Consider the following 45,012-nt stretch of genomic DNA (forward strand, 5'->3'; position numbering starts at 1 on the left):
GCTCTTGCCGCCGCCCGTCGGAAGCACGATAAGAGGCGAGCCGGGTTGTTCGCGCCAGTAGTCATACAGGCCGTCAACCGCGGCACGTTGATAGTCGCGTAAGGTTAGCATTAAACTAATCGCCCCTTCTCTCTAGCCCATTCGAGTGGGTGTTTTGCATTTTTTGAAAGGTTGCAGGACGGGCACAACACTTGAAGATTAAATGGCCAGTTTGTTCCGCCAAGGGCAATCGGCATAATATGATCAACGTGGCGATAGCTTTTTTTGCGAACAGACGCCCCGCACTCAACGCATTTGTATTTTTGTCTAGTCAGGATATCTCGTATGTCCTGTGCTGTGTGCGTTCCTTCTGCGCCCTTTCTTTTGGCTTTTGAGTTTCTGTTATATTCTCGAACCTTATCTGGATTGTCGAAGCGCCACTGTTTTCTTGCCTCTATGCCTTCTGGAGTGTTTTGAAATTTCCTTGCTGCATTGATCGTACACTCAACGCACGCTCCATTGTGCGTCCAGCGCATACCGCTATGGCCGTGCGGGCATGGTTCTCCATGAAAGAACTTATCACCTAGTTTTTGCGCCTCGGCCTTTTTCCAATTTGGTTGAAAGGGCTTCTTTCCTTTTTTTCTACGGTTTGCTTCCCATTGTAGCCATTTGCACACCGTGCACTTGCCGTCGGAAGTTGATCTTAGCGCCGTATGGCCATGAATACATGCCGCACCGGTGTTGTAGTATTTAGCCCCAAGCTTCGACGCCATGTCTCGATCTGGTACATGAGGCCCCATGTACTTAGGATGGTTATCATTGGCTGGGGTTAATACCCGCCCCGTCTGTCCACACTTCACCAGATTTAAGGGTATAGGTAATGGTTTCGTTTTCTTCATCGCAGTCTGTTTGCACTCCTGGAACCAAGCACGGCAAAGTAAGGAAAGCAGGGCATCCCTCGCTTTGCTCGGCCAGTGACAGTGGCTTGTTGAATCGCGAACATGCCCACGTTCCACCCGGCTCTGGGCTGCTGAAAATGCACGTCCGGCAGTTGGTTCTCGGCCATGCGCCATCGTGGCAAATCGCGTTGTGCTTGCACCATTTGCACGAGAAATACTCCGGGTTATCGCTGATGCGCGGTGGCAGGTCGTTCGCATGGATGATGCGTTCGGCCTTTGCCAAAAGCCGCGCTACGTATGCCGCGTCATAATGAACGCGTTCGGTGTAAAGTTCGTCGTTGTCCTTGCAGACCGCGAGATATATCGCTCGGTCACGCCCACGCGCGTGCATGTAGATTTGCATCTGCCCAAAATGGAGAGGCTTGCTTTTCTGGACGCCCTCCTTTTTCAACGCCGTGAAGCTTTTCAGGTTGTGTGACTTTATTTCGCCGACGTGCCACTTGGACGGAGCTTCGGGCAGGCCAAGAATTTCGCTATCGAGATAGCCACCAACATGACCGTCGCACAGCTCAACGCGGATTTGCCGACCGTCTGGGCCATAATCAACGACTTCGCACCCGATCATGCGAAGGTTCTCAATCCAGCGTGTTTCTTCAATGTTACCAGTTTCGAAAATGCGTAGCGTTCGACCAGGGATGGATTCGTGCGGTGTGGTCCATCTGTAATCGAAGAACAGCTTGCGGCTGCATTCTTCCGCCACCTGAGAGGCGGGAATGGTCTTACCGTCTCTCTGTTCGTTGGCGGCCTCGTAAGCTGCGTAGATGGCGCGCACAGTGCTGGATTCTGCTTTTGGGAGGGGTGCCATGCGTTAGTCTCCACGTGTTCGGTGGTAGAAGGCGCGGTTGGTAGCCGCGCCTGTTGGGTTTAGGCCGCCAAAGGCCAGCCGTCCTCGTCGAGTTCAGGCAGGACGAACTCGACGCCGTTTAGGTTTGCGATATGCGCCAGTAGCGTTTCTGCAGTGCCCGGCATATTGTCGTTCGCAGGCTGCACCCACGGCTCGCTTTCGGCGTCATCGACGGTCAGGGCATCAATCGCCGCCTCGATAGTGAAAGGTTTGTCCTCATTGCCTAGAACAATCTTGTCGCCGTAGGCGCCGCCAATCTGGTCTTTCAGATCGTCCCATGTGTCGATTTTCACGCCACGAACTGCCAGCGCGATCTTCATCATGTCGCCCTTGCCGATCGTGTAGCCGCGCTGCTGGTACTTCAGAACGCGTGTTGACGAAGCTAGCGGATATCGCGTTCCAGCGTTGAATTTCAGGAATCGTTGGCTGTTGTGTTTCAGAAAGTCTGGATGAAAAACAAAGCCGGAGTCGGGATGCTTTTCGCCGACGGTGACGAATTCTGCTCCCTTCCATTCGGATCGCTGGCCCGTGTCCAAGTCCACTGCGCCCATGCAGACGGTGAAATCGAATGCCTTGAAGATATCTTCGGCAGTCGGAAAGAAGTCGAAATACATCAACTGGGCGATATTGTTGCTTTGGTCGGCAAACGTCACGGCCCGCTTGCTAGCAGCGACGCACCATAGGCCTTCCTCATATGCGTCATAAACAGCGCGCTCAAACGCCCGGCGTGATTTGAAGTAAAGATCAACGTCATTGATCTTCGCCCCGGTGAAAACGCTCGTCACAGCGCCGCCAGCTACAAACGCGCCGTCAAAGCGTATTGGCAGCGCGGCATCGATCTGTCTGCGCTCCGCTTCATAAGCCATGCGTATCTCCTCGTGTTCGGATCGGTAAGGTGGTTGCTACCGGCGCTTTCGCGCCAGTAGCGGGTTGGTGTGGCTTAACCCCAGGGGCGCTTCTTGCCTGCCGCAGCAGCAGCCGGTGCAGGCTTGTTGCTGTTTGCCGCAGCCGGTCGGTTGTCATTGGCCGGACGGGCCTGCGCTACCGGCTGGTTGGCGTCGATTGAAGGCTGGGGAACGTTGCCTTCGTCGGGATAAAAGAGTTTCCGGATACGGTTGCTGGCATTGTATGCTTTGCCCGTCTTCTTGCTGACGCCAGCGGGATTTTGGACAATCTGGGCAGTGAAAGTGATGAACAGGATCTGCTCGGTATCTTCCAGAGGCCCGTCATGACCAACCGCCCGGCAGAGCTTGGCGAGGTCTTTCTGACCACGGTCCTGTCTTTGAGCGTCCCGGTTCTGAACGTCGACCCAGTGCCAAATGCGGCGGCCCTTGTATTCCTCCGGCTCGACCACATCGATTGTGAAATTCACCGCGATGTCCGTTCCGTCGACTTTTACATCGCCGGCGGAGATTTCGAGCTTTGCAATCATGTTGGGCAGCAGCTCGAAATCAGACTGTTCGGTGCTGTGATCCTGCGGGTTAAATTGAACGCCTAGTTGCGCCATCTATAAGTTCCTCGTGTTGTTGGTGGTTCGGTTAGGTAATCGTTACGGATGTTTAACTATTAACCATTTTCTTCTCATGGTAATTCGCTGCTGCGTAAGTAATCAGGGGAGGAGGATTGCTTTGCGCCGTCGCTCCGCGCGCTCCGTCCGCAGCGGAGCGACGTTATTTACTTAAAACAGCTGCGTTGGGGTTTGGGTGTTTACGCCTTCGCCCGATGAATAGCCGGGCGAAAGAACCCGCCGATGAAACCGAGTGAAGCACCGATCTGCCACATCGCAAGGCCCGCCGCGTTGATGCCAACGGCCGCAAGGAAGGCGTGGATAGTTTCTGCGAAAAACAGGCCCACGACCCATCCGACGAATGCCCCGCCCAGAACACCGATGAGCGGTGCGAAGAAGAGGATGGCCGCGATTGCTACAAGGCCAGCTAGAGCTTTTTCCATTAGGCAGCCTCCGCCGTAAGCCGTTCAGCAGCCTTTACGGCGTCCTGCACGGTTAGCCATTTTTCGGCTTCGTAGTCGCTAACCTCAACTTCGAACTCATTTTCGAAAGCCATGATGAGTTCGACCAAATCGAGGCTGTCGGCGCCCAAATCATCGATAATCGCCGCAGTCGGTGCTACGTGTTCTTGTGCGACGTCGAGGTGAAGCACAAGGATATCGCGCACTCGTTCAAATGCAGTCGCCATCACGCCGCCTCCCTCTGGTCATTGTCGTGGGCAATCGGCCAAAACTTCGCAATATCGGTAAAGCCCTGCCCTTTGCGGTAAACGACGCTGTCGGGCATTGAATAACGGTTCTTGGCGTTGAAACCTGCCGCCTCGTTGAAATGCACCTGGCGCTCTTTGCCGCCTTCGGCATGGCTGACCTTCGTCTGGCGCGCCACTTCTTTTTCCTTGATGGAGATGCGGTAATTCATGAAAGCGACGATGTCAGACTTCTCACGAACCAGTGCATTCGATCGTTTATGCAACTTAGGCTGGTATCGTGAATACGGGTCCGTAGTCGGGCTGTCGAAGCGCACGATTTCAGGGTGCGCCAGCATGACTACATACATGCCTGCACGGGACAGCGCCGACACGGCGGCCATGAGCTCATTCCATTCGGTATCGGCCTCCACGTAGCCTTTGCCGAACCCCGCATCCTCGATGCCATTGATGCCGAGGCGGGCAGCGGTCGCACGCCAGACAAGCGGCTCCAGCCCGTCGAGGCTATCTATAATCACGGTGCGCCGGTCGTGTTCTTCGGTTAGCAGTTCGCCGATGACGTTCAGCAGGTCGTCGAAGGATTCAATCGTGCCGGGGGTTGCCATTTCGATGTCAGACGGCGGGCGCTCACCTTCGGTTGCTAGATAGATCGGGTCCGGGAATTCTGCCGCGAGCGACGTCTTGCCGATGCCGTCGACGCCGTAGAGAAGGATCACAGGCGGATCGTTTCTCTTGGTCGACTTGAGGCTTGAAAGAGATAGAGCCATAGGTCTCCTCGTGTTCAGTAGGTGTGGTGGGTAACGGCGATTGCGGCGATGACGGCCGCAAGAATGAGCCAGCCTACAAGCCATGCAGGCGGGCTTGTGAGGGCGGCTGCGCAGTTGTCGCGCGGCGGTCTGAGTGGCATCAGTGCGCACCCCACAGATACAGCAGCCCATAGAACGGCAGGAGCAGGTTCCAAAATAGGAAGGCTGCAATTGTCGCGGCGATTGCCAGCGCGAACGCTGCAAGCGCCAAGGATTGCCCGATGCGTCCGACACCGGGCTTTCGCCCGGGATCGATGTGCGGCATGTCGGCTGTAGCTTTTGTGGTGAAGGAAATCATCCCAGCACCCATCCGTAGAAGCCGACCGTCAAAGCGAGCGCAGCAACAACTGCCAAGGCCCAGAGAAAGCGGTCACCAAGGCCGAGCGTGGTTTCCGGCTCATAGAAGGTGTCGCCGTCGGCGTAGTCTTTAGGCGCATAGTTGCGCGTGTGGCTGTACGTGGTGGAGGTCATGCTGCCCTCCGAATAACGACATCGGCAATGCGCGAGTCAGCGAGAACGAACACACCGAACTTCTGGCCCGGATATTTGACGGCAAGCCGTTCAGCTTCGTCAGTGGCGGCCTGTTCGCTTTTATGAACCTTCGGCTGCTCTGACGGCTTGGGCTGGCCGCCTTCGATCAAGGCGACGATTGCGGGTGTGGTCGCAGGCGCATTGGCATTACCCGCCGGCTCGTCGACCCATTCGGCGATGAGGTCGCTGCCGTCGCCGCGTGACTCTTCGTAATACCGCAATCCATCGTCGCGCCACATACGACCATGACCGTCTGATTCATTCAGCCAACCATCGTTGTAGCGCTTCATCGGCCCAACCTTCCGCCCATCGCGGGTACGATAGAACTTGCCGGTTTCGATGTTGAGGGATGGCGCAAGCTCAAGGTTATCCCAACGCACATACCAATTATGATCGCCCATACGCTCTGTTTCAAACTTCACAAAGCAATCGCGATCGCGCGCATTCGCGTTCTGGACAGTGCCGATCTCGTCGGCGCTTGCCCATGGGAGATAATCCGAAAGCACCCGCACCCGATCCCCCTCCTCGATAGCACAGGAAGCTTTGCCGGTTGCTCCAGCAACGGGCGCGTGTTCCACGGTGAATTCGCTCACGCGCCGATAACGTTTGTCGCCAACATTGTCTGTGAAGATAACAATCATCTCGCCATCTTGTTCATCAATCTCTTGGACGTAAAAAGTATTACCGGCCCTGTAGTCATTGCAGGAATCATCGAATTTGGCCGTAATTCTGTCACCAACCTTCACTGTTTGCTTGTCAGCCATCACGCTGCTCCCCTCGTCTTGGTGTTTTTCGTAAGCTTCACCTTCTTGGTGAAATCGACCGGGATGACGTTGTCGTCATCGGGCTTGTCCGCCTCGACGCCGCCGTCATCCTCTTCGAAATCTGGCTCAACTTCGAAGCGCGAGACCTCAAGCTGCACAAGGCCGGTGCCGGGAATCATGAAACGCACAGTCAGCCAGCGGTAATTGTCGCGCTCCTCGACGATGATGCCCTTCCACTTCCAAAGCCGGTGGACGACGATTTCGCCGGGTAAGTCCCAGCATTCACCGCATTCGCAGGTCATGCGGCACCCCGAATCTGCGCCGCCCTGGCACGCCATACGGCTCGCCAAACGCGTAAGCGCCATGGAATAAGCCATCCGAAAAAGCATGAAAGAACCGTCACGCTGCCGTAACCGTTGACATCAAGCCCATACAGGCCATTGCCGATCCAGATATCGATGCCACGATTGCGATTGGTGGCGCGATACTCAGTAAAATGCCATTCGGCTGGGCTGTTCTTCAGCGCATCCAGCACTGCCGAAATCATCGGATTGGTCATGCGGCACCTCTTTTCGGTGCGCGGTGGTAAGTGACAGGCGCGCTGGAAATGTAACGGCCGTCAATAAGACGTGCCGAAGCGCGCGCTGCTGCTTTTTGCGCAGCCGTCCGGTAAGGCTTGCGGTTTGTCATGTCCCGCTCGCCCGTTCGTGTATATTTCGTTTTCAAGATGGCCTCCTCGTCGGGAGGTTAGTCGTTGGCCCCGTCATCCTCGCGGTCGGCCTGCCTCAAAAGGCTAGTGGACTGTGCCTGTAAATGGACCGTCCAGAATGGTTATGCGGGGCAGCGAGACATAAATGTCCATGCATCCTCCCGAATAACCGCCGTTAAAAGTTGTGCGCCGCACAACGGTCTTCTCTGTTGGCTCTGGCGCCGGTAGCGTGGGAGATCTTTCCGAAAGCAGCGACCAGGCGTGGCCTCTGGTAATGCCCATCAATTCCGCAATCTTCCCGAACGACGCGCCATTTTTACGGTGCGCGGCGGCAGTTGCCTGCAGTTCGTGTCTTGATGAATACTGCATGTCTCCTCTTGTGGTTGGCGATGGTTGACAAGCGCCGCGTCTAACGGCATCTGTCTGGTCGCGCGGGGTGGTACCTGCGAAGGAAATCGCGGAGTAGAAGCGGCTTCGGCCCTCCTCGTGTTAACCGCGACGTACGGGCAGGCTGGGGTAACGGGTGGTGCCGACCCATAACAGCCTGCTTTTTAGGTTCTGACGTGGCGAGAAGCCGCTGAGTTGAACTATCTGTTTGGCCACGCCGAAAGCACCGCCGACGTTTCAGTCGGCAGTGTCCCTTTTGAAATCTATGGCCCTTGTGGCGCGGAAGCGATGCGGCTTCTTTCGGCTGTGTTCATCATGGCGCTTCTCCTCAGAAATGGTTTCTATCTATTAAGGGCGAAAATCCGTGGGAGGATGTTCATTCTGTTGCCTGCCATTTTGTGATCCCGGCGTCTTTTGCGTCGGTTGATGATTGGAAGATATTGGGATTAATCCCATTTGTCAATGTGATTTTTCCCATTTTTTATTCAGAGCATAAAAAATGCCGCAAGCGCGGCATTGTGATTTATCACCCGAAAGCGCTAGATGCGTATTCGTCGAGCCTGTCGCGGCGGCACGATAGATTCAATGTCGGCAGCCCAAACGACTTCCTGGTCCCGCATGGTTGGGCCATTTAGCGATTCCAGATCGTAAAGACCTGGACGAGATCCACGCGTTAGCCGCTTCAATAGCGCACGACCGTCGCTTAGTCCCACAACGACCATATCGCCAAGCATTTCGTCAGAGGGGGCTAGCTTTTGATCGCTATAAAAAATCAAAGCCCCATCGACGAAAGTTCCCATAGAGTAGCCGTGCACTTCAACGGCTACCGACTCGGGGCCGGCGCCAGGTGGGATAATGACATCCCCGAACCCGCCGTCGCCAGTTCCATAGACTATTTCACCACTCGTATCGGCCCCGACTCGCCCTACCACTGAAGTTACTCCCGGTTCTTCCCCGATAAGATACCCGACAGTGGTATTCAGAATGTTAGCAACCGACTTCAGGGAGTCGATTTTTGGAACAGCACCGCGATCCAAGATGTCGCGTACAAAAGTTTCCCCCATCCCAGCTTCGAGCGATAGGGCCTTCATACTCCAGTCGCCTTTCTTCATCGCGGCCCGGAAACGATCTTTGTCTACAGTGACTTGTTTCATAAATGGGTTTTACCCCATCGAACAAATTTCGTCACTTGGGAAGTTTCCCATTGACTAATGTGAAATATCCCATTACCTTCTCCCCAACAGCACGAAGACAGCCTCACCAGCTTGATCTGCTGACCACCGACCAAAACACGAGGAGATACCAAATGTCAGCAACAGCACCGAGAAGAAGAAACCCCAAGCCTCGCCTGAATGAAATCATCGGCGGCGGATTCTTTGTATTCCGCCGCGGCAAGAAGACCGGCCGCGTTGGCGTCTTCACCACCATGCCATACGAACACGGCTCGTTTGAGCAGGCCTTGGCCGAGGCGACGCGTCTCGCTGCCCTGTGCCCGGGCGAGACGTTCGAAGTTTTCCAGACGAGCGGCGCCGCGGCTTGCTGCACGCCGGTTGAGCTGGCGGAGGCTGCATAAGATGGAGCGGAACCCAGCCACCGAACTTGAAGCTGCTCCCCTCCCGCGCGGGCAAAAAAACATCGTCGATGCGCTGACAGCGATTTACCCGCGTCGCATCTACATCGACGAACTCGTCGACAACGTCTACGCCTTTGACCCAAACGGCGGTCCTGATGGCGCCCAAAACGTTGTGCGGGTGCAAATCAGTCGCCTCCGCAAGCTCCTGCCCTCGTTTGGCTGGACCATACCGATGAACCATCGGGGCGCGGGCAATCACGGGTTTTATCGCCTCGAGCCAGTAGCTGCGAACGATAACGTACCGGCGGCAGAACGGCCAGCAAAAGACCGGAGGGCAGCAGCATGAACCGCGCCCTTTTAGAAATGCTCGCCGACTTGGAACCAGACACGCATACCGACGCTCCGAAGGCCGGCAGTGTCGAGCCTATGCGCCGCCCTGACTACAAGGCTAGGAAACATGGCCGCCCACAGCCGTGGATCAGGTACGCAGCCAGAGAAGCTGTGGAGCTGGCTGTCGTGCTGGGGTTCGTTGTAGCCGTGTGCGGCGTTGGGTTGGGATTATCCGCATGAGGCGCGAAAGATAGCGACGGGGCTCTTAAGCCCCCGAACCTCCCAGACTTACGGCCTTTGCGCACTTTTGCGCCACGGCTTTTTTGCACCCACCAAACACGAGGAGAATGACATGCACAGACATGTATCGACGACGCACGCCGCTATGGCGCCCATCCTGACCGCCGCCGACTTTCAGAAGCAAGGCACGACCGCCGCGCAGGTCCTGTCGATTTCAAAGGCAGTGCGCGCGCTTGGTTATCACACTGAGGCCGAAACGCTGCGAGACACGGCTTTCGAACTGGCGCGCATTACTGGCGTTCGGTTCCGCTATGGCGCTCCGCGCCAGCGTCGCAGCCCAGCCAACGACAATCGCCGTCGCCTGCGGAGGGTGGTGTAATGGAGGTGAGTGACAATGCCGTAAGGGCAGCACAGAAGGCGTATAGAGAATGCGAAGGTGATAGCACAGAAAGTCACCGCGCCGCCCTCACCGCAGCCTTCCCTCACCTAGCAGCGGTGCGGGTGAAGGCACTTGATTGGACGTACACTGAACGAGTTGCGATGACGTATGTTACGTCTGACGACAGAGGTATGTTGTACTACATCAATCAGTCGTTCGGATCGGACAGTTTCTATTTCGCCACAGTCCGTTATTCAGATGGGGCCATGCTGTATGATGGCGACGATCTGCCATCTGCCAAAGCCGCCGCACAGGCCGACTATGAGGCTCGTGTCCTGTCGGCGCTTGATCCTTCCGCTGGCAGAGCGGCTGTGCTGGAGGAAGCGGCGGGAGCAATAAACAAAATTATCACCGACAACGGAATGCAAGTGTGTTGTGGGAATGGCGAGCGATCAAGTGATGGTTCGCCCGAATGCTGCGGCCACCCTGATGTCATGATTAACGCAGGAGATGTTCTCGCCGCAATCCGCGCCCTACATCCAGTAGCGGATAAGCCCAGCGATGACGGAGCGCAGGGGGAAGGATGGCTGCCGTTTGACCATCCCAACACACCACGGGATGGAACAGAGATATTGGCGTGGCGCAAAGACTGTGGTCAGTTCATTGCCAGTTACACAAGCTGTAGCGCGTTCCCAGTGTCAGAGGCTGAACTTGACCTGCTGGACGAGGAAACCTTGTTCAAGGAAGACTGGTTCACTCAGTGGCCGCAAGCCTTGCGCTTAGAAGGCAGCGAAGTTCCCACCCACTGGCGTCCTCTCCCCTCTGCACCATCGGAGGGCAGCAATGCGTAAACCCGCGTATCCATCAATTGCAGAAGCGCGAAAAGCGGCGGAAGCGCGGGAAGGTAGCTTGCGCGAAGCCGTCAAGATGGGGCTGGAAATGAAACGAGACCTTGAAAACAAGAAAAACAAGCCCGATGCCCTATCTCTGGCCGCCCGTGACGTGCTTGCCGAGCGCCGCCGTCAGATCGAGGCGGAAGGCTGGACGCCGGAGCACGATGATACCCACGCGGGCGGTGAAATGGCTTTCGCTGCCGCTTCTTATGTGATCGGCGTGTCAACCCTGACCGGCGCAGTTAGCAAAGGCAAACTGTCATTCCCGTGGGCTTATCGCATTTGGCCTCGCGCTTGGGATTTGAAGTGGTGGAAACCGTCTGACCGCAGGCGCAATCTGGTCAAAGCTGGCGCTCTCATCCTCGCGGAAATCGAACGGCTCGACCGTCTCCCTACTCCTCCAAGCAGTGAGGTGGCGTGATGAGGAAGCACGACATTGCAGATTTGCTCGATTTCGGTGGGCAGAAGACAAATCAACCCATCCGGTTCGTGATCTTCGTTAGCTACGGCAATGACAGCATTGCCCTTATCCAATGGGCGCATGAGAACGAACTTGAAGGCGTGGCTGTTGTCTTCACAGATACTGGCTGGATGGCTGACGGCTGGGCCGAGCGTGTCGAGAAAGGCGAAGCGTGGGTTCATTCCCTTGGCTTCACACCCTATCGGACTAGCAGCATCGGCTTTCGCGAGCTGGCGCGGGACAAGAAGGGCTTCCCGACACAGAAATTTCAGTGGTGTTCGTTCATCCTGAAAATCGAACCCGGACAGCGTTGGCTTGCCGAGAACGATCCTGATTGCCGCGCTGTCTGCCTCGTCGGCGTACGCCGCGATGAAAGTCAGGATCGTGCCGATTTCCCCGAATGGCTCATCAAGTCGATGAACCATGGCGGCAGAATGATGGTTGCGCCGTTCGCCACTTTCTCCGAAGCTGAGCGGAACGCGCTCATTCATCGTGCAGGCTGGGAAGTACTGCCCCACAGGTCGCGAGAGTGCCGCTGCATTAACTCCAACCGCAACGACATGAAGCGCTTCACCGAAGCTGACTGGCAAGCGATTGCGGAGATTGAGCAGGAAGTCGGCAAGACAATGTTCAGACCAAAGCGCCACATGGGCGCGGTCGGGGCCAACGAAGTGCGTAAATGGGCCAATAGCCCACGCGGGAAATATCAGCCGCCAGAACCAATGCCAGATGCACTCGAACTGGAAGATGCTCCAGACGAAGAAGATATGTTCGGCAATTCTGACAAGTGCGACACGTTCGGAGGATGCAGACGATGACCGAATATCTGCCACACGTCACCCTATTCGTTTTGGGCGGCTATATCGGATTCGTTGTCCGTAGCCTGCTTAACCACCCATCAGAGGGCGACCGTCATGATGCCAGGTCCTGAAAATCCGTACCATGAAATTGTCCAGCGAGTCGGCAACCGGAGGCGGATGATTATTGCCATCTTGCAAACACGGTTCAAAATCACCGCTGGCGAGCTTTCGGCACAGTTCAATACGACCGATCGAACGATCTATCGCGATATTTCTGCGCTGCGAGGCGCGGGCTATCCAATACTTGGCGAAGCGGGCGTCGGCTACATTCTGCGAGGGAATGATGCAGGAGGCTCAAATGTTTAATAGCGAATCGACACGATTAATGCCCCTGCAAGAGGTAATGAAAGTAACCGGCATCGCCAGAGCAACGATCTATAAGAAGATCAATGAGGGCAGCTTTCCCAAAGCAGTCAAACTTAGTTCCACCTGTGTTCGATGGCGTTCAGACGAGATCCAACAGTGGATCGAAGAACTGCCAAGGCATTAGAGAGCGGGGGAACCCGCTCTTTTCTTATTCGCCTATTTCGCCAAATATTGTCGGAGCTGACCGCCTACGTCCGCCGAGAAGATCGGCGGCAGGTAACGCACCTTCTAACAACTTATCGGCCCATATCTGCGCCAGCTCAGAGCGGCGCGCCATGTGTTGCGCTCGATTGTATGCGGCCTCGACCTTGTCCTTCGGCTTATGTGCCAGCATGGCGTCGATAACGAACCTATCCGCGGGAAACTCTTCATTCATAACGGTCGAAAAAGTGGACCGCCAGCCATGCGGCACATGCCTTTGAGGAAACCCGGCCCGATTGAGAAGGTATCCAAGCGCGTTCTCACTCATTGGTTTGTGTGCATGCCGCGCGTTCGGAAATACATAGGGCCCCTTTCCGGTCAAAGTATGCACCGCCTTGAGCGTTTCCAAAGCTTGGCGCGATAGCGGAACCTCGTGATCGTTGCGATCATCATCCTTCATCGCTTTGCGCAACTTCATCCGCGCTGCCGGGATCCTCCATATTGGTTTCTCCGGATCCACGTCAGCCAACTCATCCCACCGCGTGGTAATCAAAGTGCCAGGGCGAACAACAGTCAGCGCGAGCAACCGCATGGCAAGCCGCGTAACGGGATGTGCAGGCTCACGATCGAGCGCTGCAATTATCTCTCGCGCCTCAGCCAATGTCGCGACGGCGGGCTGGCGACCTTTTTGGATCGGCGTGAGTGCTTTTTGAACGATTGCCGCAGGATCAGTCAAACCTTTGCCGCTAGCGATGGCGAAAACAAACACAGCAGACATGCGCTGCCGAACTCTATGTGCCGTCTCGATAGCTGGTCGTTTTTCGATCTTTCTGAGCACTTCAAGCACATCAGGCGGAGTGATGTCGTTTATCGAGGCTGAACCGAGATCAGGAAAGACGTCCCTCTCCAGACTGGTAATCACGTCATCCGCGTGCCGTTCGACCCAAGATGATTTCTGCAGTTCGAACCAGTCTCGCGCCACCCTCTCAAAAGTGTTTGCGTCGGGATCTGGCGGCCCTGCTTTTAGTTTCCGTTTTTCTACAGCCGGATCTTTTCCAGCCTTGACCAGCTTCCGCGCCTCATCGCGAAGCTGCCTAGCTTCCGCGAGCGAAACTTCGGGATATGAATCGAATGAAAGCACTTTGGGTTTACCGGCAAACCGATATCGGAAGCGCCAGACCTTTGAGCCAGCAGGGGTCACGAAAATGGATAGCCCGCTGGAATCGGTCAGATGATAACCTTTATCGCCCGCCCTCGCTTTTTTTATGGCCGTATCCGTAAGCATTTGCCCTCCCAGACCGTATACACATCTCGCTGGGCGCGATGTACACATTTCCGAAAGCTGCTATACACATCATATACACATAATGCGAAGCTGGGCGTGGCTGGCAGTAGATCGCGCTGGACAAAGCAATGGGCAGAAAAGCCCAGATTTGCAAGAGAAATAGCTCTCCAAAGCGGATTGTGGATTGAGATATGGCGGAGGGGGTGGGATTCGAACCCACGGTACAGTCTCCTGCACGCCGGTTTTCAAGACCGGTGCCTTAAACCGCTCGGCCACCCCTCCAAGTGATTGTAATACCTTCTTTTCCCTCAGTGGGAAAAGCAGCAAATCATCGATTGCCAACCAATCACTCAACGGGTGACTTCTTAGCAGCTTTTATCGCCGCGTCAACTTGATCGCGACCGTTCTGTACGATCTCTCAGGGGCAGCAAATTTAGAAAACAAAAAAGGCCGGGGCGAAAACGCACCGACCTTCCTGATCCATCGCTTTCCTACCAGTGCCAGTACATCCGTGGTCAAAAGCATCAAACGATGGCGACAATAGCGAGCAACAGACGCGTCCAGCGCTCTTAAGCTATGCCGATGACAGCGATATAGGTGGGCAATGTGTTCAAAACAAGTCCGCATTGGAAAATAATATCGCCGCGCTTAACGCTGCATCGCCAATAATTATTCAATTGACCAATTCCACCAAAATTATAACAGTTCTAGGGTTGCTCTCATCGTTAATGAGACGTAAACTTGAGTTGAATTATCATCATAATAAGGAAAGCCATGAGCCTGGAATCCGTAAAGGCATTTTTTGCTGACAAGGCGCCCGAAGTCGAAGTCATCGAATTGCCAACGAGCACCGCCACTGTCGCCTTGGCTGCAGAAGCGCACGGCGTGGAACCCGGCCAAATCGCGAAAACGCTTTCCTTTTCAGCTAAGGACCAGACAATCCTCGTTGTCACACGCGGCGACGCGCGTATCGACAATCGCAAGTTCAAGGATCGCTTCGGCACCAAGCCACGTATGCTGGATGCCGACACCGTGCTGGCTGAAACCAGCCACCCGGTTGGCGGCGTGTGCCCTTTCGGCCTACCGAGCGCGCTTCCCGTCTATTGCGATGTTTCGCTGAAAGCGTTCGAGGAAGTGGTTCCGGCAGCGGGAGCAACCAACAGCGCGGTTCGTATTGCGCCCGACAGGATGGCAGCTTTGGTGACCGCAGAGTGGATCGACGTTTGCCAGTAATATGCAAGCCGAACACGGGAGGGCTTGCAATCAGCAAAAATACGACTCGTTTTTTCCACTTTAAATGTGGGAAAAGACCTTCTATATATTAAGAACGATTCTAAACTGGCCTATCAATGAAATCCGGTTTCCATGAAAAAGCCATGAGCGGAGAGTGTTCTCGACGCGGGCTTTGTGGAGTTCAAACCGAAATTTCAGTCCAGATTTTTGGAAGCGGAATATCAAGAGCGAGGGCATTTTCCGACCTGACCTGGTCGGGTTTGAAAATGCTCTGGACGTGCTGAAAGGAACTGTCATGCGCCTTACTCGCCAGACGAATTATGCCGTTCGGATACTCATGTACTGTGCCGCGAATGAAGGCAAGCTGAGCCGCATTCCGGAAATCGCTCGCGCTTATAGCGTTTCGGAACTGTTTCTTTTCAAGATTTTGCAGCCGCTCGTGGAAAACGGGCTGGTTGAAACCGTGCGCGGTCGCAATGGCGGCGTGCGCCTTGGCCGTGCGGCCAACGATATCAGTCTGTTCGATGTTGTACGCGTCACCGAAGAAAACTTCGCAATGGCCGAGTGCTTCGAAAACGATGCAACCGAGTGCCCATTGGTCGATAGCTGCGCCCTGAACTCGGCGCTGCGTGAAGCGCTCAACGCCTTCTTCGGCGTCTTGATGAAATATAGCATTTCCGATCTGGTAAAAGCCCGTCCAAATGTGCGGGCACTGCTGGGTCTTGATGAGATGGAAGAACAGCGCGTCGCGAGCTAATCCTGCGGCAGTGTGAGAAACAAAAGGTCCGGTGAAAACCGCACCTTTTTTAATGTGTCTGCTTTTATTCGGCGGCGGCGCGATAGGCCGATTGCGGCAGCACGAAGGGCACACCACGCGCAGGCGGCACTCCTACCCGCAGCGCGCATTCATAAACCCGCTCCAGCCGCTCATCGGTCAGTGCCTCCTGTGGCGTGCCGATCGTGTCGAGCCTGCCCTGACACATGACCGCGATCCGGTCGGCGAACATGGCCGTCAGATTGAGATCATGCAGAATGGCGATCACGCCGCCGCCTTCTGCAGCAAAATCCCGCGCGATTTCCATCACGACGATCTGGTGCCTGATATCGAGGCTCGAGATCGGCTCATCCAGAAAAAGATAACGCGCGGAGCCATCAACGACTGGCCTCCAGACCTGACAAAGCACGCGGGCAAGCTGCACCCGCTGCTGTTCGCCGCCCGAAAGCTCCTGATAGAGCCTGCCGCCGAAACCGCCAAGATCCACGCGTTGCAAGGCAAGGTCGGGCAAGCCGGTTTGTAGATCGCGCGACAGGCCGCTGTAGCCGCCTGTCAAACCAAGGCCGACGATCTCGCGCACTGTGAACGGAAAGGACAAGGCGCTGGCCTGCGGCAGCACCGCACGACGCGCCGCCATTTCCCATGGCTTGATATCCGCAAAGGACCGCCCATCCAGAAAGGCACCGCCCGTATAGGGCGCATCGCCCGACAGCGCGCGCAGGAGCGTCGTCTTGCCCGATCCGTTGGGACCGACAATTGCCGTCACCTCACCGGCGCGCGCCGTGAAATCGATATTCTCGATGATCGACTTACCCGAGAGACGAACGCTGAGTGACTTGGTTTCAATCATGACAACCTCACAGATCAAGAAGGCCGCGCTGACGCAGCAATATCCAGAGGAAAAACGGCGCACCGCACATGGCGGTTATGATACCGATGGGCAGTTCCGCCGGTGCAACGATGGTGCGGCTGACCGCATCGGCAAGCAGAAGCAGAATAGCGCCCAGCAACGCCGACGCGGGCAGAAGATAGCGATGATCCGGGCCGATGCTGAGACGCAACATATGTGGCACCACGATTCCGATAAAACCGATGCCACCGGCTACCGCAACTGTCGCGCCGGTGGCCGCAGCAACGGTGACGATGGCGACATTCTTGATGCGCTGCACCTGAATGCCGAGATGTCCAGCAGCAGCTTCACCCAGTGCAAGCGCGTTAAGACCACGCGCCAGCATTGGCGCAGCAATCAGCACCACCGCGATGATTGGCCCGGCAGCACCAATCTTGCTCCAGGTCGCGCCCGCAAGCGAACCAAGCCCCCAGAAAGTCAAATCCCGCAACTGGCGGTCATCGGCCATATAGACCAGAACGCCGGTCGCAGCCCCCGCCAGCGCGCCAAGCGCAACGCCCGCCAAAAGCATGGTGGCAACCGATGTGCGCCCGCGACGCGTCGCAACCCGGTATAGCAACAAGGTTGTGGCAAGCCCGCCGAAGAAGGCCGCCAATGGCAGTGCGTAGATGCCAAGAACCGCGATAACCGGCGCCAGAACGCTGCCGCCGAGCACGATCATCGATACAGCGCCGAGACTGGCACCCGACGCTACACCCACCAGACCGGGATCAGCCAGCGGATTGCGAAATAGCCCCTGCATGACGGCACCGGACACGGCAAGTCCCGCACCGATCAACATGCCGAGGATGATACGCGGCAGGCGGATTTCCATGATGATCAGATGATCACGCTGAAAGGTCTCCGCCCCCTCCCCGCTCACAAATCCACGCAGCAGCGTAAGAATGGAAGCATCCGAAGCACCAGCCGTAAGGCTGAACAGGGCTGTAAGACACAGCGCGACGCTGAGTACGACCAGCACAATGCGTGCGCGTTGCGTGCGATCCCCGACCTTCGCGCCGGTTGCGCCAGCGTTCTTCCGACTGTCTCCGGCTCGATGACGCATGGTGAAGGGCTCTCCGCCTGCCACACGACTTTGGCTGGTCATTTGCTTATTCCTCATGTCGGATGCCTGATCCGATTATTGTCCCGCTGGCGTATCGTAGAGTTTCGCCGACAATTCACGAATGGCAGCACCCGTACGCGGGCCAAAGCCCAGCAGATAAAGCGCGTCCATGGCGACGACATTTTTGGCGCGTCCGGCAGGTGTGCTGGCAATTGCTGGATTTTTCAGAAGGTCATCCGGGCCAACACCATCGCCGCCGGTGTTCATCATCAAAATCATATCCGGTGCGGCCTTGCCGATAGCTTCATCGGTCAGCTGCTTGTAACCCGGATATTCGGTAATGACGTTCACACCGCCTGCAAGCTTGATCATGCCGTCAGCCGCCGTCCCGGTTCCGGACGCCATCAGACGTCCGCTAGCGCCGTTCAAGACGAACAACACCCGCTTGCGCTGTTCGTGCGCGCCGGCTGCCTTTTCTGCAGCCTGAAGATCGCCCGCGACTCTATCCGCCAGCACCTTGGCCTTGTCTTCAAGACCGAGCGCCTTGCCGACAGCCTCGATCTTCTCAATGACGCTTTCGCCGGTATAATCTTCCGGCACGATAACCATCGGCACGGAGGCTTTCTTCAAGACCTCCAGCGTGTCCTGCGGCCCACTGCCCTGGATGAGCAGAATGCCCGTCGGATTGACCGACAGCACCCCCTCCGGTGCAAGCTGGCGCATGTAACCGACATCCGGCAATGCTTCCGCTGCCGCCGGATAGGTGCTGGTCTGGTCGCGTGCAACGAGCATCTTTTCCGCGCCAAGTGCATAGACGATCTCCGTCAGCGGCCCGCCGACAGAGACAATACGTGACGTATCGGCAAACCGTTCGACGGTATCGGCACCGGCAATGCCGATGCCCAGTGACCAAGCCATAGCGGCGACAGCGGCAACCCGCGTGAATCTTGCTGAAATGACAGACATCATGCGCGTCCTATGCAGCGGTTGACCGGGGAAGACGCGGCAGGTTTTCGACAATCATGCGCCAGTCGGCCAGTTCCGCCTCGCCTTCATGACGCTCGCCGAAGAACTGAACGATCAGTTCGCCATTGGCGTCATAAGCTTCCAGCGAGGTGACGTGACCGTCCTTGGTGGGCTTGCGCACGACCCATGCATCGGCAATGTGATCGATACGAAGATGCATGTGGAAGGTCGGATCGAGAACGTTCAGCCACGGACCCATCATCTTGATCTCATGGATCGGTCCAGTATGGATCTGGATGCAACCGCGATTGCCGACAAAGCACATGATCGGCAACTGCTGCTGTACGGCGTGATTCATCATCGCTTCCACGGATGAAAGATCAACGCGCCATGCAAAATCCTGTCCGGCAAGATGCACGGCCTGATGGCGGTCCACGCCAAAATCCTTCAGCAGCCCCATGAACTGATGCACATCGGTCAAAGCGCTCCAGCGCTCGCGGAAGGCATCGGTATCGACAAGCGCGACATTGGCCTTTGCACCTTTCGGCGCAACCGCAGTCGTTTCAATAGAACCCGACTGATCATCAAGCAGAAGTTCGGTGATGAGCGCCTCATAGGCTTCAACATCGGATGCCGGTCGCAGATGAATCTTGTGCACCGCTTCGCCGGAAGCATCGAAGAACTGAAGGCTGCGCCGCACTTCCTCGCCGTCCTTCTTGCGAACCGCGAAACCATGCACCCAATGCTTCGGGAAAATACGCAGATCAATCTGCTTTCCCAGCACTATTGACGCATGCGGTCCCCAAACGGCCGTTTCAAACGGTCCGATCTTTTCGTGCACGACGCTTTCATTGCGCGTCAGCGCCATAACCTCGCCGAGGCTCGAAGCGCGCTTGAGCAATGTCTCGACATCAGCACGAATGCGGCGGGCCGAGATGGCGGCATCGTCGCCCAGTCCGCAATGGGCAGCAACGAAATCGGCTTCAGAAATACCGAGGCTCTGCGCGAAATCGCGCTCGCGCGCCTTCAGGTTGTCCGCCCGTGCCTGGAGAATCTGTTCTGGGGAGGGCTTGGAATATTGCGTCATGAGAGTCTTGCCTACTTGTTCAAAATGAGCTTGCCTTGGCGGGTAATCTTGAGGCGATAGAGCGATCCGCCATGCTCTATCCCTACCTCGCGGGAGCCGTCGAAAAGTTCACGGCTGCCATAAGTCTTGATCTGCGCTTCCTTCAGAGTTGCGCGAATCGTCGGCGCGGCGCGTTCACCGGCGGTATCGCCAGCTGAACCGTCGATCATGCGATTGGCAGAACGGTCGGCGGCGTGCCCGCGGGGCAAACGCACTTGCATGTCTATATGAATACGCCTGTTCATTTTCCTGCCTGCCTTTGACTTAAAAGCTTCGCTCGGAAGCCACGTTTTTCACAAAACGATATCCGCCTGTTGGTGACGAAATTGATTTGTTGACATCGTTAGTCATGTTTACTAATCACTGCATTACTGGATTAATCGAGTCAAGTTTAAATCTCGCCCTTCCAGCGCAAGCCACGAAGAATTCGTCTTCGCCAGCCAGCCAAGCGGCTTTCATATTGGAAGCATTCTAAACAATTGAATTCTTAGGCTTTCCTGCCGGGACTCAGGTCGGTGGGAGCACACTTGCGCAGAGGAAATACAGCAATGCGGGCGACTGGTGGGGTACACAAGCGTTCATTCCTGGCGAGCAGCGGGCTCGCCGTCATTCTTGTCGCGATGGCCTCGCAGTCATTCGCTCAGGAGGAAAAAGCAGCCGAAGGCGAAACCGACATCAAGCTGAAGACGATCACCATCCGGGGCGATGGCGCCAAGGGTGATGCGACCTACAATACGCCCGCCGCCGTCAGCACTGTTTCCAGCGAAGAGCTGCGCCGCAACGGCGATGTGAAACTAGACGATGTGCTGCGCGACAAGCCGGGCGTCTTCACCCGCATGAACGGCTCCCAGCCGGGTGTTGCCGTCAATATTCGCGGCTTTGAAGGTTCCGGACGCGTCAACATGATGGTCGATGGCGTTCGTCAGAACTTCCGCTTCACCGGCCATGAGGCGCAGGGCTTCACCTATGTCGATCCGAACCTCCTCGCCGACATCGATATTTCGCGCGGCGCAGTGACCGGCACGGGTGGCGGCGCGCTGGCGGGCAGCGTCAACTTCCGCACGCTCGGCGTGGATGACATCGTCCGTCAGGGCCAGCAATATGGTGTCCTCGGGCGTGCCTCATGGGGCAGCAACGGCGTCGGCTTCTCTGAAATGCTGGCCGCCGGTGCGCGCGTCAATTCGATGGGCGTTGCCGCTGCCATCAGCCGCCGCGATTCCAACAATTACAAGAATGGCGATGGCGTCGAGCAGCCGGATACCGGACAGGAACTGACCTCTGGTCTCGTCAAGACCGAATTTGGTTTCGGCGAAGATCACAAGCTGTCGCTTGGCGGTGTTTTCTACAACAACGACTTTGGCGCCAATTCCTACGACCAGAACGTCAAGAACAAGACATTCACGGCGAATTACAGCTATAATCCGTCGGATAACGACTTGGTCGACCTGCATGTCAACGCTTATTACAACCGCCTCGACATGACCTATTATAACAGCCTGTCCACCGGCCGTCCCGGCGCTTCAACAGGTCGTAGCATCACGGACAAGGGCTATGGTTTCGACATTTCGAACACATCGCGCTTCAATCTCGGTGAAGTCGGCGTCAAGTGGAACTACGGCGTCGAATATTTCCGCGACAATGTTTCCGGCGACAATACCGGCGTCAATCCGGCTGACGGTCGTAGCAGCAATGGCGCGGTGTTTACCGAAGCCACCTTCAGCTATGGCATCGTCGACCTGATTGGCGGCCTGCGTTACGATTTTTTCAATACGTCTGGCAGCGCCGATACCGGTCTGGCAAACTTTGGAAATGGCGGTCTTTACGACGTCGATATTTCCAAGCAGCGCCTCGATCCGAAAATCACGCTGGCGGTCAATGCCACCGACTGGTTACAGCCTTATGTAACCTATTCCCAGACCATGCGCGCACCGACGTTGCAGGAAACCATGCTCGGCGGCACCCACCCCGGTTCAACAAGCGTCAGCTTCCTGCCGAATCCTGCCCTTTCGCCTGAAACCCAGAAGGGCTGGGAAATCGGTGTGAACGTCAAGAAGGATGACCTCTTCCTCGCCGGAGACACATTCCGCCTGAAAGCCGATTATTACGACATGGATGTCGAGGATTACATCATATCGGCATTCAATCCCGTCTACCGCAAATCCCAGTTCGTGAATGTCGAGGGCACCTCGCAGGTACGCGGATTTGAGCTGGAAGCGATGTATGACGCCGGTATGGCCTTCGGTGGCATCACCTATACTCACTCGAAATCAGACCTTCCGGCTCAAACGGCAGGCCTCGGCGCGGGTCAGTATATGCCGGATGACGTGTTCTCGGTTAGCGGCGGTGCGCGTTTCCTCGAACGCAAGCTGACGGTTGGCGGTCGCTATTCCTATGTTTCGGACGGCGATACCGTCGGATTCACCGGCGTCACTAAGTCGGACAGCTATGGCCTCGTGGACGTGTTCGCCAATTACAAGTTCACCGATAGCGTCGATCTGACTTTGAAGGTCAACAACCTGTTCGACAAGAGCTACACGCCATTCCTGAGCACGTCGGGCTCAGGTCAGGGACGTACGTTCCTTGTGGCGACACAGTTCCAGTTCTGATCCGAGGCAAGTGCCCGGGCACGACCATCCCAAGGTGCCCGGGACATGATCTAACCGTCGCATCTTTGAAGGCTGGCCAACCTCTGACCGCGGCTGCGGCCTTCTGATCCCGAGATGTGACGCGGCGCGTGCGGCCCTACCACCGCACGCGCCGGAAATTCGAGTTCAGGTTTCTGGCCATGCCGACCAGAAAACCCGTTATAGTCGATCGAAAGCCAGTCCAAACCCAATGGAAAAGGATGAGCCATGTTCATAGCCATGAATCGCTTCAAGGTACGCGTCGGTAGTGAAACCGATTTCGAAGCCGTCTGGAAAAATCGCGATTCCACACTTTCCGAGCTTCCGGGCTTCGAAACGTTCCACCTGCTGCGCGGCGCGACCAATGAAGAGGAAGGCTATACGCTGTATGCTTCCCATACGGTCTGGCGCAGCCGCGAAGATTTCGTCTTCTGGACCAAGTCGGAACAGTTCCGCGAAGCGCATCGCAATGCTGGAACCAACAAACCGCTTTATCTCGGACCGCCGCAGTTCGAAGGCTTCAGCGCCGTCGAAGGCGCATAAGCCACTGTCTCGAGCACCTTTTCCACAAGGTGCGGCGAAATGGCGCAACTTCTGTCGGCAATGCTTTTACACCATTGCCGACGAAGCATTTAAACACCCAATTCATGTGTAAACATGGATAGTTAACTCATATTTAGAATGATTCTAAGTAATTGTTTTTTAGAACATTTCAAAAACATAGAATTTGACAGATACCTGCTCCCCAGCCATAACCTGACCTAGTTTGGTGAGTTTAATAGATCACCTCAATAGACCTTTAATGTTCGGGCCTTTAACCCTTGCAATTGGAGGAACCATTGTCCGGTTCATCTTGGCCTTGCGCCACCAGTAAAATAACGCTGCGCGTTTCCAGCAGCCATCTTGAAGTAGAAGTACCGGGCAATCAGGTAAACTTCCTCCAGTTTTCGCATTCCGCGTCAGGTTTTTACTGCCAGAACGGCATGGGAGTATCCATCTCATGCTAGTTTGCAGCTGTAACGTCATCACAGATAAAGATATTGAAGCAGTTGTGATCGAACTTCTCGATCAGGACTGCTGGCAGCTTATCGTTCCTGGCACCGTCTATAATGCCATGTCCAAGCGCGGCCGCTGCTGCGGCTGCTTCCCAAACGTCGTAGAAACGATCATAAGGGTGACTGAAGAGTATCATCTTCGTCACAACCAAATGGACGAAAACGTTATCCAGTTTATGGATCGTGTACGTTCTCTACGCGACAAATTCGGGAGTTCATGGAATGAAAGGCGAACCAAAGGTCATCGAGCGGCTTAACGAGGCTCTGTTTCTGGAACTCGGCGCTGTCAACCAGTATTGGCTGCACTACCGCCTGCTGAACGACTGGGGTTTCACGCGTCTTGCCAAGAAAGAGCGCGAAGAATCCATCGAAGAGATGCATCACGCTGACAAGATCATCGACCGCATCATCTTCCTCGAAGGTCACCCAAACCTGCAGACTCTCGCACCGCTACGCATCGGCCAGAACGTCAAGGAAGTTCTGGAAGCCGATCTTGCCGGTGAATATGATGCCCGCGCTTCCTACAAGAAGTCGCGCGAAATCTGCGATCAGCTCGGCGACTACGTTTCCAAGCAGCTTTTTGACGAGCTTCTGGCAGACGAAGAAGGCCATATCGACTTCCTCGAAACCCAGCTCGACCTGCTGGCGAAAATCGGTGAAGAGCGTTACGGCCAGCTGAACGCCGCGCCTGCGGACGCAGCCGAATAAGCCTGTTTTTCTGAACGCTCCGAAGCCGGGACCTCCAGTCCCGGCTTGCTTATTGCGCCATGCGGCGACCGCTCGTGGCATCCAAGCTTTACCTTGCCCCCTTTGTCGTGGTATTGCGCGCGCAATTTCCGAAATTTGCAAGGTTCCCCCAATGAGCGCACCGCGCGTCAGTTTCGTTTCACTTGGCTGCCCGAAGGCGCTGGTCGATTCCGAACGCATCATCACCAGCCTCCGCTCGGAAGGCTATGAAATCTCCCGCAAGCATGACGGCGCCGATCTGGTGATCGTCAATACGTGCGGCTTTCTCGATTCCGCACGCGACGAGTCGCTTGACGCCATCGGCCTCGCACTCAACGAAAACGGCAAGGTGATCGTTACCGGTTGCCTCGGCGCGGAACCGGACGTCATTCGCGAACGTCACCCGAACGTGCTCGCCATCACCGGCCCGCAGGCCTATGAAAGCGTGATGAGCGCCGTGCACGAAGCCGCCCCGCCAGCACATGATCCCTTCGTTGATCTGGTGCCGCCGCAGGGTGTGAAGCTCACGCCGCGCCACTACGCCTATCTGAAAATTTCCGAAGGCTGCTCCAACCGCTGCTCTTTCTGCATCATTCCGGCGCTGCGCGGAGATCTCGTCTCGCGCCCGATCGATCAGGTGCTGCGCGAGGCCGAAAAGCTGGTGACAGCCGGCGTCAAGGAAATCCTCGTCATTTCGCAGGATACGAGCGCCTACGGCCTCGACATCAAATATCAGGAAGCCATGTGGAAAGACCGCACGGTCCGCACCAAGTTTCTCGATCTTTCGCGCGAACTGGGCGACATGGGCGTCTGGGTGCGCATGCACTATGTGTACCCCTACCCGCATGTCGATGAAGTCATTCCGCTGATGGCGGACGGCAAAATCCTGCCTTACCTCGACATTCCATTCCAGCATGCTTCGCCTGCCGTTCTGAAAAACATGCGCCGTCCGGCTCATCAGGAAAAGACGTCGCGCCGCATTCAGGCATGGCGCGAAACATGCCCTGATCTGGCCGTCCGCTCGACTTTCATCGTCGGTTATCCCGGTGAAACGGAAGAAGATTTCCAGCTGCTGCTGGATTGGCTCGACGAAGCCAAAATCGAACGCGCGGGCTGCTTCAAATATGAGCCGGTCAAGGGCGCAAAAGCCAATGATCTCGGCCTTGAGCAGGTGCCGGAAGAAATCAAGGAAGCCCGCTGGCATCGTTTCATGGCCAAGCAGCAGCAGATTTCCACCAATCTTCTCAAGAAGAAAGTAGGCAAGCGCCTGCCCGTCATTATCGATGAGGCGAACGGCACGGTCGCCAAGGGCCGCACCCGTTATGATGCGCCGGAAATCGACGGCAGCGTGCATATCCAGTCGCGTCGTCCGCTGCGTGTTGGCGATATCGTGACCGTAAAGGTCGAAGCCAGCGACGCATACGATCTGCACGGTATCGCGGTCTGATGGCGGCGTCGGCTGCCATAGCCATCAGAAAAGCAACATCGGCAGATGTGGCGGCTATCGTCGCCATGCTTGCCGATGATGCGCTCGGCGCAAAGCGCGAAGACGCCAGCCTGCCGTTGCGCGACGAATACCGGAACGCCTTTGCTGCCATCAATACCGACCCGAACCAGTTTCTGGCCGTAGTCGAGCATGACGGGCGGATTATCGGCTGCTTGCAATTGAGCTTCATTCCGGGGCTGTCCCGCATGGGCCAATGGCGTGGACAGATTGAAAGCGTGCGCATTGCGAGCGATATTCGCCGCGGCGGCATTGGCCGTCAGATGATCGAATGGGCCATTGAAAAATGCCGCGAACGGGGTTGCGGACTGGTGCAACTCACCACGGACAAATCCCGTTCCGATGCGCTGCGTTTTTATCAGTCGCTCGGATTCACCCACAGCCACGAAGGCCTTAAACTATCGCTTTAAGAAACCTCGGTAGAAGCAAATAGAAAAAGAAAAAGGGCGCCCTAGGCGCCCTTTTTTTTGCGCGTAAACAAGGCTTATAGCGGCAGCTTGTCGTCCACGCCTGCGACGTAAAAGTTCATGCCGAGCAAGGTCTTGTCGTCGGCCTGTTCGCCAGCCTTGAGCCATTCCGAACCGTCCTGCTTCTTGACCGGACCGGTGAACGGCTTCAATTCGCCGGACTTGATCTTGGCCACCGTCTCCTCGGCCATTTTCTTCACGTCGTCCGGCATGTTGGTGAATGGAGCCATCTTGACGAGGCCTTCATTCATGCCCCACCAGATGTCCTGGCTCTTCCAGGTGCCGTCGAGAACCGCCTTGGCGCGGTCGATATAATACGGGCCCCATTCGTCAATGGTGGCGCTCAGCTGCGTCTTCGGCGCAAATTTGATCATGTCCGAAGCCTGACCGAAAGCCTTGATACCGCGTTCGGCTGCAACCTGAATGGCGGCAGTGGAATCGGTGTGCTGGGTCAGAATATCGACGCCCTGATCGATCAGCGCCTTGGCGGCATCGGCTTCCTTGCCCGGATCGAACCAGGAATTCGCCCAGATGACCTTGACCTTGAAGTCCGGATTGATCGACTGCGCACCCAGCATGAAGGCGTTGATGCCCTGCACCACTTCCGGCACCGGCACGGAGGCGATATAGCCTGCTACACCCTTGGTGGAGAGCTTTGCAGCGATCTGTCCCTGAACATACCGGCCTTCATAGAAGCGCGCATTATAGACCGAGACGTTATCTGCGGTCTTGTAGCCGGTGGCGTGCTCAAACTTCACCTTCGGGAACTTCTTGGCGACCTTGATCGTCGGATCCATGTAACCGAAGGAAGTTGTGAAGATCAGCTTGTTACCGGCGCGCGCCAGACGCTCGATGGAGCGCTCGGCGTCAGCGCCTTCCGGCACGTTTTCGAGATAGGTCGTTTCGACCTTGTCGCCCAGTGCCTCAACCAGTTCCTTGCGCGCCTGATCGTGCTGATAGGTCCAGCCGAAATCGCCCGGAGGTCCAATATAGATAAAGCCGATTTTGAGTTTTTCTTCTGCATGCGCCGCGCCGCCGAGCATAAAGCTCGCAGCTGTGGCGAAGGCCAAAAGCGTCTTTTTCATGTTCCCTGCACTCCTTGTTGACACCCAATATTCAAAACAAAAGCTGTTGGGAGCAGCTTTTGTTCAACCCCTACCTGTCCGGTACGAACGGCTTGCCGAGCGATGCGGGCGTGTTCATCATCGTCAGGCGTTTGTTGCGCGAGATGATCACCAGCACCACGATAGTCGCGAGATAAGGCAAGGCCGACAGCAACTGTGATGGCATGCCAAACCCAAGCGCCTGCGCATGCAACTGCCCGATCGTGACAGCGCCGAAAAGATAAGCACCGATCAGTACCCGCCATGGTTGCCACGAGGCGAAAACCACCAGCGCCAATGCGATCCAGCCGCGACCGGCCGTCATGTTTTCCACCCATTGCGGCACATAGACGAGCGAGAGCTGCGCGCCTGCGAGGCCAGCGCAGGCCCCGCCGAACAGCACCGCCAGATAGCGTGTGCGCACCACATGCACGCCAAGCGCATGCGCGGAGCCGTGGCTGTCGCCGATGGCGCGTAAGGTGAGCCCTGCGCGTGTGCGGAACAGGAACCACGTCACGCCAGCAACCAGCAGCAGTGAGAAATAGAAGATCGGGTCCTGCCCGAACAGGAACCGCCCCACCAAAGGAATGTCCGTGAGATAGGGAATGTAGATAGCATCGAGGCGCACGCCCGGAATGCCCACAAAGCTCTCGCCCAGCATGGCCGAAGCACCAATGCCCAGAATGGTCAGGGCGAGGCCGGTCGCCACCTGATTGGTGACGAGTGTGAGCGTCAGGAAGCCGAAAATCGCTGAAAACAAGGTGCCAACGGCCATGCCCGCCAAAAGGCCGAGCCATGCCGAGCCCGTGAGCTGCGCTGCGGCAAAGCCGGATACAGCGCCCATCAGCATCATGCCTTCAACGCCGAGATTGAGTACGCCCGAACGTTCCACCACCAGTTCGCCGATGGCTGCGATCAGCAGCGGCGTGGCGGCGGTGGCGATTGTGAGAAGAATGGCCTGGGTCAGTTCCATCGGATCAGGCCTTTCCCGCTTTGCGCGTACTGACAAAACGAATGCGGTAGAGAATGAGCGTATCACAGGCGAGCACGAAGAACAGGATCATGCCCTGAAACACGCGTGCCGATTTTTCTGAAATGCCGATGGCGACCTGTGCTGCCTCGCCGCCGAGATAGGACAGCGCCAGCACAAGCCCGGCAGCGATTGCGCCAAGCGGATTGAGACGCCCCAGAAACGCGACGATGATTGCAGTAAAACCATAGCCCGGCGAAATCACCGGGCGAAGCTGCCCGATAGCGCCGGATGTTTCCGCAATACCGGCAAGCCCGGCCAAAGCACCCGAAACGGCAAAGACAAAGAAAACCAGCTTGCCAGAGCTGAAACCGGCAAAACGCCCGGCTCGCGGGCTCTGGCCAATAACCTTGACCTCGAAGCCCTTTAGCGTGTGCTTGAGCATGAACCAGACCAGCACGGCGGCGATTAGCGCCAGAATGAAGCCCCAATGAGCGCGCCCCGATTCACTCCAGATTTCCGGCAGAATGGCGCTTTCGTTGAACTGGCGCGTTTCGGGGAAGTTGTAGCCTTCCGGGTTACGCCACGGTCCGCGCACCAGCCAGTCGAGAAAGAGCTGCGCCACATAGACCAGCATCAGGCTGGTGAGAATCTCGTTCGTGTTGAAGCGAACCTTGAGGAAGGCCGGAACAGTCGCATAGGCCGCGCCGCCCGCCATGCCCATCAACAACATCAGCGGCAGAACAATCCATGACTGGAAGTCGGGAAACAGCACCGGCAGGATGGAACCCGCGACCGCGCCCATGATAAATTGCCCTTCGGCACCGATATTCCAATTGTTCGACAGGAAACAGACACACAAGCCGACCGCGATCAGGATCAGCGGCGCGGCCTTGACCAGCAATTCATGCCACGACCAGATATCGAACAAAGGCTCGACGAAGAACACATAAAGCGCATTGAACGGGTCTTTGCCCATCAGCGCGAAGGCGAGCCCCCCGAAGATGAAGGTCAGCGCCAAAGCCAGCAGGGGCGACAAGGCGCTGAAAAGCTTCGACGGCTGCGGCCGTTTGACGAGTTCGATCCGCATCAGGCTGCCCCCGCCGCTGCTTCACCGGAAATGCCGCCCATCAGCAGGCCGATCTTTTCAAGGGTCATTTCAGCAACTGGCAAAGGTTCGGAAAGCTGACCGTGATTCATGACGGCAATCCGGTCGCTGATTTCAAAGAGCTCATCGAGATCCTGGCTGATAACGAGAACGGCGGAGCCGGAACGCGCCAGATCCACAAGGGCCTGCCGGATATGGGCTGCGGCGCCGGCATCGACGCCCCATGTCGGCTGGTTGACGACCATGACCGATGGCGAACGGTCGAGTTCGCGACCGATGATGAATTTCTGTAAATTGCCGCCGGACAATGCTGATGCCGGCGGGTTTTCTGCGCTTTTGCGCACATCCATGCGCTCGATGATACGCCGGGCGGCGGAATGCAGCGCGCTTTCGGCAATCAGTTTCAGTGCACCGCCACGCAGAAACGCTTTCGCGTCGGTCTTGTAGCGAGACAGAAACAGATTATCGGTTAGCGGCAGCGACGGCACCGCACCGTGGCCGAGCCGCTCTTCCGGCACGAAAGCTGCACCCATCATGCGGCGTTCACTGATGCCGAGCCTGCCCGCATCCCTGCCGCGAATGCGCACGGTCGAGGCCGCCGATTGCAGCACTTCACCGGATATCGCCTCGAAGAACTCGCCCTGCCCGTTGCCAGCAACGCCTGCGATACCGACAACTTCGCCTGCCGCCACCGAAAGCGAGATATTCTTCAACGCCGTGGAGAAGGGGCCGCGTGGCGGCTGCGACAGTGACTGGATTTCAAACAGGGCTTCAGCACGCGTCGCCGCGGTATTCATCGGGCTGCGCGCCACGACCTTAATGTCGTTGCCAACCATCATGCGGGCGAGCGACGCGGCAGTTTCCTTGCGCGGATCGCAATGCCCGACCACCTTGCCGTGACGCAACACCGTTGCGCGGTCGCAGAGGCGCTTCACCTCTTCCAGACGGTGGCTGATATAGAGAATGGATTTGCCTTCTGCCTTCAGCCGTTCGAGTGTTTCAAACAGGCGATCGGCTTCCTGTGGTGTCAGAACCGAGGTCGGTTCATCCAGAATGATCAGGTCCGGTTCCTGCAAAAGACAGCGCACGATTTCAATGCGCTGGCGCTCGCCGACCGAAAGGTCGCCGACATGAGCCTGCGGATCAACTGGCAAGCCATAGGTCTTGCCGACTTCACTGGCTCGCCTCGCCACATTCGATAAGGACAGCGAATGGTCCAGTGAAAGAGCGATGTTTTCAGCGGCAGTCAGCGAATCAAACAGCGAAAAATGCTGGAAAACCATACCGATGCCGAGTTTTCTTGCGGCAGCGGGTTCGCCAATGACAACGCTTTGGCCCTTCCAGACGATTTCGCCTTCGAGCGGCTGCAAAGCGCCGAAAAGCATTTTGACGAAAGTGGACTTTCCAGCGCCATTTTCGCCCAGAAGCGCGTGAATTTCACCCTCGGCAATGGTGAGATCAACCCCATCGCAAGCCCTGAGCTGCCCAAATACTTTCGTGAGCCGGCGGACATCCAGAAGAGGCCGGTCGGATAAATTGGCTGACATTATTCCCCAAATGTATTTTTGAAAGACCTTAGCAGCAATTTTGCACTTGAAAAGAGCAAAAGAAGGCTCTGCCTAACATATACACACCGGCGATGCGTGCCACCTCGGTCACGCCGCGAAAATAAGGTCAGCCAAGGGGTATTACGGGAGTAGAATACTCGTTCCTGTGGTCTTGCGCGCTTCCAGTTCTTCATGCGCCTTGCGGGCATCCTTCAGGGCGTAAGTCTGATTGATTTCGATTTTCACCGCACCGCTGCCCACAACGTCGAAAAGCTCGGCTGCGGTCTTTTCAAGATCGGAACGCTTGGCGACATAGTTGAACAGCGTGGGGCGGGTCGCGAAAAGTGAGCCCTTCTGCGCCAGAAGCCCAAGATCAAACGGCGGGATAACGCCAGACGACTGGCCGAAGCAGGCGAACATGCCGAGCGGTTTCAGGACATCCAGCGAACCCATATAGGTATCACGTCCGACGGAGTCGTAGACGACGTCCACGCCTTCGCCATGGGTCAGCTCACGCACTCTTTCCGCGAAATTTTCCGTGCGATAATTGATGACATGGTCATAGCCGTGCTTTTTCGCGAGCGCGATCTTGTCTGCCGATCCCGCCGTGCCGATAACCGTTGCGCCAAGATGCTTGGCCCACTGCCCCGCGATGAGGCCGACGCCGCCAGCCGCGGCATGAAAAAGGATTGTCTGCCCGGCTTCAACGCGGAAGGTACGCCGCAGCAGATATTGTGCGGTCATGCCCTTGAGCATCATCGAAGCGGCTGTTTTGAGATCAATATTTTCCGGCACGATCACCAAACGGTCGGCAGGCAAAATACGCTCGTCCGCATAGGAGCCAGGCGTTGCCACATAGGCTACACGGTCGCCGATTTTCACATTTTCAACGCCTGCGCCAACGGCAATAACGGTGCCCGCGCCTTCATTGCCGGGTGTGAATGGCATTTGCGCCGCCTTGTAGAGGCCGGTACGGAAATAAACGTCGATGAAATTGAGGCCCACAGCCTCGTGACGAACCTTTGCTTCGCCCGGCCCCGGCTCACCGAGTTCAATCGGCTCATAGTTCAGAACTTCAGGCCCGCCGGTCTGATGAACGCGAATGGCATTGATCATCATACGTCTCCGCTCTTTTTTGCAGCTGCAGCTTTCTCGGTCTCAATGACGGCGGTCGTGCGCCCAAGGCCAGGGAAAAACTGCATGATTGCGCCAATGAAATAGATATAGAGCCCGGTGACGGAAATACCCACGCGCACCCACAGCGGCGCATCCAGCGTGTAATAAAGCGCGATTGCCCCGAAGGCGCACCAGAGCAGAAACACCGTGAGATTGACGGGACGCAGCCGCACAACGCGCACCGGATGCAGGAAGCAGATCGGCAGGAACGACAGGATCGCCGATGCGACCACAGTGCCGAACGCGACCCATTCTCCCGGCCTGACGATGAACAGAGTGAAGACCACCATGTTCCACACCACCGGGAAGCCCTTGAAGAAGTTCTCCTTCGTCTTCATGCCCGTATCGGCATAGTAAATCGCGCTCGACACGACAATGATCGCGCCCGATATGAAGGATAGGTTCGTTCCCATGAAGCCGCTTTGATACAAGGCAAAGGCGGGGATCAGAACATAGGTGACGTAATCGATGATGTTATCGAGCAGCTCACCCGACCAGTTGGGCAGAACATATTTGACTTCGAGCTTGCGCGCGATTGGGCCGTCGATACCATCCACGAATAGCGCCAGACCAAGCCACCACCACATCGCGGTATATCGCCCGTCGCTTGCCGCAACGATCGACAGAAAAGCCAGAAACGACCCCGATGCCGTCAACAGATGGACGGAAAACGCCTTGGCTTGGGGCGCTGTGACTTTCTTGGCTTTAAGTTTTCCGGTCAGTCTGGTTTTCACGCTGTTCGCCATTCCGTTTTGTCGCCGCGCAATTTCCGCAGAAGATACAGCGATATTATTTCAATCGTACTTTGGACTCATCTGGGGCGTGTACACCAAACAAACTGACGCCCCAACCATTCTGTTGGATCGTGAAGCGATCTATCCCAGAAAAGCCGTGTTCTTGCTGAAAGCTTTCCCCGAATAAGCTCCAAAGAGCAAGTAAGGCGTGAGGCAAATCAGCCTTAATTCCACGGAAGAATGGCCTTTGCCTGCATTTCGGTCTAAGTGCTGCTTGAGAACGGCTCGGAAGAATCATCTTCCTATCTGCACTTTTGGCCGACACGTCCCGACGAAGGATGAAGCGAAATGAACGATCTGGTTGCGAACAAGCCGATGACTGACATCGTGATCAGCGGCGGCGGCCCGGCCGGGATGATGGCGGCGCTGGCGCTAGGCGCGAAAGGCTATTGCACCGTTCTTCTCGGCCCCGAAACGGATAAGGGCGACCGCCGTACCACCGCGCTTATGATGCCCGCCATCCGCTTTCTTGAACAGATTGGCGTCTGGGCATCCATCGCGCCGGAAGCCGCAGCGCTTGCGTCTATGCGCATTGTCGATGCGACGCAGCGCCTTGTCCGCAGCCCGACAGTCACCTTCCGTGCCGGTGAAATCGGCGAAGAGGCATTCGGCTATAATATTCCAAACGCTGTGCTGAATGCGAAGCTCGCCGAAGCAGTGGCTGAAAGCGCAAATATCGAGCGCAATACAGCTTCGGCTATCGAATATCGTCCCAACGGCGATCATGTAACGGTTACAGTAACGGGCGGGGATACGCTTCATGCCCGCCTGTTGGTTGCAGCCGATGGGCGCAATTCCGGTGCACGGGAAGCTGCAGGCATTCGTGCACGGCGCTGGAACTATCCGCAGACCGCTATTGTCTTGTCATTCGCCCATAGTATCAGCCACGAAAACATCTCAACGGAATTTCACACCGAGCACGGCCCGTTCACGCAGGTTCCGCTGAAAGGCAAGCGCTCGAGCCTCGTCTGGGTGGTGAACCCTGAACGCGCCGAAACCCTGCTCACGCTGGACGATCAGGCTCTGGCCGCACAGGTTGAAGAAATGATGCAGTCGATGCTCGGCCAGATCGAAATCGACGTGAGCCCGCAAGGCTGGCCGCTATCCGGTCTGGTGCCAAACGCATTTGCAGCCAAGCGAACTATCCTGATCGGTGAAGCGGCGCATGTTTTCCCGCCTATCGGCGCGCAAGGTCTCAACCTTGGCACACGCGACGTGGAAACGCTGGTCAAGGCCATCGAAAGCGATCCTGTCGATCCAGGTTCTGATCGTGTGATCCGCGCTTATGACCGTGCACGCCGCCCCGATATTCTGGCTCGAACCGGCTCGGTCGATGCGCTCAACCGTTCGCTGCTGTCGCCCATGCTGCCTGCACAGATCGCACGCGGCGTCGGGCTTGAAATGCTGCGATCCTTTGCGCCGTTGCGGTCATTCTTCATGCGGGAAGGCCTGCGGCCCGGCAGCGGCTTTGCGCATTTTCTCCCCAAGCTTCCCAAACTGGCAGACCGTCAACGCGACAACGCCAGCAAATAACGCTTCCCTTCAAAAACTTCATGTTTCACGCCCGCTTTAATTCGGCGGGCGGTGAACTACATAACGTCTCATGGGTATGACACAGATAAAACATGCGAAGTTCCAAATCGGCCAGGTTGTAAAACACCGGCTGTTCCCGTTCAGAGGCGTTATCTTCGACGTGGACCCCGAATTCGCAAATACGGAAGAATGGTATGAGTCCATACCGGAAGACGCGCGCCCGCAGCGCGACCAGCCCTTCTACCACCTCTTCGCGGAAAATGCGGAATCGGAATATGTGGCGTATGTGTCCGAGCAGAATTTGCTGCCAGACGTCAGTGGCGAGCCTTTGCGTCATCCGCAGATCGATGAAATTTTCGACCGTCTCGATAATGGAAGCTATCGCGTGAAATCACAGCATTCCAATTAAATCAGCTGTATTTGTTAAAGTGATGAATCAAAAAAGGGCGCCAAAAGCGCCCTTTTGTCATTGCCTTGATTCTACCGATTAGTTGGCAGCACCCTTGGCCTTGTCCTGCTCGGCCTTCATCTTGGCTTCAAAATCCTTTTGCTTCTTCTGGACAGCGTCCTGAAGTTCCTTCTGGCGGTCTTCCAGTTCCGACTGCTTCAGAGCGGGGCCGGTGAGAGCCTGTGAGAAGCCGGTGAGAGCGACCGGGATCGGGTTCGGCTTGTTCTGATAGTTGACCGAGGTCAGCGTCAGCTTGCTGCCCTTCTGAAGAGCCTTGATCAGATCGTCGTTCAACGGCGCTTCAGCGATGCAGCGATCCGGGAAGCAGATGCCATATTCAAGCTTTACCGCTTTGTTGTTGTCGATCTGCATGCCAACGCCAGCCGGAATCAGGCGGCCAATCGGCACGGTGACCTGGAAGATCTTGCGATTGATCTTGCCCTTGATCTCGATGAGGTTAACAGCCGTCAGCAACTGGCCGGAATCGGCAGTGATAATGTTCTGCGTATTGCAGATGTCGTTATCTTCCTGCTTCGAGCAGACCTTGAACCAACCCTGCGGCGGCTGTTGCGCCGATGCAGGCATCGTTGCGGAGGCAAGCAAGGCGAACGCGCCAGCGATGGCCGATGTGGCTGCGATTGTCTTCGTGCTGGACATGATCAACAGGTTCCTTTCAACGCTCTGATCTTTAGTTCCCGTATTCTGGCTTAGTCAGCGATAGACCGTCACTGGTTTGAAAATGCGGCAACAGCGTGACCTTTAGGACTCTTCAATCCTATTCCGGGGCGGTGTTACAACGACTACGAACGCGAATCCAGACCAGTTTCCGTTTGGAATGCTCCGAATCTCGTAAAATCACCATTTTCATTTGTACTGTCACGTTGGGAACACGCCCAAAATGCTCTTATATTGTACGATCATGATAATTTCGCCTAACGAATCAATGCTATTTCGTATTTCCTTAAAAACAAGCACATCACGCTTACTTACAATGGACGAATGAAGTTGAACGGATTGATCGCTCTTTTGCGCAGAAAGTTCCTGCCGGCAATTTCGAAGGCACCGAAATTGGGAGGGCTGGCAGCTATTGCCGTTTTGACGGCGGGAATCGCCGCGAGCATGGCGCAGGCCGAAACAGCAACAACGCCTGATTATGCCCTTTCCATGCATGGCGACGTCGCGCTTCCTGCCGACTTCACGCATTTTCCCTATGCCAATCCCGATGCGCCCAAAGGCGGCAAGCTGACCATGGGCGTTGTCGGCACGTTCGACAGTCTCAACCCCTTTGTGCTGAAAAGCATGCGCACGACGGCGCGAGGCTTGTTCAGCGACGGCGAGTTTGGCAACCTCGTCTTCGAGACATTGATGCAGCGCTCACGCGGCGAACCATTCACACTCTACCCGCTACTCGCGGAAAAAGTCGCTATAGACCCCGATCGAAACTGGGTGGAGTTCACGCTGAACCCCAAGGCCAAATGGTCGGACGGACAGCCGGTGACGGTGGATGACATCATTTTCACCTACCAGATTCTTACCGAAAAAGGCCGCCCCCCCTTCAACAACCGCATGAGTCGGATCGACAAAATCGAGAAAACTGGCGAACGCTCGGTGCGTTTCATGTTCAACGACAAGTCCGATCGCGAGTTTCCGATGCTCATCGCCTCGGTCATGCCGGTTCTTCCGAAACACGCAACCGACCCGGCGACCTTCGGCAATTCGACACTGAAGCCGCCAATCGGCAGCGGCCCCTATCTGGTGTCCGGCGTGCAGCCCGGGCAGCGCATCATCTACAAGCGCAATCCGGATTATTGGGGGAAGGATATTCCCTCCAAGCGCGGCACGGACAATTTCGATACGCTGACGATTGAATATTATCGCAACGAAACCTCCCTGTTTGAATCCTTCAAAAAGGGCCTGCTCGACGTCTTCATTGAAGGAAATCCCACACGATGGGAAAAATCCTATGATTTTCCAGCCGTACAGCAAGGCAAGGTCATCAAGGAAAGGTTCGAAAAGGGCACACCCGCAAACATGCTGGGTTTTGTCTTCAACACGCGTCGCCCGATCTTCGCCGACCGCCGCGTACGGCAGGCGCTGGGATTGCTGTTCGACTTCGAATGGGCGAACCGCAATTTGTTTGCAGGCCAGTACAAGCGCACCCAGAGCTTCTGGGAGGGCTCGGACCTTTCCTCAGTGGGCAAGCCTGCTGATGCGCGTGAAAAGGAACTTTTGGCCCCCTATCCCGATGCAGTGCGTGAAGACGTGATGAATGGCACATGGCATGTGCCCGTTACCGATGGAACCGGTCATGACCGCGCGCCTGCTAAACAGGCTTATGATCTTCTGATGGAGGCCGGGTTTCAGTTCCACAACGGGCTTGCCGTCGATTCCTCCGGCAAGCCGCTGGAGTTCGAGATCATGACGCGCTCGGCAGATGAAGAGAAAATCGGGCTTGCCTACAAGCGTAATCTCGCCCGCCTCGGCATCACGGTGGAAATCCGCACAGCCGACGACGCACAGTATCAGCAACGGCTCCAGACCTTTGATTACGACATGATCCTGGGCGCTCTTTCCAGTTCGCTGTCGCCCGGCAATGAGCAGTGGATGCGCTGGGGTAAAGCCTCGCGCGATGCGCAGGGCAGCTTCAACTATGCAGGGGTGGCCGATCCGGCGGTCGATGCGATGATCGACGCACTGCTCGCAGCGCGCAGCCGCGCCGATTTCGTTAGCGCCGTGCGCGCGCTTGATCGGGTGCTGCTGTCGGGCGACTACTACATTCCCCTCTACCATCTGCCTTACCAGTGGGTTGCACGCTGGGACCGGATCGAACATCCAACCAAAACAGCGCTTTACGGCTATCAGTTGCCAACCTGGTGGCGGGGCCAGCCTTGAGTTCTCTTTGATAAAACTGTAATTCGCCCTAAATCCACTTCCTGTAATCTGCGATATCAATGCGGGAGGCACAGCCTCCCGCAACCACACGGAGCATCCCGCATGAGTGAAAAGAAAATCACCATCGACGTTGTGTCCGATGTTGTCTGCCCGTGGTGCTTTCTCGGGCGCAAGCGGCTTGAAAATGCGCTCGCCATGCTGCCCGATGTGGACGCAGAAATTCGCTGGCGTCCGTTTCAGCTTGATCCGACGCTGCCGCCGCAAGGCAAGGACCGCGGGACCTATATGCGCGAAAAATTTGGCAACAGCTCGAAGATCGATGACGTTCATAAGCAACTGAATGAACTCGGCGAAGAAAACGGTATCGTCTTTGATTTCGAGGCGATCACCCGCGCGCCCAACACGCTCGACGCGCACCGCGTCATTCACTGGGCGGCACAGGCCGCTCCGGATACGCAGAACAAGCTCGTCGGCACTCTGTTCTCGCTTTATTTCGAACAGGGACAGGATATTGGCGACCATGAAGTGCTGGTCGATGCCGCGGCAAGCGTTGGTATGGATGCAGCCGTTGTCGCGCGTCTTCTAGAAAGCGATGCCGACAAGGCAACGATCCGCGAGGAAATCGACACTGCCAACCGCATCGGCGTGCGCGGCGTTCCCTGCTTCATTATCGATCAGAAATATGCAGTCATGGGCGCACAGACCGCCGATGTTCTGGCCGATGCCATCCGCCAGACGGCGGAAGGCTTCGAGCCGGGGATTTCCGAAGATCGCTAAAAGAAATGACGCGGCGGGTTAACCCGCCGCGATTTTCGCGAGCTGCGTCATGATGACAGCCGCGCCGTTGAGGCGCTTTTCCGGCGTTGCCCAATCGCGGATGAATACGATGCTCTGATCCGGCCTGATCTTCGCCATCGAGCCCTGCTCCCCGATCATCTTCACCAGACCGACCGGGTTGTTGAACGTCGCATGACGGAACTGGATGACGACGCCCTTTGGGCCCGCATCCAGCTTCTCGACGTTGGCGCGACGGCACAGCGCCTTGATATAGACGATCTTGAGCAGGTGCTGCACTTCCTCCGGCATCGGGCCGAAGCGGTCGATAAGTTCCGCACCAAATGCGTCGATATCCTGCGGCTCTTCCAGATCGGCAAGACGGCGATAAAGGCCAAGGCGCAATTGCAGGTCCGGCACATAGGCTTCCGGAATCATGACCGCCGTGCCAATGGCGATCTGCGGCGACCACTGGCTGTCTTCCACTTCGCCGGAACCCTTAAGCGTCGCGACGGCTTCTTCCAGCATCTGCTGGTAAAGCTCGAAACCGACTTCCTTGATATGGCCAGACTGTTCCTCGCCCAACAGATTGCCCGCGCCGCGAATATCCATGTCATGGCTGGCAAGCTGGAAGCCAGCGCCAAGCGTATCCAGCGATTGCAGCACTTTCAGGCGGCGCTCAGCCATCTGCGTCAGCATCTTGCCTGTTGGAAGCGTGAAGAGCGCGAAAGCGCGCTGCTTGGAGCGCCCGACGCGACCACGCAGCTGATAGAGCTGCGCCAGACCAAACATATCGGCGCGATGCACGATCATGGTGTTCGCGGTTGGAATATCGAGACCGGATTCCACAATGGTCGTGGAAAGAAGCACGTCGTATTGGCCGTCATAGAAGGCGTTCATGATGTCGTCGAGAACGCCCGGCGCCATCTGGCCATGCGCAACGGCGACTTTCAGTTCCGGCACATGCTCTTTCAGGAATTCCTCGATGTCGCCCAGATCGGAAATACGCGGACAGACATAGAAGCTCTGACCGCCGCGATAGCGTTCGCGCAGCAATGTTTCGCGAATGACGAGCGGATCGAACGGCGAAACGAAGGTTCGCACCGCCATGCGATCCACCGGCGGCGTGGTGATGAGCGAGAGTTCGCGCACACCGGTCAGCGCAAGCTGCAAGGTGCGCGGGATAGGCGTTGCCGACAGGGTCAGCACATGCACATCGGATTTCAGCTCCTTGAGCCGTTCCTTGTGCTTGACGCCGAAATGCTGCTCCTCATCGATGATGAGCAGGCCAAGATTCTTGAACTTGATCGAGCTGCCGAGCAGCGCATGGGTGCCGACGACAATATCGACAGTGCCCTCCTCCAGACCTTTTTTGGTGGCGGCCAGTTCCTTCGTGCCAACCAGCCGCGAAGCATGGGCGACGGTGATCGGCAGGCCATGAAAGCGCTTGGAGAAGGTCTTGAAATGCTGGCGTGACAAAAGCGTGGTCGGCACAACAACCGCGACTTGCACGCCGTTGAGAGCCGCGATGAAAGCGGCGCGCAGCGCCACTTCCGTTTTGCCGAAACCGACATCGCCGCAGATGAGGCGATCCATCGGCTTGCCCGCGGCCAGATCGTCTGCCACCGCCTCGATGGCCGTCATCTGGTCTTCGGTCTCGTCATAGGGGAAGCGAGCAGAGAATTCCGCATAAAGCCCGTCGGGCGGCGTCATCACCGGCGCGCCGCGCATCTGGCGCTCGGCGGCGATCTGGATCAGATGGCCCGCAATCTCAAGCAGTCGCTTCTTGAGCTTGGCCTTGCGCATCTGCCATGCGCCACCGCCAAGCTTGTCGAGAACCGCGTCGGAACCTTCCGATCCATAGCGCGAGAGAAGCTCGATATTTTCGACCGGCAGGAACAGCCGATCATCGCCCGCATAGTGAATTTCCAGACAGTCATGCGGCGCGCCCGCAGCTGTGATCGTCTTGAGGCCGATGAAACGACCGATACCGTGATCGACATGGACGACAATATCGCCAGCCGTCAGCGAAGCCACCTCCGAGATGAAATCCTGATCGCGCTTGCGACGCTTGGACCGGCGGATAAGGCGGTCGCCCAGAATATCCTGTTCGGCAACGACTGCGAGATCACCGGCATCAAAGCCGCTTTCAACGGCCAGAACCGCTGCCGTCACCTTGTCACGCGATAGCGCCTTGACGGTTGAGAGCCGGTCAACCGTCTCGATCTTTTCCAGCCCGTGTTCGTCAAGAACCTGCAACAGACGGTCGAGTGAACCTTCCGTCCAGGCGGCGACCAGCACCTTCTTGCCAGAGGCGCGCAGATCGGCAATGTGCTTCACCGCGGCCTCGAACAGGTTCACGTCGGTTGCAGCACGCTCCTCGACAAAGTTGCGCCCCTTATGCGCATCGGCATGAACAATGGTGCGGTTCGATACGTCCGGCGCGCCAAAGGGTGTGAGGTCGATGCGCAACCCGCTCGCCTGCACCGCATCCTCGACCGCCTGCGGCGTAAGATAGAGGGCTTCCGGCTTGACCGGCTTATAGGGAACGGCCTCGCTGCCCGCTTCCTTGCCTTCCGCCTGACGAAGCCGCGCCTCATAATGGTCCACCACCATAGTGTGGCGCTCAGCCAGAGCTTCATGCACCAGATGGTCGAACACCACGGGCATGCCGCCCGCATGGTCGAAAACGGTTTCCAGATGATCGTAGAACAGCGGTAGCCAGTGTTCCATGCCGGCAAAGCGGCGGCCTTCACTGATCGCCTGATAGAGTGCATCGTCACGCTGCGGCGCGCCGAACATCGCCACGTAATTCTTGCGGAAACGGCTGATCATATCCGGTGAGAGCGTGATTTCACTCATCGGCTGCAGCACGAATTCCTTGCGCGTGCCCGTCGTGCGCTGGGAAGCAGGGTCGAAGGCGCGGATCGTTTCCAGCGTATCGCCGAAGAAATCCAACCGAAGAGGCTCTTCAGCCCCCGGCGCGTAAAGATCGACAATGCCGCCGCGCACGGCAAATTCGCCGATATCGCGCACGGTTGACACACGATCAAAACCGTTGCGCTCAAGCCGTGAAGCCAGTTCATTCATGTCGAGCTGGTTGCCGGGACGAGCTGAAATCACCTGTTCGGCAATCGCCGCCTGTGGCGGCAGTTTTTGCAGCACGGCGTTGGCGGTCGTCAGAACGATTGCTGGGTGCGGTGTCTTCTTGAGCGCCGCCAGAGCGCCGAGTGCGGTCAGTCTGCGCGCCGATGCGTCGGCACCGGGCGATACGCGATCATAGGGCAAGCAGTCCCATGCAGGCAGATGCAGCACCGGCAGATCCGGCGCGACAAAGCTCAAGACCTGCTCAAGGTCAGCAATGCGCTGCCCGTCGCGCACGATATACATGATGGGCCCGCGTTCGCCGATCTCCTCCGCCAGACGCGCAAGGCAGAACGCCTCGAAGCCATCGGCCACACCGTCAATGACGATGCGGCGTCCGGCTTTCGTATCCGTATTGGGCTTGAGACCAAATTTGCTGAAAACGGGCATGGATTTTTTAAAACTCTATGCGGTCACGGAAAGCAACGATATCGCGGAACAGCGGTGTGTCATGTTCTGCGGGGATCGGACTTTCACCTGTCACCCATTTGAGAAGATCACGATCCAGCACTTCCAGAATCTGCTCGAATTCATCCAGCTGGGCATCGGTGAAACTGACAATATACGCATCGGCATATTGGCCCAGAATCAAATCCATCTCGCGCATGCCGCGATGCCAGGCGCGAAACAAAAGCTTGCGACGCCGTACATCCAGATTTCCCGTCGCAAGTGTGCTGCCAGTCATGTCGGAACTGCTCCATTTATCAAATTCGCTGCCGGTATATAGCATCTGGGACCGAACAGGGAACCTGTTTATGAGACAAGAACAAAAAGAGCACGAAAAGATGATGGCGCAGGCTTGCACCCGACAGCGAAGCAGTTAATGCTCCCCGCCATGCGTCCGTCCCTGCTCGATCCGTTTTTCGCTTCCGTCCGCTCGCTTTCCGGCATTGGCCCGAAAGTAGCGGTTCTGCTTGGTAAACTTCTGGGCACCGATGTGCCCGGCGCGGAACCGAAGGTTGGCCAACTCCTGTTTCTGCCGCCGAACAGTGTCATCGACCGACGCAACCGTCCCGGCATTGCGCTCGCGCAGGAAGGCGCCATCGTCACGCTGGAAGTTGTCGTCGATCAGCACCAGCCCGCCCCGCCCGGCAGAGGCAATGTTCCGCATCGCGTCTTCGCCCATGACGATACCGGCGAGATTGCGCTGACTTTCTTCCATGCGCAATTGCCATGGCTGCAAAAGACGCTGCCCGAAGGCGAAACTGTCATCGTGTCCGGCAAGGTGGAATGGTTCAACGGGCGCGCCTCCATGGTGCATCCTGATTATATTGCGAGCCTCGAAGACGCCGCCAACCTGCCAATGGTCGAGCCGGTCTACCCGCTGACGGCTGGCCTGTCGCCGAAAACACTGGGGCGCGCCATCAAGGAAGCGCTGACGCGTGTTCCACCGCTGCCGGAATGGATCGACGGCCCTTTGCTGGCGCGCGAGCGTTTTCCAAGCTTTCAGCACGCGCTTAATACCCTGCACCAGCCGGAAGACCCGTCCGACATTGCGCTTGAGGGCATCACGCGGCGCAGGCTGGCTTATGATGAATTTCTGGCCGGGCAGCTTGCCCTTGCCCTTGTGCGCGCCAAGACACGCAGGCTTTCGGGGCGACCGCTGGAAGGCACCGGACGCATCGTCACCGAAATCATGCGCCACCTGCCCTATCGTTTGACCCAAGGGCAGGATCAGGCCGTTCGCGAAATCATTGCAGATCTCAAATCGCCCGAGCGCATGTTGCGGCTTTTGCAGGGCGACGTCGGATCAGGCAAAACGGTGGTGGGTCTGCTTTCCATGGCGCATGCTGCGGAATCTGGCGGTCAATCCGCCCTGATGGCTCCAACCGAAGTTCTTGCCCGTCAGCATTTTGCGACGATCGCGCCGCTCGCCGAAAAAGCCGGGCTGAAAGCCGCGCTTCTGACTGGCCGTGAAAAAGGTCGCGACCGCAATGCCGTGCTGGAAGGCTTGAAAAGCGGTGAGATCGATATCGTCATCGGCACCCATGCGCTGTTTCAGGAAAAGGTCGAGTATCACGACCTCGTTCTGGTCATCATCGACGAACAGCACCGCTTCGGTGTGCATCAGCGCCTGATGCTGACCGCAAAGGGCACGGCCCCCGATATGCTGGTGATGACGGCAACGCCGATCCCACGCACACTGGTTTTGACCGCTTTCGGTGACATGGACGTATCTAAACTCACCGAAAAGCCTGCCGGGCGTCAGCCTATTACCACAGCGATCCTGCCGATGGAGCGCATGGGCGAACTGGTGGAGCGCATCCGCAAGGCGGTGCAGGAAGGGCAGAAGATCTACTGGATCTGCCCGCTGGTGGAGGAATCCGAAGTCGTCGAACTGACCTCGGCGGAAGAGCGTTTCGAAAGCCTAAAATCCGTGTTTGGTGACCGGATCGGCCTGATCCATGGCCGCATGAACGGGACCGAAAAAGACGAAGCCATGCGAGCCTTCAAGCAGGGTGAGACGCGGCTTCTGGTTGCTACCACCGTTATTGAAGTCGGCGTGGACGTGCCCGACGCGACCATCATCGTGATCGAACACGCCGAACGGTTCGGCCTGTCGCAGTTGCACCAGTTGCGCGGGCGCGTGGGGCGCGGCGACAAGCCGTCGACCTGTATCCTCCTTTACAAGGGACCGCTGGGTGAAATCGGTCAGGCGCGACTGAAAGTCATGCGCGAGACGGAAGATGGTTTCCGCATCGCCGAAGAAGATCTGAAACTGCGCGGCGAAGGCGAGCTGCTCGGCACTCGCCAGTCCGGCACGCCCGGTTTCCGTCTGGCTTCCATCGAAACCCATGGCGACCTGCTGGAAATCGCCCGCAAGGATGCCCGCTATATCCTGACCAGCGATCCCGATCTGGAATCCGAACGCGGACAGGCGCTGCGCGTGCTGCTCTATCTCTTCGGGCGCGATGAGGCGATAAGGTTGCTTAGAGCCGGCTAGCAAAATGGCCGCTCACGCGGCCACTTCAATCACTTTATAAAGCTAACTCTGTAATAAACTGATTTTACTCAACCGTAACCGACTTTGCCAGGTTGCGCGGCTGGTCCACGTCCGTACCCATCAGGACGGCGGTGTGATAGGCCAGCATCTGGATCGGCAGCGCATAGACCAGCGGCGTGATGAATTCCGGCACGTCCGGCAGAACGATGGTCGCCATCGTATCGACGCTGGCGCTTTCGGCACCTTTTTTGTCGGTGATCAGGATGATGCGGCCGCCGCGAGCCGCCACTTCCTGCATGTTGGAAACGGTCTTTTCATAAAGACGGTCGGACGGTGCAATGACGATGACCGGCATGGTTTCATCGATTAGCGCGATAGGCCCGTGCTTCAACTCGCCAGCGGCGTAGCCTTCGGCGTGAATATAGGAGA

The 45,012-nt window shown here is 56.8% G+C and carries 52 protein-coding genes, 1 tRNA gene and 1 pseudogene (1 of these 54 only partly in view); 21 read left to right on the forward strand and 33 right to left on the reverse strand.

Translation table 11 applies throughout. The features are described 5' to 3' along the window. The 16 genes from JAU75_RS19505 to JAU75_RS19575 all read right to left on the reverse strand — a co-directional run. Positions 1–111: the 5' portion of a DEAD/DEAH box helicase gene (locus tag JAU75_RS19505; RefSeq protein ID WP_199058113.1), read on the reverse strand. 1,608 nt of this gene lie to the left of the window's left edge; the window shows 111 of its 1,719 coding nt (coding positions 1–111); its start codon is at positions 109–111; its stop codon lies beyond the left edge, outside the window. Beyond that, positions 111–752: an HNH endonuclease signature motif containing protein gene (locus JAU75_RS19510; protein ID WP_199058114.1), complete on the reverse strand. Its 642-nt coding sequence runs from the start codon at positions 750–752 to the stop codon at positions 111–113. Before JAU75_RS19510 ends, JAU75_RS19505 begins: the two co-directional genes overlap by 1 nt. Before the next feature lie 43 nt (positions 753–795). Beyond that, complete coding sequence (locus JAU75_RS19515; RefSeq protein WP_199058115.1) at positions 796–1,743, reverse strand: oxidoreductase; 948 nt, start codon at positions 1,741–1,743, stop codon at positions 796–798. Positions 1,744–1,802: 59 nt separating this feature from the next. Next, on the reverse strand, positions 1,803–2,648 hold the full coding sequence (locus JAU75_RS19520; protein ID WP_199058116.1) for a hypothetical protein: 846 nt from the start codon (positions 2,646–2,648) through the stop codon (positions 1,803–1,805). A gap of 74 nt (positions 2,649–2,722) precedes the next feature. After that, positions 2,723–3,289, reverse strand: a complete 567-nt coding sequence (locus JAU75_RS19525) for a DUF669 domain-containing protein (protein WP_199058117.1) — start codon at positions 3,287–3,289, stop codon at positions 2,723–2,725. Between the two features lie 200 nt (positions 3,290–3,489). Next, positions 3,490–3,732 carry a hypothetical protein gene (locus tag JAU75_RS19530; RefSeq protein WP_021587370.1) on the reverse strand — a complete coding sequence of 81 codons (243 nt, stop codon included), beginning with the start codon at positions 3,730–3,732 and terminating at the stop codon, positions 3,490–3,492. After that, on the reverse strand, positions 3,732–3,977 hold the full coding sequence (locus JAU75_RS19535) for an acyl carrier protein (RefSeq protein ID WP_199058118.1): 246 nt from the start codon (positions 3,975–3,977) through the stop codon (positions 3,732–3,734). The genes JAU75_RS19530 and JAU75_RS19535 overlap by 1 nt, the downstream gene beginning before the upstream one ends. Then, positions 3,977–4,762 carry an ATP-binding protein gene (locus JAU75_RS19540; protein WP_199058119.1) on the reverse strand — a complete coding sequence of 262 codons (786 nt, stop codon included), beginning with the start codon at positions 4,760–4,762 and terminating at the stop codon, positions 3,977–3,979. Before JAU75_RS19540 ends, JAU75_RS19535 begins: the two co-directional genes overlap by 1 nt. A gap of 14 nt (positions 4,763–4,776) precedes the next feature. Further along, positions 4,777–4,902 carry a hypothetical protein gene (locus tag JAU75_RS24290; protein ID WP_273772910.1) on the reverse strand — a complete coding sequence of 42 codons (126 nt, stop codon included), beginning with the start codon at positions 4,900–4,902 and terminating at the stop codon, positions 4,777–4,779. Then, positions 4,902–5,099 (reverse strand): hypothetical protein, encoded by a 198-nt coding sequence (locus tag JAU75_RS19545; protein ID WP_247880555.1) that lies wholly within the window; start codon positions 5,097–5,099, stop codon positions 4,902–4,904. The genes JAU75_RS24290 and JAU75_RS19545 overlap by 1 nt, the downstream gene beginning before the upstream one ends. Beyond that, a complete protein-coding gene (locus JAU75_RS19550; protein ID WP_199058121.1) occupies positions 5,096–5,272 on the reverse strand; it encodes a hypothetical protein in 177 nt (58 codons plus the stop codon). The genes JAU75_RS19545 and JAU75_RS19550 overlap by 4 nt, the downstream gene beginning before the upstream one ends. Next, a complete protein-coding gene (locus tag JAU75_RS19555; RefSeq protein WP_199058122.1) occupies positions 5,269–6,096 on the reverse strand; it encodes a hypothetical protein in 828 nt (275 codons plus the stop codon). The genes JAU75_RS19550 and JAU75_RS19555 overlap by 4 nt, the downstream gene beginning before the upstream one ends. Then, entirely contained in the window at positions 6,096–6,398 is a 303-nt protein-coding gene (locus tag JAU75_RS19560; RefSeq protein ID WP_199058123.1) for a hypothetical protein, read from the reverse strand. The genes JAU75_RS19555 and JAU75_RS19560 overlap by 1 nt, the downstream gene beginning before the upstream one ends. Next, positions 6,395–6,655, reverse strand: coding sequence for a hypothetical protein (locus tag JAU75_RS19565; RefSeq protein WP_199058124.1), 261 nt, complete (start codon positions 6,653–6,655; stop codon positions 6,395–6,397). The genes JAU75_RS19560 and JAU75_RS19565 overlap by 4 nt, the downstream gene beginning before the upstream one ends. Then, positions 6,652–6,822 (reverse strand): hypothetical protein, encoded by a 171-nt coding sequence (locus JAU75_RS19570; RefSeq protein WP_199058125.1) that lies wholly within the window; start codon positions 6,820–6,822, stop codon positions 6,652–6,654. Before JAU75_RS19570 ends, JAU75_RS19565 begins: the two co-directional genes overlap by 4 nt. 909 nt (positions 6,823–7,731) lie before the next feature. After that, positions 7,732–8,346, reverse strand: a complete 615-nt coding sequence (locus tag JAU75_RS19575; RefSeq protein WP_076771303.1) for a S24/S26 family peptidase — start codon at positions 8,344–8,346, stop codon at positions 7,732–7,734. Between the two features lie 152 nt (positions 8,347–8,498). Between JAU75_RS19575 and JAU75_RS19580 the strand changes: the two genes are divergently transcribed. The 8 genes and pseudogenes from JAU75_RS19580 to JAU75_RS24295 all read left to right on the forward strand — a co-directional run bounded on the left by JAU75_RS19580 (position 8,499) and on the right by JAU75_RS24295 (position 12,417). Continuing rightward, entirely contained in the window at positions 8,499–8,765 is a 267-nt protein-coding gene (locus tag JAU75_RS19580) for a hypothetical protein (RefSeq protein WP_199058126.1), read from the forward strand. Position 8,766: 1 nt separating this feature from the next. Further along, complete coding sequence (locus JAU75_RS19585) at positions 8,767–9,111, forward strand: helix-turn-helix domain-containing protein (protein WP_199058127.1); 345 nt, start codon at positions 8,767–8,769, stop codon at positions 9,109–9,111. Positions 9,112–9,447: 336 nt separating this feature from the next. Continuing rightward, positions 9,448–9,714 (forward strand): hypothetical protein, encoded by a 267-nt coding sequence (locus JAU75_RS19590; protein ID WP_199058128.1) that lies wholly within the window; start codon positions 9,448–9,450, stop codon positions 9,712–9,714. 191 nt (positions 9,715–9,905) lie between these two features. Next, a complete protein-coding gene (locus tag JAU75_RS19595) occupies positions 9,906–10,565 on the forward strand; it encodes a hypothetical protein (protein ID WP_210339354.1) in 660 nt (219 codons plus the stop codon). Continuing rightward, positions 10,558–11,028 (forward strand): hypothetical protein, encoded by a 471-nt coding sequence (locus JAU75_RS19600; RefSeq protein ID WP_199058130.1) that lies wholly within the window; start codon positions 10,558–10,560, stop codon positions 11,026–11,028. Before JAU75_RS19595 ends, JAU75_RS19600 begins: the two co-directional genes overlap by 8 nt. 23 nt (positions 11,029–11,051) lie before the next feature. After that, positions 11,052–11,885: a phosphoadenosine phosphosulfate reductase family protein gene (locus JAU75_RS19605; RefSeq protein WP_247880556.1), complete on the forward strand. Its 834-nt coding sequence runs from the start codon at positions 11,052–11,054 to the stop codon at positions 11,883–11,885. A 159-nt stretch (positions 11,886–12,044) separates the two neighbouring features. Beyond that, positions 12,045–12,203, forward strand: a pseudogene (locus tag JAU75_RS19610) (helix-turn-helix transcriptional regulator); the annotation flags it as partial. A 49-nt stretch (positions 12,204–12,252) separates the two neighbouring features. Then, entirely contained in the window at positions 12,253–12,417 is a 165-nt protein-coding gene (locus tag JAU75_RS24295) for a helix-turn-helix transcriptional regulator (protein ID WP_371836213.1), read from the forward strand. A gap of 24 nt (positions 12,418–12,441) precedes the next feature. Here the strand turns inward: JAU75_RS24295 and JAU75_RS19620 are convergent, their stop codons facing one another. Continuing rightward, the gene (locus JAU75_RS19620; protein ID WP_199058134.1) at positions 12,442–13,719 is read right to left on the reverse strand and encodes an integrase arm-type DNA-binding domain-containing protein; all 1,278 of its coding nucleotides are present in this window, start codon (positions 13,717–13,719) and stop codon (positions 12,442–12,444) included. A gap of 192 nt (positions 13,720–13,911) precedes the next feature. Next, positions 13,912–14,001 (reverse strand) — tRNA-Ser (locus JAU75_RS19625). A 492-nt stretch (positions 14,002–14,493) separates the two neighbouring features. On the opposite strand from JAU75_RS19625, the gene JAU75_RS19630 reads away from it, so the two are divergent. Both JAU75_RS19630 and rirA read left to right on the forward strand, forming a co-directional pair. Continuing rightward, positions 14,494–14,952, forward strand: a complete 459-nt coding sequence (locus tag JAU75_RS19630) for a YbaK/EbsC family protein (protein ID WP_199058135.1) — start codon at positions 14,494–14,496, stop codon at positions 14,950–14,952. Between the two features lie 295 nt (positions 14,953–15,247). Beyond that, on the forward strand, positions 15,248–15,709 hold the full coding sequence (gene rirA, locus JAU75_RS19635; RefSeq protein WP_109367509.1) for an iron-responsive transcriptional regulator RirA: 462 nt from the start codon (positions 15,248–15,250) through the stop codon (positions 15,707–15,709). Positions 15,710–15,773: 64 nt separating this feature from the next. Here rirA and JAU75_RS19640 read toward each other — a convergent pair whose 3' ends face one another. The 5 genes from JAU75_RS19640 to hemP form a co-directional block, all read right to left on the reverse strand. Then, a complete protein-coding gene (locus JAU75_RS19640; protein ID WP_199058136.1) occupies positions 15,774–16,577 on the reverse strand; it encodes a heme ABC transporter ATP-binding protein in 804 nt (267 codons plus the stop codon). A gap of 7 nt (positions 16,578–16,584) precedes the next feature. Next, the gene (locus JAU75_RS19645; RefSeq protein ID WP_247880558.1) at positions 16,585–17,682 is read right to left on the reverse strand and encodes an iron ABC transporter permease; all 1,098 of its coding nucleotides are present in this window, start codon (positions 17,680–17,682) and stop codon (positions 16,585–16,587) included. A gap of 75 nt (positions 17,683–17,757) precedes the next feature. Continuing rightward, positions 17,758–18,648 (reverse strand): ABC transporter substrate-binding protein, encoded by an 891-nt coding sequence (locus JAU75_RS19650; protein WP_199058138.1) that lies wholly within the window; start codon positions 18,646–18,648, stop codon positions 17,758–17,760. Positions 18,649–18,658: 10 nt separating this feature from the next. Further along, positions 18,659–19,735, reverse strand: coding sequence for a ChuX/HutX family heme-like substrate-binding protein (locus JAU75_RS19655; RefSeq protein ID WP_199058139.1), 1,077 nt, complete (start codon positions 19,733–19,735; stop codon positions 18,659–18,661). 11 nt (positions 19,736–19,746) lie between these two features. Then, positions 19,747–19,944: a hemin uptake protein HemP gene (gene hemP / locus JAU75_RS24130; protein WP_371836214.1), complete on the reverse strand. Its 198-nt coding sequence runs from the start codon at positions 19,942–19,944 to the stop codon at positions 19,747–19,749. Positions 19,945–20,322: 378 nt separating this feature from the next. Here hemP and JAU75_RS19665 point away from each other — a divergent pair, with 378 nt between their 5' ends. The 6 genes from JAU75_RS19665 (at position 20,323) to JAU75_RS19690 (ending at position 26,093) form a co-directional block, all read left to right on the forward strand. Next, entirely contained in the window at positions 20,323–22,380 is a 2,058-nt protein-coding gene (locus tag JAU75_RS19665; RefSeq protein WP_199058141.1) for a TonB-dependent receptor domain-containing protein, read from the forward strand. A gap of 246 nt (positions 22,381–22,626) precedes the next feature. Beyond that, on the forward strand, positions 22,627–22,941 hold the full coding sequence (locus JAU75_RS19670) for an antibiotic biosynthesis monooxygenase (RefSeq protein ID WP_199058142.1): 315 nt from the start codon (positions 22,627–22,629) through the stop codon (positions 22,939–22,941). Positions 22,942–23,398: 457 nt separating this feature from the next. Continuing rightward, positions 23,399–23,710, forward strand: coding sequence for a bacterioferritin-associated ferredoxin (locus JAU75_RS19675; RefSeq protein ID WP_109367516.1), 312 nt, complete (start codon positions 23,399–23,401; stop codon positions 23,708–23,710). Continuing rightward, positions 23,676–24,161, forward strand: a complete 486-nt coding sequence (gene bfr / locus JAU75_RS19680) for a bacterioferritin (protein WP_078340358.1) — start codon at positions 23,676–23,678, stop codon at positions 24,159–24,161. The genes JAU75_RS19675 and bfr overlap by 35 nt, the downstream gene beginning before the upstream one ends. 151 nt (positions 24,162–24,312) lie before the next feature. Then, on the forward strand, positions 24,313–25,626 hold the full coding sequence (gene rimO, locus JAU75_RS19685) for a 30S ribosomal protein S12 methylthiotransferase RimO (protein ID WP_199058143.1): 1,314 nt from the start codon (positions 24,313–24,315) through the stop codon (positions 25,624–25,626). Further along, positions 25,626–26,093 carry a GNAT family N-acetyltransferase gene (locus JAU75_RS19690; protein WP_199058144.1) on the forward strand — a complete coding sequence of 156 codons (468 nt, stop codon included), beginning with the start codon at positions 25,626–25,628 and terminating at the stop codon, positions 26,091–26,093. Before rimO ends, JAU75_RS19690 begins: the two co-directional genes overlap by 1 nt. A gap of 74 nt (positions 26,094–26,167) precedes the next feature. Here JAU75_RS19690 and JAU75_RS19695 read toward each other — a convergent pair whose 3' ends face one another. From JAU75_RS19695 to pcsA, 6 genes are all read right to left on the reverse strand, one after another. Further along, positions 26,168–27,235: a BMP family ABC transporter substrate-binding protein gene (locus JAU75_RS19695; protein WP_199058145.1), complete on the reverse strand. Its 1,068-nt coding sequence runs from the start codon at positions 27,233–27,235 to the stop codon at positions 26,168–26,170. A gap of 70 nt (positions 27,236–27,305) precedes the next feature. Further along, positions 27,306–28,226 carry an ABC transporter permease gene (locus JAU75_RS19700; RefSeq protein ID WP_199058146.1) on the reverse strand — a complete coding sequence of 307 codons (921 nt, stop codon included), beginning with the start codon at positions 28,224–28,226 and terminating at the stop codon, positions 27,306–27,308. 4 nt (positions 28,227–28,230) lie between these two features. Then, positions 28,231–29,313, reverse strand: coding sequence for an ABC transporter permease (locus tag JAU75_RS19705; protein WP_199058147.1), 1,083 nt, complete (start codon positions 29,311–29,313; stop codon positions 28,231–28,233). After that, positions 29,313–30,878 carry an ABC transporter ATP-binding protein gene (locus JAU75_RS19710; protein ID WP_199058148.1) on the reverse strand — a complete coding sequence of 522 codons (1,566 nt, stop codon included), beginning with the start codon at positions 30,876–30,878 and terminating at the stop codon, positions 29,313–29,315. Before JAU75_RS19710 ends, JAU75_RS19705 begins: the two co-directional genes overlap by 1 nt. Before the next feature lie 141 nt (positions 30,879–31,019). After that, a complete protein-coding gene (locus tag JAU75_RS19715) occupies positions 31,020–31,994 on the reverse strand; it encodes a quinone oxidoreductase (RefSeq protein ID WP_199058149.1) in 975 nt (324 codons plus the stop codon). Then, the gene (gene pcsA, locus JAU75_RS19720; RefSeq protein ID WP_199058150.1) at positions 31,994–32,800 is read right to left on the reverse strand and encodes a phosphatidylcholine synthase; all 807 of its coding nucleotides are present in this window, start codon (positions 32,798–32,800) and stop codon (positions 31,994–31,996) included. The genes JAU75_RS19715 and pcsA overlap by 1 nt, the downstream gene beginning before the upstream one ends. A 336-nt stretch (positions 32,801–33,136) precedes the next feature. Here pcsA and JAU75_RS19725 point away from each other — a divergent pair, with 336 nt between their 5' ends. After that, entirely contained in the window at positions 33,137–34,381 is a 1,245-nt protein-coding gene (locus JAU75_RS19725) for a UbiH/UbiF family hydroxylase (RefSeq protein WP_199058151.1), read from the forward strand. Between the two features lie 70 nt (positions 34,382–34,451). Next, a complete protein-coding gene (hspQ, locus tag JAU75_RS19730) occupies positions 34,452–34,790 on the forward strand; it encodes a heat shock protein HspQ (protein ID WP_199058152.1) in 339 nt (112 codons plus the stop codon). Between the two features lie 78 nt (positions 34,791–34,868). Here hspQ and JAU75_RS19735 read toward each other — a convergent pair whose 3' ends face one another. After that, on the reverse strand, positions 34,869–35,486 hold the full coding sequence (locus JAU75_RS19735) for an invasion associated locus B family protein (protein ID WP_199058153.1): 618 nt from the start codon (positions 35,484–35,486) through the stop codon (positions 34,869–34,871). A 462-nt stretch (positions 35,487–35,948) separates the two neighbouring features. Here JAU75_RS19735 and JAU75_RS19740 point away from each other — a divergent pair, with 462 nt between their 5' ends. Both JAU75_RS19740 and JAU75_RS19745 read left to right on the forward strand, forming a co-directional pair. Beyond that, entirely contained in the window at positions 35,949–37,721 is a 1,773-nt protein-coding gene (locus JAU75_RS19740; RefSeq protein WP_199058160.1) for an extracellular solute-binding protein, read from the forward strand. A gap of 102 nt (positions 37,722–37,823) precedes the next feature. Then, the gene (locus tag JAU75_RS19745; protein WP_199058154.1) at positions 37,824–38,498 is read left to right on the forward strand and encodes a DsbA family protein; all 675 of its coding nucleotides are present in this window, start codon (positions 37,824–37,826) and stop codon (positions 38,496–38,498) included. Positions 38,499–38,516: 18 nt separating this feature from the next. Here JAU75_RS19745 and mfd read toward each other — a convergent pair whose 3' ends face one another. Then, positions 38,517–42,029 (reverse strand): transcription-repair coupling factor, encoded by a 3,513-nt coding sequence (gene mfd / locus JAU75_RS19750; protein WP_199058155.1) that lies wholly within the window; start codon positions 42,027–42,029, stop codon positions 38,517–38,519. Between the two features lie 7 nt (positions 42,030–42,036). Beyond that, positions 42,037–42,324, reverse strand: coding sequence for a succinate dehydrogenase assembly factor 2 (locus tag JAU75_RS19755; RefSeq protein WP_199058156.1), 288 nt, complete (start codon positions 42,322–42,324; stop codon positions 42,037–42,039). Between the two features lie 138 nt (positions 42,325–42,462). Here JAU75_RS19755 and recG point away from each other — a divergent pair, with 138 nt between their 5' ends. Further along, positions 42,463–44,583 (forward strand): ATP-dependent DNA helicase RecG, encoded by a 2,121-nt coding sequence (gene recG / locus JAU75_RS19760; protein ID WP_199058157.1) that lies wholly within the window; start codon positions 42,463–42,465, stop codon positions 44,581–44,583. Between the two features lie 64 nt (positions 44,584–44,647). On the opposite strand, the gene JAU75_RS19765 is transcribed toward recG, so the two are convergent. After that, positions 44,648–45,012 (reverse strand): SIS domain-containing protein (locus JAU75_RS19765; protein ID WP_199054871.1); only part of this gene is annotated, 365 nt, incomplete at its 5' end.

This window comes from Ochrobactrum sp. Q0168 (genome assembly GCF_016427605.1).
GTDB lineage: Bacteria > Pseudomonadota > Alphaproteobacteria > Rhizobiales > Rhizobiaceae > Brucella.

Coding starts and splice junctions, on each gene's coding strand:
- JAU75_RS19510 (WP_199058114.1), bottom strand. CDS start 752: ATGGCGTCGAAGCTTGGGGCTAAATACTACAACACCGGTGCGGCATGT.
- JAU75_RS19515 (WP_199058115.1), bottom strand. CDS start 1,743: ATGGCACCCCTCCCAAAAGCAGAATCCAGCACTGTGCGCGCCATCTAC.
- JAU75_RS19520 (WP_199058116.1), bottom strand. CDS start 2,648: ATGGCTTATGAAGCGGAGCGCAGACAGATCGATGCCGCGCTGCCAATA.
- JAU75_RS19525 (WP_199058117.1), bottom strand. CDS start 3,289: ATGGCGCAACTAGGCGTTCAATTTAACCCGCAGGATCACAGCACCGAA.
- JAU75_RS19530 (WP_021587370.1), bottom strand. CDS start 3,732: ATGGAAAAAGCTCTAGCTGGCCTTGTAGCAATCGCGGCCATCCTCTTC.
- JAU75_RS19535 (WP_199058118.1), bottom strand. CDS start 3,977: ATGGCGACTGCATTTGAACGAGTGCGCGATATCCTTGTGCTTCACCTC.
- JAU75_RS19540 (WP_199058119.1), bottom strand. CDS start 4,762: ATGGCTCTATCTCTTTCAAGCCTCAAGTCGACCAAGAGAAACGATCCG.
- JAU75_RS24290 (WP_273772910.1), bottom strand. CDS start 4,902: ATGCCACTCAGACCGCCGCGCGACAACTGCGCAGCCGCCCTCACAAGC.
- JAU75_RS19545 (WP_247880555.1), bottom strand. CDS start 5,099: ATGATTTCCTTCACCACAAAAGCTACAGCCGACATGCCGCACATCGAT.
- JAU75_RS19550 (WP_199058121.1), bottom strand. CDS start 5,272: ATGACCTCCACCACGTACAGCCACACGCGCAACTATGCGCCTAAAGAC.
- JAU75_RS19555 (WP_199058122.1), bottom strand. CDS start 6,096: ATGGCTGACAAGCAAACAGTGAAGGTTGGTGACAGAATTACGGCCAAA.
- JAU75_RS19560 (WP_199058123.1), bottom strand. CDS start 6,398: ATGACCTGCGAATGCGGTGAATGCTGGGACTTACCCGGCGAAATCGTC.
- JAU75_RS19565 (WP_199058124.1), bottom strand. CDS start 6,655: ATGACCAATCCGATGATTTCGGCAGTGCTGGATGCGCTGAAGAACAGC.
- JAU75_RS19575 (WP_076771303.1), bottom strand. CDS start 8,346: ATGAAACAAGTCACTGTAGACAAAGATCGTTTCCGGGCCGCGATGAAG.
- JAU75_RS19580 (WP_199058126.1), top strand. CDS start 8,499: ATGTCAGCAACAGCACCGAGAAGAAGAAACCCCAAGCCTCGCCTGAAT.
- JAU75_RS19585 (WP_199058127.1), top strand. CDS start 8,767: ATGGAGCGGAACCCAGCCACCGAACTTGAAGCTGCTCCCCTCCCGCGC.
- JAU75_RS19590 (WP_199058128.1), top strand. CDS start 9,448: ATGCACAGACATGTATCGACGACGCACGCCGCTATGGCGCCCATCCTG.
- JAU75_RS19595 (WP_210339354.1), top strand. CDS start 9,906: ATGTTGTACTACATCAATCAGTCGTTCGGATCGGACAGTTTCTATTTC.
- JAU75_RS19600 (WP_199058130.1), top strand. CDS start 10,558: ATGCGTAAACCCGCGTATCCATCAATTGCAGAAGCGCGAAAAGCGGCG.
- JAU75_RS24295 (WP_371836213.1), top strand. CDS start 12,253: ATGCCCCTGCAAGAGGTAATGAAAGTAACCGGCATCGCCAGAGCAACG.
- JAU75_RS19620 (WP_199058134.1), bottom strand. CDS start 13,719: ATGCTTACGGATACGGCCATAAAAAAAGCGAGGGCGGGCGATAAAGGT.
- JAU75_RS19630 (WP_199058135.1), top strand. CDS start 14,494: ATGAGCCTGGAATCCGTAAAGGCATTTTTTGCTGACAAGGCGCCCGAA.
- rirA (WP_109367509.1), top strand. CDS start 15,248: ATGCGCCTTACTCGCCAGACGAATTATGCCGTTCGGATACTCATGTAC.
- JAU75_RS19640 (WP_199058136.1), bottom strand. CDS start 16,577: ATGATTGAAACCAAGTCACTCAGCGTTCGTCTCTCGGGTAAGTCGATC.
- JAU75_RS19645 (WP_247880558.1), bottom strand. CDS start 17,682: ATGCGTCATCGAGCCGGAGACAGTCGGAAGAACGCTGGCGCAACCGGC.
- JAU75_RS19650 (WP_199058138.1), bottom strand. CDS start 18,648: ATGTCTGTCATTTCAGCAAGATTCACGCGGGTTGCCGCTGTCGCCGCT.
- JAU75_RS19655 (WP_199058139.1), bottom strand. CDS start 19,735: ATGACGCAATATTCCAAGCCCTCCCCAGAACAGATTCTCCAGGCACGG.
- hemP (WP_371836214.1), bottom strand. CDS start 19,944: ATGATCGACGGTTCAGCTGGCGATACCGCCGGTGAACGCGCCGCGCCG.
- JAU75_RS19665 (WP_199058141.1), top strand. CDS start 20,323: ATGCGGGCGACTGGTGGGGTACACAAGCGTTCATTCCTGGCGAGCAGC.
- JAU75_RS19670 (WP_199058142.1), top strand. CDS start 22,627: ATGTTCATAGCCATGAATCGCTTCAAGGTACGCGTCGGTAGTGAAACC.
- JAU75_RS19675 (WP_109367516.1), top strand. CDS start 23,399: ATGCTAGTTTGCAGCTGTAACGTCATCACAGATAAAGATATTGAAGCA.
- bfr (WP_078340358.1), top strand. CDS start 23,676: ATGAAAGGCGAACCAAAGGTCATCGAGCGGCTTAACGAGGCTCTGTTT.
- rimO (WP_199058143.1), top strand. CDS start 24,313: ATGAGCGCACCGCGCGTCAGTTTCGTTTCACTTGGCTGCCCGAAGGCG.
- JAU75_RS19690 (WP_199058144.1), top strand. CDS start 25,626: ATGGCGGCGTCGGCTGCCATAGCCATCAGAAAAGCAACATCGGCAGAT.
- JAU75_RS19695 (WP_199058145.1), bottom strand. CDS start 27,235: ATGAAAAAGACGCTTTTGGCCTTCGCCACAGCTGCGAGCTTTATGCTC.
- JAU75_RS19700 (WP_199058146.1), bottom strand. CDS start 28,226: ATGGAACTGACCCAGGCCATTCTTCTCACAATCGCCACCGCCGCCACG.
- JAU75_RS19705 (WP_199058147.1), bottom strand. CDS start 29,313: ATGCGGATCGAACTCGTCAAACGGCCGCAGCCGTCGAAGCTTTTCAGC.
- JAU75_RS19710 (WP_199058148.1), bottom strand. CDS start 30,878: ATGTCAGCCAATTTATCCGACCGGCCTCTTCTGGATGTCCGCCGGCTC.
- JAU75_RS19715 (WP_199058149.1), bottom strand. CDS start 31,994: ATGATCAATGCCATTCGCGTTCATCAGACCGGCGGGCCTGAAGTTCTG.
- pcsA (WP_199058150.1), bottom strand. CDS start 32,800: ATGGCGAACAGCGTGAAAACCAGACTGACCGGAAAACTTAAAGCCAAG.
- JAU75_RS19725 (WP_199058151.1), top strand. CDS start 33,137: ATGAACGATCTGGTTGCGAACAAGCCGATGACTGACATCGTGATCAGC.
- hspQ (WP_199058152.1), top strand. CDS start 34,452: ATGGGTATGACACAGATAAAACATGCGAAGTTCCAAATCGGCCAGGTT.
- JAU75_RS19735 (WP_199058153.1), bottom strand. CDS start 35,486: ATGTCCAGCACGAAGACAATCGCAGCCACATCGGCCATCGCTGGCGCG.
- JAU75_RS19740 (WP_199058160.1), top strand. CDS start 35,949: ATGGCGCAGGCCGAAACAGCAACAACGCCTGATTATGCCCTTTCCATG.
- JAU75_RS19745 (WP_199058154.1), top strand. CDS start 37,824: ATGAGTGAAAAGAAAATCACCATCGACGTTGTGTCCGATGTTGTCTGC.
- mfd (WP_199058155.1), bottom strand. CDS start 42,029: ATGCCCGTTTTCAGCAAATTTGGTCTCAAGCCCAATACGGATACGAAA.
- JAU75_RS19755 (WP_199058156.1), bottom strand. CDS start 42,324: ATGACTGGCAGCACACTTGCGACGGGAAATCTGGATGTACGGCGTCGC.
- recG (WP_199058157.1), top strand. CDS start 42,463: ATGCTCCCCGCCATGCGTCCGTCCCTGCTCGATCCGTTTTTCGCTTCC.